This window comes from Rheinheimera sp., assembly GCF_030824435.1.
In the GTDB taxonomy this organism is placed as follows: Bacteria; Pseudomonadota; Gammaproteobacteria; order Enterobacterales; family Alteromonadaceae; genus Pararheinheimera.
The window spans coordinates 1-57,260 of record NZ_JAVBXS010000009.1; the positions used below are offsets into that span (position 1 = coordinate 1).

Consider the following 57,260-nt stretch of genomic DNA (forward strand, 5'->3'; position numbering starts at 1 on the left):
AATCTGGTTGTAGAAAATAATAACAATTGAAGGGGATGATATTGTGAACAAGTCTCAACTTATCGACAAAATTGCTGCTGGTGCAGACATTTCTAAAGCGGCAGCGGGTCGTTCTCTTGACGCGTTCATCGAAGCCGTTACTGAAGCTTTAAAGGAAGGTGACTCAGTTGCGCTGGTTGGTTTCGGTACTTTCGCAGTACGTGAGCGTGCAGCCCGTACTGGTCGTAACCCACAAACTGGCGAAACGATTCAAATCGCTTCTGCGAAGATCCCTTCTTTCAAGCCAGGCAAAGCGTTAAAAGACAGCGTTAACTAAACTTGAATGCTGTGCCGGCGCGCCGGTGCAGTAGCTAAGCTTAAAAAGAACAGTAAGGCTTGTTTTACAAGCTGAAATGATAAGTGAGTTAAACCTTAGCGCGCGTATCGACAGTTCCGTTACAGCTTCTATAAAAAAGGCGCATCTGTTAAGATGCGCCTTTTTTTTAAGCCGTCATTGCCGTTATAAGAGATGAAGCAAGCATGTTAGAAAAGATCAGAGAAGGTTCAAAAGGGATTGTTGCTCAGGTCATTCTGGGCCTGGTGATCCTGACATTCGCCGTATCCGGCGTCAGCAGCTATTTTGCCAATAACAGCGATCAGTCTGTTGCTGTGGTAAATGGTGAAGAAATCAGCCGCGCTAAGTTTGACCAGAGTTATCAAAACGAACGCGCCAGAATGCAGCAACAGTTTGGTGATATGTTTTCATCGCTGGCCGCTGATCCAGAATATATGAACAATTTCCGTAATTCAGTGTTGGAACGTTTAATCGACGAAACACTGATGAAACAACAGGCAAACACTCTGGGGTTAAAAATCAGCGATGCAACGCTGAAAAAAACCATCACTGAAATGACAGAGTTTCAGATTGATGGTGTTTTTAACAACGAACGTTATAACGCCTTATTACGTCAGAACAACCTGACCCCAAACCAGTTTGGTGACATTTTGCGTGAACAATTTGCCCGTAACCAGCTGATGATTGGTCTGGCAGGTTCTGAGTTTGCGTTGCCTGGCGAATTAAAAGCGCTGATGACGTTACAACAACAAAATCGCGATATTGAATACGTTACTATTAAAGCTGCTGATTTTGCCGCTCAGGTTGAAATCACCGATGAAAAGCTGAATGAATATTATCAGCTGAACCAAGCCGCTTATGCCACGCCTGAGCAGGTGTCACTGCAGTACGTTGAGCTCAACAGCAGCGAACTGGCAAAAACGATTGAAGTGTCAGATGCCGATGTGACTGCTTATTACGAAGCGAACAAAGACAGATATCAAACAGAAGAACGTCGTCGTGTTTCGCATATTCTGCTGGAAGCAGCCGAAGAAGATGCAGCAGTAAAAAGCAAAGCTGAAGCGCTGCTAAAAGAGATCCAGGCAGGTGCTGATTTTGCTGTTGTTGCCAAAGCTAATTCAGCCGACACAGTTTCTGCTGAAAATGGCGGTGATTTAGACTTTATCAGCAAAGGTGTGATGGAAGCCGAATTTGAAGCTGCTGCTTACGCCCTGGCTAAAGTGGGTGATGTCAGTGCTGTTGTGAAAACGTCTTTTGGTTATCACATTATTAAACTGACAGAAATTGAAGCGGCGCAAGTGAAGCCTTTGGCTGAAGTGCAGGACGCTATTAAACAAACAGTACAAAAAGAAAAAGCCGCTGAGCAGTTTGCTGAATTGCAACAAAAACTGGCTGAAGTGAGTTTTGAAGTGGCTGATAACCTCGACGAAGCCGCAACTGCGGTCAATGCCAAAGTGCAGGAACTGCCATTGTTTTCACGTGAAAGTGCCAAAGCGCCTTTTGCGGTACCTGTATTCCTCGATAAAGTGTTTAACGCCGACTTTATTGCCTCAGGCACTAACAGCGATGTGATTGCGCTGAGTGAAGAGCATGTGGTGGTGGTGCGTCTGGTTGAACATCAGAGCGCAAAAACCAAATCTTTTGACGAAGTAAAAGCTGAAGTGGTTAAAGCTGTCACTGCAGCCGAGAGCAGCAAACAGGCAAAAGCTAAAGCTGATGCGTTGCTGGCTGTGTTTAATGAAGGCAAAGATGTACGTGCTCAGTTAACTGCAGACGGCTTAAAACTTGAAGTGGCAGCGGCTACTCCACGTTTTGGTGGTGCTTTAGATGCACAAATCCGCACTAAAGCCTTTGAGCTGGCAAAACCTGTTGAAGCTAAACCTATGTCGGCCGGTATTGCTGAGCTGGCTTCAGGCGATGTGGCATTGGTTCTGGTTACCAAAGTAACTGAAGTTGCCACAACGGTTGAACCTGCTACAGCAGAGTTGCAGCAGTTTGCCCAGCAGATGGGACAATCCCACTTTGCTGCAGTGCAACAGGCGTTAAAAGCGCAGGCAGAGATAGTGCGTAAGTTGCCGGCTATGACCAGTGAAGATTTATAAGTTCAACAGAACTTAAGTTAAAAAAACCGCCATCTGGCGGTTTTTTTTGGCTGCGATGGCGGAACTTGTTATTGCATCTGATGCTGCATTTCAAACGATATAAAAGGCGCAGCGGTTGTCAGGCAGAGGTGCTGTCGTTCTGCGTATTGTTTCTGTGAAGCCGGATATCAGAGCTCTTTGCCTGTTTTGTTTGTTGTGTTCAGGGGTTTATGTTGCCGCCTTAATATTGCAGGCTGTTAATCAGTTTACGGCTGTAATCGTGTTGTGGGTTACTAAAGACTTCATTAGTCAGGCCATAGTCCAGACTTTGCCCCTGATGCAATACCAAAGTTTGATCAGCAATATGGCGAACCAGTCTCAGCTGATTGGTGACCAGTAAATAAGCCAGACCGGTTTTTTGCTGCAGTTCCAGTAACAGGTTCACAATCTGAGCCCTTAACGAAGGGTCCAGTGCCGTCAGGGCTTCATCGAGGATCAGAATTTTGGGATCCAATATTAACGCCCGTGCCAGTGCCACCCTTTGCAGCTGACCTCCGGAAAACATATGGGGGTAATAGTTGCCATGCTCATTGAGTAAACCCAATAACTTCAGGGTGTCGGCTATTTTCTGTTCACGTTGTTCAACATTCAGCACAGTGCTGTAGCGCAGCACATCATGCAGAATGTCTGAAATTTTTTGATTTGGATTTAACGAACGGGCTGCGTCCTGAAAAATATACCGGATCAAGTGATTTGTTTTGTGAAAACCACGGCAGTTAATCACCTGACCGGCCAGCATGATTTCACCACTGTCCGGCTGTTCAATACCAACCAGTAATTTAGCCAGCGTGCTTTTTCCAGACCCTGTTTCGCCAACCACCGCCAGAGTTTCGCCAGCCTTGAGTGTAAAACTGATATCAGAAAGCGCCTGTATGGTTTTATGCCGGAATAAACCCTGAGCTTTCTGATAACTTTTACTCAGATGGCTGACCTTGATCAGATCACTACTTATTACCTGATCATTCATCAGTTTTCTCCAGCATAGGGAAGTGGCAGCTGTAATAGTGGTTTTGTAACCGTTCCAGCACCGGCGTTTTTACACACTCTTTGCGGGCATTTGGACATCTTGGCCCTAACCGGCAGCCGATAGGCAAATGTTGTAGTGTTGGAATACTGCCATGCAAGGCATAAAGTTGTTGTTTAAAACCAAGCTCCGGCTGAAATTCCGGCACACTTTTAATCAAAGCATGCGTATAAGGGTGCAGCGGATGTTTCAGAATAGTGGCGGTGTCGCCGGCTTCAACTAACTGACCACAATAAAGCACACTTAAAGTATCTGTGTTACGAGCCACAGTTTCCAGCTCATGGCTTATCAATAAAATTGAGGTGCCTTTAAGCTGATTAAAACTGGCCAATAACCGGAATAATTGCGCCTGAGTTGTACTTTCAAGTGCAGTGGTGGGCTCGTCGGCGATCAGCAACTTCGGGCTTTTAGCAATGGCCATCGCAATCATAATTTTCTGACAAACCCCTTCAGACAGCTGATAAGGGTAACTGTTTAATACAGCGCCATGATCACGGATCCCCACTTTATGCAACAAAGCGATGGCACGTTTTTTCCTGAAGTAACCCCGTTGCCACCAGGACGCACCTTCAAGCTGATGGTCCGGAATAGCTTCAGCCAGCTGCTCACCAATGGGGGAGGTTGGGTCCATGCTGCGGCTGGGTTCCTGATAAATCATTGCGATGTCGCGGCTGATAATACGGCGTTGTTCGTCATACGATAAACGCAACAAGTCCTGACCACACCAATTAAAACGGTCTGCCGATATTTTCCAGCGCTGATGGAGTACCCCCATAATAGCTTTGGCAATCAGGCTTTTACCTGAACCAGACTCGCCTACCAGCCCACGAATTTCACCTTCTTTCAGCGACAGGTTCACCCGGTCGACGGCCCGCACTAAGCCATCGGGCGTTTCAAGCTCCAGCGTTAAATTGCGGATATCTAATAACTGCATCAGTTTTCCCGCCGTTTTTTCATCGCGACTCTCAGGCCATCACCCACCAGATTTACCGCCAGCACTGTGATAAAAATTAATAATCCCGGTAGGGCGACGGTCCAGGGGGCCAGATAAATAGAATCCAGCGAGTCGGCAATCATTGCGCCCCATTCGGCCGTCGGCGACTGTGCGCCAATACCCAAAAAGCCCAATGCTGCAATATCAAGCACTGCGGTAGACAGAGCCATAGTGCCCATCAACACCAGTTGTTCCCAGGTGTTGGGCAAAATAACGGAAAAAAGTAATTGCCTTCTGTTGGCACCATCCAGCCGGTAAGCGGTGACATAATCTTGTTTCAGCTGCTGGGCTATGGCATTTCTGACGCCGTGCACAAATTGTGGCAACAATGCCAGCATAATGGCCCAGATGGTATTGAGTAAACCTGGTCCCAGCACTGCGACTATCACTATGGCCAGTAATAACGAAGGAATCGTCAGGGCTAAATCTAATAAGTGGTTAAAAATACTGGATTTTACACCTTTACTCATACCTGAAAGTGCACCTAGTATCAGCCCGACCAGCAAAGAACCCACGACAGCAAGAATGGCCAGACCAAAAGTGTAACTGGCACCAAGCATTAATCTGGACATCAGGTCGCGGCCAAGGTCATCTGTGCCAAGTGGATAAGATACCAGACCTGAGTCTTGCCAGGACGGCGGCAGCAGCAGCAACTGAGAGTTTTGCAGGTACGGATTATGCGGTGTTAAAAAAGGCGTCAGCACAGCAAGCGCCAGCAGAATGAGTAATAACACCAGGCCAAAAAACGCAAAATGCTGCGGGGCAAAATGTTTCCACAACAGTTTCAGTGGGCCTTTGTTGTGTTCCTCGTAATACAGCCTGAGTTTTTTCATCTCAGAACTTCCTGGCCAGAGGGTTAAATAAGGTATGCATAATTTCGGTCAGCATATTGACCAGGATCACCAGCGACGACACCAGTAGCACGCCCCCCTGAATCGCAGGGAAGTTGCGTTGATAAATACTGTCAATCAGCCAGCGGCCAATACCAGGCCAGGAAAAAATAACTTCGGTGATCATGGCAAGGGTAATCAGCGTACTAAATTGCAAACCGACCTGACGGGTGACCGGCAAAAGTGCGTTACGCAAGCCATGGGTATACAGCACCTGCAAACGCGTTAAGCCTTTAGCTCTGGCTGTTTTGATGTAGTTTTGGTCCAGTACATCCAGCATCGAATCGCGGGTAAAGCGGATCATCACAGTGGTCGGGTAGGTGGCTAAAACCACTGCAGGCAACAACATATGGCGGATGGCGTCAAATAGTGCCTGTTGGCGGTAACTGACATCAGACAACAGAATATCCAATAACATAAAACCGGTATTGGGGGATATTTCATACAAAACGCCGAGCCGGCCTGAAGTTGGTAACCAACCCAGACTTAATGAAAACACCATAATAAGTAACAAAGCCCACCAGAAAATTGGCATTGAGAAACCTACCAGCGCCAGAGTGGAGATCAGTTTATCCAACCATTTATCTTTACGGACAGCAGCGACAATGCCCAACGGGATCCCAATCAACAATGATAAAAACAGCGCATAACCGGCCAGTTCCAGCGTTGCCGGCATCACCAGCAACATTTCCGTTAATACGTTTTGTTGACTGGAAAAAGACAAAGCCCATTGCCCATGCAACAAACGCTGTAAAAACAACAAATATTGCTGCAGATAGTCCTGCTCCAGACCAAGTTGTTTTGTCAGAATCATTTCATTGGCCGGACTGATATTACGCAGACCGGTAAAGTTTCCAAGCACATCACCCGGAAACAAATAACCCAGACTAAAAGCAAAAACAGTCAGAGCTATAAATACAAAAGCCAATAAAAACAAGCGTCTGAACAGGTAATGTAAAATCATCAGTGTTTTCCTGCCATCGCAAAGTTAATGCCACCATAAGGATTGATCTGCACACCAGTGATATTGCTGCTGCGTACCTGAAACCTTTTGGAATGGGCAATAGGTACCAGCGGCATTTGTTCAGCCTGATATTGTTGTGCCTGCAGATAAAATGCGCGGCGTTCGTTTAAATCTGCGGTATTCACTGCTTGTTGCAGCAAATTGTCAAAGTGTTCGTCACACCAGTTGGCTCTGTTGCTGCCGGAAACGGCCGAGGCGCAACTTAACAAAGGCCGCAGAAAATTATCAGGATCTGCGTTGTCTGCCGACCAGCCAATCAAGACCGAATCATGCTCGGCTAAAGTCAGCTTGCGGCGAAAGGTGTTCCATTCGTAGGAAACTATATGGGCTTTGACACCAATCAGTGCCAAATCTGCCTGAATCAGTTCAGCCATTTTTAACGCATTCGGGTTATATAATCTTTGTACCGGCATGGCCCAGATATCCAGGCTAAAACCTTTGGCAAAACCAGCTTCGGCTAATAATGTCCGTGCCCGCACCGGATCATAAGGGTCCGCCACAGCAGGTTTTTGATAAGCCCATGAAGTGGGAGGTAATAATGAATCTGCCTGCTCAGCCTGGCCAAAATAAACGGCCTGCAAAATATTCTGTTTGTTGATTGCAAGCGCCAACGCTTGCCGGACTTTGACATTATTCAGTGGTGGTTTTTGTGTGTTAAATGCCCAATAACCTACATTCATGCTGGTTTGCACATCCACCACAAAGTCTTTGCGCTGGGACAGCAACTGTAGCTCAGCCAGACGCGGGATAGGAGCAACATCGCATTCATGCGTTAATAATTTGGCAATACGTTTGGTGCTGTCGGGCACTATATCAATGACCAGTTGTTCAAGATTTGAACCCTGACGCCAATGTTGCTGATGCCGGTAATAACGGATCAATACATCTTTTTGATATTGCCGGAATAAAAACGGACCAGTGCCTACCGGCAGTTGATCCAGTTCCATGAGTGCATTTCGGGCCAGCAGCCGGGCACCATATTCAGCAGACAACACAGCAGAAAAATCAGTGGCCAGGGTTGATAAAAATGAGCTGTCGGGTTTATTCAAACGAAACTCAACTTCCATCGGACCTATGGCTTTTATTTCCGCCACCAGTTGCCGCCATTCCATACTGTCAAAATAAGGGTATTCAGTGGCCGTCTGGTGAAATGGATGTTGTGGTAACAATACGCGGTTAAAGGTAAAGACCACATCTTCCGCATTCAAAAAGCGGCTGGGTTGAAAATAAGCGGTGTGATGAAAGGCCACATTGTCCCTGAGTATAAAACGATAACTCAGGCCATCAGGGCTGACCTGCCAGCTTTTTGCCAGCGCCGGGATAAACTCGCCACTTTGTGCATCAATGTCCAGCAACCTGTCATAAAGGTGTTGGCTGATAGCATCAATGGTGGTTCCTGAGGTGACCAGCTGCGGATTAAAACTCTCAGGTGAACCTTCCACACAATAGACCAGACCGCTGACCCCAATATTACCGCTATCAGGCTGACAACCGTTTGTTGCAACGGCTATCAGACAGGCAAGTGACAAGCATAAAGAAGGTTTCATTGTTGACTGTCTAATAATTTGTATTTTTTCATGTAACCACGCAGCTGATGATAAGTCAGGTTCAGTGCCTCTGCCGTTTTTTTCTGGTTGTATTGGCTAGCCGCCAACGCCTGTTTAATCAGAGTAACTTCGTAATTTTCTGACAGCAGTTTAAAATCCTGGGCTTCTGAAAAATCAATCACGGTATGAGCTTGTTCTCTGGCTTGTGGCGCGGCGGCATTATCCACTGAACTGACGGTTTTGACTACAGCCGCGCTCTCTTGCACTGTGGTAATTCTGTCATTGGTTCTGACCCTGCTGATGGGCCGGAACGGGGATTCAAAAGGGTCAAACAAAATCTGATGTACAGGCACATAGGGGTTGTTGCTGCGATAAACACTACGTTCCACCACATTTTTAAGCTCACGCACATTGCCTGGCCAGTCATAGTCGAGCAGCATTCTTTTGGCTTTTTCGCTAAAACCACTAAAGAGTTCAAAATTCAGTTCACGCGCCATATTGATTGCAAAGTGTTCAGCCAGCACCAGTATATCTTCACGCCGCTCCCGCATTGGCGGCAGGGTGATCACATCAAAGGCCAGCCGGTCCAGTAAGTCGGCTCTGAATTCACCTCTGTCTGCCATACCGGGTAAATCTTCGTTGGTAGCGCATATCAGCCGCACATCCACTTTAATAGCTCTGCTACCACCAACCCGCTCAAACTCACCATATTCAATAACGCGCAGCAGTTTTTCCTGTACCAGACCCGGTGTATTGGCCAGCTCATCTAAAAACAAAGTGCCGAAGTTTGCGCGTTCAAAACGGCCTTCATGCCTTTTGCTGGCACCGGTAAAAGCACCGGCTTCATGACCAAACAATTCACTTTCCAGCAGGTTTTCATTTAATGAAGCGCAGTTCAGCGTCAGATAAGACTGATCCCAACGTTGGGATAAATAATGCAAACGTGCTGCTATCAGTTCTTTACCTGTGCCACGTTCGCCGATAATCAGTACTGGTTTATTCAGAGGTGCAATTTGTGAAACCTGATCCAACACATTTAAAAAACTGTTGGCTTGCCCAATAAGGTTGTCCTGTTGAAATGACCTGGCCATATCCCTGCTACTAATTGGTTAAATTTGCTAATTAGTAGTCTATTTCAAAAGTTGTTTTTTCAGAAGAACTATCGAAAAATAAATAAATATCAATTAAAACAACATGATAAAAGTTTTTTGCAAGTTGGCAAGAAACCTGAATAAGTAAAAGCGTAAAACACCGACAATTAATGAGGTAACTATCATGGGTATTTTCTCTCGCTTCTCAGACATCGTGAATTCAAACATCAACGCTTTATTAGATAAAGCGGAAGATCCGGAAAAAATGGTGCGCTTAATTATTCAGGAAATGGAAGACACCTTGGTTGAAGTTCGTTCAACCTCAGCAAAAACCATTGCCGAGAAAAAAGAACTGCAACGTGTTGTAAACCGCCTGGAAGAAGAAGTCGCCGACTGGCAGGCAAAAGCTGAACTGGCTTTGTCAAAAAATCGTGACGATTTAGCCCGCTCAGCGCTGGTTGAAAAACAAAAAGCTGCAGATCAGGCCGCAGCCGTTACAGCAGACATCGCAAATCTGGACGCTCATGTCAGCAAGTTACAGGACGAAGTGGCACAATTGCAGGAAAAACTGGCTGACGCCAAAGCACGTCAAAAATCCATGTTGATGCGCCAAAAAACAGTTGCTTCAAGGTTAGAAGTTAAAAAATCGTTAGACAGCAACCGCTTAAACGATGCAATGTATAAGTTCGAACGTTACGAGCAAAAAATTGACACGCTGGAAGCCCAGGTAGAATCTTACGATTTAGGTAAAAAAACCTTACGTGATGAATTTGCTGAACTGGCAGCGCAAGATCAAATTGACTCAGAACTGGCTGCATTAAAAGCAAAACTGAATAACGATAACAACGCCTGATTTTCAGGCGTTTGGGAGTATCAACATGGAAATTAACGAATTTATTGGTGTACCGCTGATCCTGTTTATGATCTTTGTGGCGCCAATCTGGGTCATCATGCACTACCGCAGTAAAAACAAAATGTCTGAAGGTTTGTCAGACACTGAGCTGGCGCAGCTGAATGATCTGGCTAACAGAGCTGAAAAAATGGCAGACCGCATTAAAACGCTGGAAGCCATTCTGGATGCTGAGTCGCCAAACTGGAGACGCGAGCATGAGCACAGTTAAAAAAGAATTGTTGCGGGATGACCGCAACGGCAAAATCGCCGGTGTCTGCGCCGGTATTGCCGACTACTTCGGCTGGGAGCTGTGGTTAGTCCGGGTGGTGGCACTGGCGTCTGTGTTGCTGGGTTTTGGCAGCTTTTTACCTGTGTTGTATTTTGTTGGCTGGATAGTATTGGAGAAAAAATCGGTGGCAGAAGCCCGCAAGGGCACACCACCTGTGCCGAAAGTTGACAGGCCTGTTGAAGTGAAAACCCGCATCTGGCAACGGGGTGAAGCACCAAAACAAGCGCTGAACCATCTGCAGCAGCAGTTTGATCATATCGAACAACGACTACGCAATATGGAGCGTCATGTGACCTCCAGCAAATACCAGTTAAACCGCGAGTTTAACAGACTCTGACAGCCACCTTTGGGTGGCTTCCCATCAAACGGCATTTGGAGGGCAGATGCAAATCTGGCAAGAGTTCCAGCAGCAAAGTCAGCAACTTACCAAGCGTGTATTCAATCGTCATCTCAGGTTGGGGGTGACAGGTTTATCCGGTGCCGGCAAAACGGCCTTTATTACCAGTCTGGTCAATCAGTTGACTGCTCCGGTAGATACAGTCAGATTGCCTTTTTTTTCGCCATTGCAACAACAGCGTTTTTTAGGTGGCCGTATTGATACGTCTCAGGCCATGCAAACACCGCGTTTTTCCTATGAAAGCAATCTGCAACAAATACAGCAGGGGCAGTGGCCGGCTTCAACCAGCAGCTGGAGCCAGTTGTCGCTGAACCTGAGATATAAACCTGCCGGTGGTCTGGCGGCGCAATTAACCGATTATCGCGAGCTGCAACTGGATGTAGTGGATTATCCGGGCGAGTGGTTACTGGACCTGCCCATGTTGCAACAGGATTATCAAAGTTGGTGTCAGTTCAGCTGGCAGCTGTTTGAAAAACCACATCGTGCTGAACTTGCGGCTGAATTTGCGGCTTATTTACAACAAGTGGATTTGGACGATGATTCTGAACTGCAGTTGCAGCAACTGACCAACACATACAGTGCATTGCTGCAAAAGTTTCGCCTGCAAAGTCATGCCTGCTTGTTACAGCCTGGCCGGCTGTTATTGCCGGCAGAACTTGCCGGCACACCGTTATTGCAGTTATTGCCGTTATTACCTTCGCAACTGCAGCAGCCTTCAAAATTATTAAGCCGGTTGCAACAGCATTATGCCAGTTATCAAAAGCTGGTAATCACACCTTTTTATCAGCAGTATTTTGCCGGCATTGACCATCAGGTGGTGCTGGTGGATTGTCTGTCAGCACTTAACGCCGGTTACGATGTACTGCAGGAGTTGCAGCAGGCGCTGATGCTGATTTTGCAAAGTTTTCATTATGGCCCGACGGGCTGGTGGCGTCGCTTATTTAAACCCCGCATCAGCAAAGTATTATTTGCCGCCAGTAAGGCCGATCAACTCACACCGGAACAACATAAAAATTTGACGTTATTACTGCAGCAATTGTTGCAGCAGCCTCTGCAGGACAGCCGTTATCAATATTGCCAGTCTGAAGCTATGGCGCTGTCGGCAGTGGTTTGCAGTGACATAGGTCAGGTGCAAACGGCAGAAGGGTTACAAGCCTGTTTACAGGGCATTTCGGCGCAAAGTGGCGAGCTCATTACTTTGTATCCCGGTGAGGTGCCCTGGTCTATGCCATCTCCCTTGTTGTTTTCACACCATCGTTTTGCTTTTCCCGCGTTTTTGCCAAGGCCAATACCAAAGCAGCAGGTACTGCCACAGTTAAGACTGGATCAGGCGCTGGAATTTTTACTTGGAGATCACCTGACATGACGGAATTGAAAAAAGCCGTTGTTTTTGATGAAACCGGTTTTGTTGCGCTGCAGCCTGAAATAACGGATCAAGCGCCATTGGTGCCAACCCGGCAATTCCAGAATACAGAATTTGTCACAGAGCAAGTGCCGCCAAATGTCGAAATACCGGTGGCAAAACCAGACCCCAATTTTTGGTGGTGGGGAGGCGCTTTTGCCAGTTTGACCGCTCTGGCGCTTTGGCAGTGGGCCACTTTTGTTATGGACAGCTGGCAGGCCGGTCTGTTGCAAGGCGGTCTGGTGTCGCTGTTGACATTCAGTGTGTCGGCTTTGTTAGCCCGTTTTGGTTATAGCCAGTGGCGGCTTAGTCGTCAGCTGAAACAACGGCAACACTGGCGTCTGGCTGAACTGCGGTTAAACCAGTCCGAACAGTTCGGTGAGGCTATGCCCATCTGTACACAAATTCACGCCAGTATGCAGCAGCAATTATTAGTTACACCTTTGTGGCAAGAGTTTAAACAACAGCATAAAGCGGAATTTAGCGACACCGAAGTGCTGCAACTTTTTGAAATTACAGTGCTTAAGCCAGTCGATAAATTGGTTGAACAACAAATTCGTCAGGCTGCGATGCAAAGTGGTGTTGCTGTGGCGCTCAGCCCATTTGCGCTGGCCGATATGTTGCTCGTGTTATGGCGTGGTAGCCTGATGCTCAGAGAAATTTCCGCACTTTATGGTAGTCCCATCGGCAAACTGCAAAGTATGCGTATGATAAAAAAATGCATCAAAACGTTGTTTTTTACCGGAGCCAGTGAAATGGCAGTTGATGTTGGCAGCGATTTGTTAGGTGCAGAACTGACCGGGAAATTGTCGGCCCGGCTTGGGCAAGGGTTACTTGCCGGTGTTCTGGTGGCTAGGTTGGGTCGTTTTGCCCAGCAAGAACTCAGACCCTGGCCGAAAAAAGAGCCGGAACAAATATTATTGCGCCAGGTGGCTGGTGATTTGTTGCAAAAGCTTAAACCAGGGACAACTGCAAACTAATTTTTACAACTCTGTGTTTTGTGTTGCTTGTTGATCTGCCGGCTGTAGACTGACAGATGTCTGTATGCCTTGTGGTTGATATAACTAATTTGCTTTGATTAAAAATAAATCATCTAAGGCAGTAGTTTTTGTTATGAGCAGTTCACAGCAGTTTAACCACGCAGAAACCCAATGTATTCACGCCGGTAAAGTTAAAGACGCCCAATACGGTGCTTTAGCAACACCTTTGTATCAAACTTCCACTTTTGTTTTTGACAGCGCCGAGCAGGGCGCCGCCCGTTTTGCCGGTGAAGAGCCGGGTTATATTTACACCCGTCTGGGGAACCCGACCACCCGCGAGCTGGAATTAAAAGTTGCTGCGCTTGAAGGTATGGCAGACGCTGCAGCAACTGCCACCGGTATGGGCGCAGTAGCGGCTGCCACTATGGCGTTTTTACAACAGGGTGATCATCTGATTGCCAGCAAAGCCATTTATGGTTGTAGTTTTGCGCTTTTTAATCATCAGTTTGCCCGTTATGGTATTGAGGTCAGTTTTGTGGATATGACTGACCATGCTGCCGTTGCTGCGGCACTTAAACCAAATACCAAAATGTTGTTTGCCGAAACACCCATTAACCCGAATCTGGTGGTGTTGGATCTGGAATTCTTGGGCAGTTTTTGTAAAAAACACGGCATTATCTCGGTGATTGACAACACTTTTTTAACGCCGTTATTGCAGCAACCAGCCCGTTATGGCATCGACATTGTGTTGCACAGCGCTACTAAATATCTGAACGGACACGGTGATTTAGTGGCTGGCATTATTGTGTCAGATGCCGAAAAAATTCAGACCATTAAACTCACTACACTCAAAGATATGGGCGCAACCATTAGCCCACATGATGCCTGGCTCATCATCCGCGGTCTGAAAACATTGTCAGTGCGGATGGAGCGTCACTGCGCCAATGCCCAGCGGGTTGCAGAATATCTGGCTCAACATCCTGCCATTGATACCGTCTATTACCCGGGTTTACCTGATCACCCGGGTTATCGTTTTATCGGTAAACAAATGAAAGCCGCCGGTGGTGTGTTGGCCTTTGAAATTAAAGGCAGCCTGGAAGATGGCCGTTATTTTATTAATCAATGTCAGTTGCTCAGTCTGGCAGTCAGTCTGGGTGATGCGGAATCTCTTATTCAACACCCGGCGTCAATGACCCACAGCCCTTACAGTGCAGAAGAGCGTCAGGCGGCCGGTATCAGCGACGGTTTGATTCGCATTTCTGTTGGCCTTGAGCATGTGGAAGACATTATCGCTGACCTGTCTCAGGCACTAGTAAAGATGCAAGGACAGCAGAAATAACTAAGCAATATCAGATGGTTATACTCAGTCCTTGAGTCGTCTGTATAAAAATGGTTACAAAGCCGCAGTGCCGATTTCACCGCCAACGATTAACAGCCGGATCCCAATCATCTAGGATCCGGCCATCAAAGCCCACCGTCAGAGTTCAGGGCTAGTCAGAATCAACAGGTAGTAACATGAGTAAATATGTGTCAAAACAATCCGACGCCAATGGTTTTATTGCCTGGTCGGCGGAAGAAAATGAAATCTGGAGTGCGCTGATTGCCCGTCAGTTGTCCTGCATCAAAGGCAAAGCTTGTGATGAATATATGGCAGGCCTTGATAAATTAAATTTACCGACAGACAGAATTCCGCAGCTGGAAGAAGTCAGCAAAGTACTGCGCGCAACCACAGGTTGGGAATGTGCTGAAGTGCCGGCGCTCATCAGTTTTGACCGGTTTTTTGAACTGCTGGCCAATAAAAAATTTCCGGTCGCCACTTTTATCCGCAGCAAAGAAGAATTTGATTATTTGCAGGAGCCGGATATTTTCCACGAAATTTTTGGTCACTGTGCCATGTTAACTCATCCGGATTTTGCTGAATTTACGCATATTTACGGCAAGTTAGGACTGGCTGCCAGCAAAGAAGACCGGGTCTATCTGGCGCGTTTGTATTGGTTCACTATCGAATTTGGTTTGCTGCAAACGGACGACGGCCTGCGTATTTATGGGGGTGGTATTTTATCGTCACCTGGCGAAACCCAATATGCCATGCATTCTGAGGTGCCGGAGCGCAAAACGCTGGAGGTTGTTGACGTGCTCAGAACGCCATATCGTATTGATATCATGCAACCTATTTATTTTAAAATTAATAAAATCCGCGACTTATTCGATATAGCGCATTTAGATTTAATGGCGCTGGTACAACAGGCCAGAGCCCTGGGTATGCATAAACCTAAATTCGAACCTAAACAGAAAAAAGCCAGCTAATCGCCGGTATTTCCCAGATTAACAAGGATAAAACGAGAACTGTCATGACTGAATTAGCTGTAATGAAATGTGAAGCCTGCCGTGCTGACGCGCCAAAAGTGTCAGACGCTGAATTGCCTGAGTTGATGCGTCAGTTGCCGGATTGGGTGCCAGTGGTGCGCGATGGTATTTTGCAGCTGGAGCGCAGCTACAAGTTTAAGAACTTTAAACTGGCCTGGGCCTTTCACAATAAAGTTGCGGAAATGGCCGAAGCTGAAGGCCATCATCCGGCGTTATTGCTGGAGTGGGGCAAGCTGACAGTGACCTGGTGGTCGCATTCCATTAAAGGGTTGCATAAAAACGATTTTATTTGTGCCGCTAAAACAGACCAGCTATTGGCCGGCTAACAACCTTGGTTCGCTGACTTAAAAAGCTGCTTCGGCAGCTTTTTTTATGCGTGCAGCAAAATTGTTCACAATAGTTTACAAAAATACTGGTCTGTCGCGCCGTGGATGCCGTATTATGAAATAACCCCATCAGTAAAAGGTGCGAGAGGCAATGCGTTTAGAAATCCACTGTCAGGACCGGCTTGGCATAGCGCAGGAAGTTCTGAATATTCTGGTGCATTATCAGATTGATTTACGCGGTATTGAAGTCGACCCGGTATTGGGTCGTATGTATGTGGCTTTTCCAACGGTCGATTTTGAGAAATTTCAGGAGCTTATGGCAAAAATCCGCCGTATTCCCGGTGTGGATGATGTCAAAACCACTGCTTTTTTGCCTTCTGAACGTGAACACAATGAGTTATCGACCCTGCTGAAAACCTTGCCCGATGGTGTGATAGCCATCGATACCAAAGCCAATGTCACCATCATTAACGAAGCTGCTTTGCAGGCTTTGTCGGTTGCTGCTGCCGATGTGGCAGGGCAGTCTTTGATGAATATGGTGAAAGGTTTTAATTTTTTACGTTGGCTGGAAAGTGATGATGTACTGGCGCAAACCCGCCGGCTTGAACTCCACGGTAAAAGATTTATCGCCGACATTCTGCCGGTGATGGTGCCGGACGAATCGGGCCACGAAATTCTGGCCGGTGCAGTGATTAACCTCAAATCTGAAAGCCGGCTTGGCGAGCAGATGGTGGTATTTAAAAAAGGCGATCAGGAAAGTTTTAACAGCCTGCAAGCCACCAGCAACGTGATGCGCCGTGTCGTGCGTGAAGCGAAAAAAATGTCGCAGCTTGATGCGCCTATTCTGATTGTTGGTGAAACAGGCACAGGCAAAGAGTTGTTGGCCAGAGCCTGTCACGCTGCCAGCAGCAGAGCCGGCAAACCGTTTTTAGCGGTGAACTGCGCCGCCATGCCGGACAACGTCGCTGAGTCTGAACTTTTTGGTTATGGCCCTAATGCTTTTCCTGGCACAGTGGAAGGTAAAAAAGGCATTTTTGAACAAGCCAACAAAGGCACTGTTTTTTTAGATGAAGTTGGTGAAATGTCGCGAGAGCTGCAAACCAAGTTATTGCGCTTTTTGCAGGATGGCAGCTTCCGCCGTATTGCCGATGAAAATGAAGTGCGGGTGGATGTGCGGGTTATTTGCACCACCCAAAAAGATTTGCCGGGCATGGTGCAGGAAGGTACTTTCCGCGAAGATTTGTATTACCGGCTGAATGTACTGACTTTGGCATTACCGCCGCTACGCGATCGTAAACAGGATATTTTGCCGCTCAGTGAAGCTTTTATTAGTCGTTTTTCGGCACGGCTTGGTCGCAAAGCACCGAGGTTAACCGAAGATTGTGCCCAGTTTATTCAGCAATACCCCTGGCCCGGCAATGTACGGCAACTGGAAAATGCTTTGTATCGTGCCGTGACTTTGCTTGAAGGTTATGAACTGGATAAAGAGCAATTGCAGTTGCCAAGTTACACCAATGATTTTGGTTATCTGGAAAAAGACTTTGACGGCACCCTCGATGAAGCGGTGAAACGTTTTGAAGCCAACTTGCTGCGTAAGTTGTTTCCAGCTTACCCAAGTTCGCGCCAACTGGCGAAAAAATTGGGTTTAAGCCATACCGCAGTGGCCAATAAACTGCGCGAATACGGCATTAATCGCAAGAGCGTAAAAATTTAATTACGCTTCGTGCGGTAATCTGTACTCAGATAGCGCCGGGATCCAGTGATTCCGGCGTTTTTTTTACTGATTTCGGGAAAGTCAGCATTTCGTATAGCAAAGCGTACAAAAGAGCTGTTTTTGCCGCTTTTACCCATCTACAGCCGAACCCTTCCATTTTTAGCGGATAGCTTCAAGATATAAGGATAAAACAAGACCTTATCTTTGGAGTATGCTGATGTTTGACCCTATTAACCCTTTAGGAACCGACGGTTTTGAGTTTGTTGAATACACTGCTGCAGACGCAGAAGGCATCAACAAGTTAAAACAACTATTTGCCTCTCTCGGTTTTACTGAAGTTGCCCAGCATCGTTCGAAACAAGCCTGGTTGTATAAACAGGGCGATATCAATTTTATTATCAACGCCGAGCCTAATTCTCAGGCTGAAGCTTTTGCCCGTGAACATGGCCCTAGCGTATGTGCTATGGCATTTCGCGTAAAAGACGCCGCCGCTGCGCTCAAACACGCATTGGCTAATGGCGCTAAAGAGTACAAAAACCAGATTGGCCCTATGGAGCTGAATATTCCGGCTGTGTATGGCATAGGTTCGAGCCTGCTGTATTTTGTTGACCGTTATGGTCAAAGTTCGGTTTATGACGTCGACTTTAAGTTTTACGACAACTGGCAGACCGAAATGTCGGCGCACGGTGTTGGCCTGGAAGTACTGGACCATTTAACCCACAACGTACGCCGCGGCAATATGAATTTGTGGTCGGGTTTTTATGAAAAAATCGGTAACTTCCGTGAAATCCGTTATTTTGATATCGAAGGCAAGCTGACAGGTTTAGTGTCACGTGCCATGACGGCACCTTGTGGCAAAATCCGTATTCCAATTAATGAATCTTCAGATGACAAATCACAAATTGAAGAATTTATCCGTGAATACAAAGGTGAAGGTATTCAGCATATTGCGTTAACTTCTGACGATATTTACAAAACTGTGCGTACCTTACGCGAGCGTGGCATGGACTTTATGCCAACACCTGATACTTATTACAACAAGGTTAACAGCCGTGTTGTTGGTCATGGTGAAGATGTGGATATGCTGCGTGAGCTGCGTATTCTGATTGACGGCGCGCCGGAAAAAGACGGTATTCTGCTGCAAATTTTCACCAAAACTGTGATTGGTCCGGTGTTCTTCGAAATTATCCAGCGTAAAGGCAATGAAGGTTTTGGCGAAGGCAACTTCAAAGCGCTGTTTGAATCTATTGAAGAAGATCAAATCCGTCGTGGGGTACTGGCAGATGCGTAAGTGGGCGTCATTTCCGCTAAAAGAAGGGGATGTATCGCGTCAGGCGCATGCTGATTTTCCTGAGCAGGCCATTTATGAACGTGAAACCGGCCGCAGTGGTTTTTTTGGCCCTGCGTCTCACCTGCACCATACCCATGCGCCAACCGGCTGGAGCGACTGGCAGGGGCCTTTGCGTCCCCGCTTGTTTAACTTTAACGATATTGGCGAAGATAACAGCAATTCGCCGTGGTTAGTGCCGGATTTACTGCACAATGCCCATTGTAAAATGCGCACCTGGCGTATTAGCGAAGCGATGGATTATTTGGTACGCAATGCCGACGGTGATGAGTTGCTGTTTATTCACGAAGGCAGCGCCGAGTTTTATTGTGATTATGGCCATTTAAGCTTGCGTGACGGCGATTATGTGGTGATCCCAAGGTCCACCATGTGGCGTTTAGTGCCAAATGAGCCGCTATTTGTGTTGATGATTGAAGCGACCAATGACTCTTTTCAGCTGCCAGAAAAAGGTCTGGTAGGCAATCATGCAATTTTTGACGCCGCTATGCTGGACACGCCAAAAATTGATGATGCTTTTAAAGCGCAATACAGCGAAGTGGAAACTAAAGTACAGATCAAACGCCACAATAAAGTGTCGACTGTGACTTTCCCTTTTAACCCACTGGATGCTATTGGCTGGCACGGCGATTTATGCGTGATGCGCATTAACTGGCGTGATATCCGTCCTTTAATGAGCCACAGATACCATTTGCCACCATCAGCGCACACCACATTTGTGGCCCAGCGTTTTGTGGTTTGTACCTTTGTGCCAAGACCGATTGAAAGCGACCCCGGTGCGTTAAAAGTGCCGTTTTATCATAACAATGACGATTATGATGAAGTGCTGTTTTATCATGCCGGTGACTTTTTCAGTCGCGACAATATTGAACGCGGCATGGTGACTTTCCATCCGGCTGGTTTTACCCATGGTCCACATCCAAAGGCCTTTCAGGCGGGCCTTGAGTACCGGAAAAAATTCACTGATGAAGTCGCAGTGATGCTGGATACCCGTGATGCGCTGGAAGTAGGGCCAGCAGCAGAGGCCACTGAAAATCCGGATTATGTAAATAGCTGGAAAATAAAACCAGCCACCTGACTCCGGCGAGCTAAATAATAACGCAGCCTGAAATCTAATTTCAGGCTGCCATGCAATTGAATTGATAGGAAATGTTGTTATGAAATTAGCCAGTCTGAAAAACGGCAGTCGTGATGGTCAGTTGGTGGTGGTAAGCCGTGATTTAAAAAAAGCGGTGGCAGTGCCTCATATTGCCGCCACTATGCAATATGCATTGGATCACTGGTCAAGCCTGGCACCTGCGTTGTCTGAAGTGTATCAGGGCTTAAACCATGGTTCAGTGCAGTCTGAATTTGTGTTTGATGAAGCGGCTTGCGAGTCGCCGTTACCACGTGCTTATCAGTGGGCCGACGGCAGTGCTTATGTTAATCACGTCGAGCTGGTGCGTCGCGCCCGTAACTCTGAAATGCCACCAAGCTTCTGGACAGATCCTCTGATGTATCAGGGCGGCTCTGACGATTTTATTGGCCCAACGGACAATATCGAAGTGGTATCGGAAGAATACGGTATTGATTTTGAAGGTGAAGTGGCAGTGATCACCGGTGATGTGGCTATGGCATCAACACCAGAGCAGGCTGCCAGCCAAATCCGTTTGGTGATGCTGGTCAACGACGTGTCATTACGTGGCCTTATTCCAAACGAACTCGCCAAAGGTTTTGGTTTTTTCCAGTCTAAACCTGCGTCAGCTTTTAGCCCTGTAGCAGTGACGCCGGACGAGCTGGGCCAACATTGGCAAGATGCCAAGTTGCATTTGCCACTGGTGTCGCATTTAAACGGCAAATTGTTTGGTAAACCAAACGCCGGCGTCGACATGACCTTTAACTTTGGTCAGTTGGTGGCGCATGCCGCTAAAACCCGTAATCTGGGCGCCGGTGCTGTGATAGGTTCAGGCACAGTGTCAAACAAACAGGGCACAGATTACGGCACATCTATTGAAGAAGGTGGTTTAGGCTATAGCTGTATTGCCGAAGTGCGGATGATTGAAACCATTCGTGATGGTAAACCGGCCACTGGTTTTATGAAGTTTGGTGACCGTATTCGTATTGAAGTGCTGGATGACAAAGGTCAAAGCATTTTTGGTGCTATAGACCAACAAGTGGTGGCTTATCAGCCAAAATAACCATGAAGGTTATCAATAACACTGACAAAAGCTACTCTTCAGAGTAGCTTTTTGTTATTTGCTTTTCCCACTGCAGGAGCATGTTATGGAGTTTTACAGTTATTGGCGTTCATCAGCAGCTTATCGGGTTAGGATCGCTCTGGCATATAAAGGGCTGACAGCCGACACCCGCTATGTACATTTATTAAGAGATGGCGGGGAGCATCGTGCCGCTGGCTATCAGTCGCTCAATCCGGCGCAATTGGTGCCTGTTCTGGTTGACGGCGATTTAAAACTCAATCAGTCGTTGGCTATTCTGGAATATCTGGAAGCGTTGCACCCTACACCCGCGTTATTACCAAAAAATTTAAAATTGGCCATGCAGGTGAGGGCGGTGGCGCTGGATATCGCTTGTGATATTCACCCGTTAAACAACTTGCGTGTTTTGCAATATCTTACCGGGCCGCTTGGGCTCAGTGAACAACAAAAATTGCACTGGATCCAACATTGGTTGCAACAGGGGTTGCAGGCTCTGGAGCTTAGATTGCAGGCAACTGCCAGCAGTTGTTGTTTTGGCGACGACGTCACCTGGGCGGATATTTGTCTGGTGCCGCAAATTTACAACGCGGTGCGTTTTAGCCTGGATATGTCTGCGTATCCAACCTTAAAACGTATTTATCAACACTGTACCTCTTTACCGGCTTTTATCAAAGCCTCGCCAGAGCAGCAGCCAGACGCACAATAAACACATCTTGCTGGAGGGTGAAAAATAGCCGTTATGCAGCACTGGTGGCTTTTTTCCTGTGCTGTTGCTGGCGCTGTTATCAGTTTTTTGTCTTTTCTGCCACTCCCGCTGTGCTCAGGAGTGGCGCCCATCCTTCGTCTTGTGTTACAACGTCAGAATTGCAACCGTCGGATTTGAAACTTGGCCATGCCATTCACAGCTGAAGTTGGCTACAATGTTGAGAGTCGTGCCTTTGCCGGAGTTTCGCAGTGAATCACGAACCACAAACTCAGGCTTTTGTAGCCATTATTGTTCTGTCGGAACCACAGAGGCAGGCGTCATTCAGACACTTGTTACAACAATCATTGCCAAATTGGTTTTGCCATTTTGTGACTGATGCCAAAAGTGCCAGGCATTTATTAAAAACTGAAACTGTTGCCTTGTTAATGACTGAATGGTTGCAGCCTGAAGATAGCGGTGACTTGTTATTGGACTTTTGTTGTCGCCATAGTCCGGCCACTGTGCGTATATTACTGGCCGAAGAACATACCGACACGTTGTTACTGGCAACTAACCATGCTGCGCAAATCTTGTTGGCACAACCCGTTCATGATCTGCAAGTTATCCAGCTATTTTTGCGTGTTCAGCTGTTATACAGTGGCCATTTTACGGCACACAGCCGTTATCAGCTCGGACAAATTAATTCCTTACCGGTCCAACGTAATCATTATCAGACACTTATCCAATTGTTAGCCGATCCGGACAGCAGTACGCACTCGCTGGCAAGCACCATAGCACGTGAAGCGCCGCTGGCTGCGAGGTTAGTGCAAATTGCCAACTCTGCTTATCTTGGGTTTAACCGTCAGACGGTAGACCTTGCTGAAGTTGTGGTACGTTTAGGCCGGTCAATGATCAAAGCAGTAGCCTTTGCCGTTCAGCTGCACAGTCAGTACGAAGGAAAAATCCGCCCGGATTTACATCAGCAGCTGCTGCATGAATCTTTTGAACTGGCTGGTATGGCAAGCCAGTTGGCAAAAACCCAGCAAAGTGGCCCCGCTCTGGCCGACAAAGCATTTTTGGCTGGGTTATTACAGGTGTTAGGGCCACTGGTTTTGTTATCTTCGATGCCAGTGCAGTTGCAGCGGTTGACGGAGGAAGACATGTTTCAGGAGGGGATCCCTGATCACTGCCTGATTAGCGCTTACCTGCTGTTATTGTGGGGTTTTGAACAGGATATTTGTGATGCGGTCATGTACCGTCTCAGTTTAAATGAAGTTGCACAACCCGGATTATTACAAACTATTTTGCACCTGAGTTCTTATGTGTTGATATTCCGCCGTCAACAGCAAGACGACAGTTTGCCTACACCTTGCTGGACGGCTTTGGCGCAGTTTCAACTGACCGACACATTCTGCCGTCTGCAACAACAGGTGACGGAGCCTGACTTATGAAAATTTTATTGCCCAAACAATGGCTGAATGCTGCTTTTTTTTATCTCGGTTGTCTGGGATTGTTGTTTCAAATCAGCGCTCAGCTGATGATATGGTGGCAGGGTTATGACCATCCCGGTATGCCATGGTATATCTGGTTGGCGCCTATGTTGTTGATTTTGTGGGGTGTTGTGCCGGCATTGCAGCTGCAAAATGAACTCCCGCACAAAAGTGGTGAAGTCACGTTAAAGCTATAGTAGCGCCATCTCGTTATGATGTTCAGGGAGCAAATTGCGGCCCTGTGTACACTTCAGCTAAGAATACTGCTGCGCTTTATCAAGCTGGTAATTTTAAGTTATCACACACCGGAAATTTTTAACTTCTGTCCCGGCTGTAACTTGCTGTTGATTTGCAATTGATTCCACAATATTAAATCCGCAATTTTCACTTTGTGTTTTCGGGCAATTTTATCCAGAGAGTCGCCAGTTTGTACTGTATAACTGCGGCTGTTTGTTTTGCTTTTTTTGTTTGTTGTTGCCGATGTCATCGTTGGGATCTGAATTTTCTGTCCGGGTTTTAACGCTGACTTTTCGCTCAGTTTGTTCAGTTTAGCGAGTTCAATCAGGTCTACTTTAAATTGACGGCTTAAATCCCACAAATTGTCACCCGTTTTAACTTCGTAGCTGCGACTTTTGCGAACAGGATTTTTACTGATGTGTTGTGGTACATCGGCAAAACCAGGTAAGGATAATTTCTGACCTGTTTTTAGTTGGTCTGAGGTTAATTGATTGGCGCGTTTTAAAGCGGCAACCGTTGTTTGATGGCGTTTGGCAATGCTACCCAGACTATCTCCGGATTTCACCGTATAACTGGCGGATTGTGGTGCCTTTTGTAATGGTAGTTGTTTGCTGTTGTTTTCAAACTGACTCAGTTTATCAACCGGTAGTACCAGCACATAAGGCCCGCCAGGGGCAGTGTTTGCGCGTCTGAAAGCAGGGTTTAGCTGTCTGAGTTCAGTTAACGACAATCCGGCCAGATGTGCAGCCTGAGCCATATCAACGGAACCTGGCAGTTTTGCAAAGCCAATCTTTGGTTTGTTTGCAATAAAAGCCCAACGTACGCCGTGCTGATCCGGATGTTTAACCATATCAATAAGTGCAAGCCATTTTGGCATGTAAATGGTTGATTTTCTGGGAAGATTTAGCGACCAAAAGTCGATGGGTTTGCCGGCTTTTTTATTACGTTTGATAGCCTTTTCAATGGTACCTTCTCCGGAATTGTAGCCAGCCACAGCGTTCAGCCAGTCTTGACCTAACATCTGATACAGGTATTGCAGGTAATCAAGGGTTGCAGCAGTGGATGCGATGGGGTCTTTGCGGCCGTCATACCATTCGTTACGTTTTAAGCCGAAGTTCCGGGCTGTTTGCGGAACCATCTGCCACAAACCTGCCGGAGCACCGGCCTGCGCCAGCGGGTTAAATGCACTTTCGACTATGGGTAATAAAGCCAGTTCGACCGGCATATTGCGTTTTTCAAGCTCAAGCACTATGTGGTACAAAAAAGGTTCAGCCCGTTTTGACACCTGATCCAAAAACTTCTGATGTCTTTTATAAAACTTACGCTGAGCTCTGATATCGGCATTATCCGGTACTTTAATGCTGATTTGGTGGGCTATACGTTGCCAGACATCGTCATATTGTGACAGTTCAGTCTGGATTTTATCAGCTGTTGCAGATGTAGCTTGTGGCGGGGTCGGAGCCACCTTGATCTGATGTTGATGCTCTGTTTGTTGTTGGTTTTGTGTATCAGCAGAAGTTGATCTCGAAGTCGATGTACCGGCACAACTGGCCAGCATAAAAGCCGCGACAAACAAAGCCATTCTTTTAAACAAAACCATCAGCTATCTACCATCTTTTGTGCAATTCTAACTTGCATCAGCCTCATGACATTCTTTCCCCGGCTGAAACGCGCGCAGCAACGGCAAAAAGACCGGTATGTTACCTGCTCTTCATCTGAATGCAAGTTTGGCTTAATAACGGTCTTTCCATAACCGGATAAAGCTGAATAAGGCAACGGCATCCTGCTGCTGCCAGCGCTGTTGTAATGCGGTATTGTCACAGCGTAAATATGGATTGATTTGCCGCTCTTTTTCAATACTGGACGGCAGTGTCGGTTGATTGGCTGAACCTTGTGTTTCACACCAATGCTGGTGTTCGACTATGCTCAGGTTATCCGGTTCCACTTCAAGCGCAAATTTCAGATTTGCCATTGTGTATTCATGGGTACAATAAATTCGAGTCTGCGGGCTTAGCGCATTTATTTTTTGTAAAGACTGATACATCTGGGTGTGACTGCCTTCAAATAGCCGGCCACAGCCCGCACTGAACAGGGTATCGCCACAAAACAGCACTGGCGGTTGTTCTGGCGGCTGACACAGGTATGCCATATGACCCAGCGTATGGCCCGGCACTGCCAGCACGGAAAAAGTCAGGTTAACTTGCGGAAGCAAAAACTGCATGTTGTCGCTGACAATATGGCAATGCTGCAACTGATGTTTGGTTTTTGCTCGTTCTGCAGCACCTATATATACAGGTAATTCAGGCCATAACTGCTGCAAAGCCGGAATGCCGTCGACATGATCCCAATGATGATGTGTGATCAGAATGGCGACAGGGCTGAGTTTTTGTGCTGTTAAAAATGCACTAACCACTGAGGCGTCACCCGGATCAACCAAGACGGCTTTGCCCTGATGATGTAAACACCAGATATAGTTATCTTTAAATGCCGCAATAGCAGTGATATGGTACATCTGATTGATCTCGTTAGATTATTTTTAGACGTTAATACAAAGCGACCATGAGGGCGCCTTACTTATGAAACCCGCATTAAGCAGACATATTCCGACCACTGTGCCTGTCAGCTGGGCTGATTTTGCGCAGGGTAAACAATTGTCTCAACAGCTCGAAGCTCAGTTTAATTTATGGTGGCCGCGTATTTTTGGTTATCACTTATTAAAAGTGGGCGATCTGAGCAGCGCACTGGATACCAGCGCCTGCAGTATTAAGCATCAGATCAGGCTGGCAACTCAAGCTGAACTTGCCACTGTGATGGCCGACCCTGATGATTTGCCTTTTATCGAACACGCGGTGGATGCAGTGTTGTTGGCACATTGTCTTGAATACGCACAGGATCCACATCACGTGATTAGGGAGGCTCACCGGGTGTTAATGCCCGATGGTTATTTATTAATAAGTGGTGTTAACCCGGTGAGTTTATGTGGTTTATTTAAACTGTGGCCAGGTTTACAACATCGTTTGCCCTGGACCGGCCGGTTTTTCAGTATGGCAAGGGTAACGGACTGGCTCCATTTGTTGGGTTTTGAAATTTTGTATGAACAACGGCTGTTCTGCAGCAGTTTATTGTCCGAGAAAAATCAGTTACCGGCCTTCAGATTGTGGGCGGATCATCATTTACATTATTTTGGCGCAGCTTATGTCATGGTGGCGCGTAAAAGAACCTTACCTCTGACACCAATTAAACCAAAGTGGCAGTTAACCAACAGTTTTAATCCGGCGGTGAAGGGGATAAGCGCCCGGCAGCAGAGTTAAAGCGGAATCAAGGTTGGTAATTTGAGTTTTGTCTAATGCGGCATCACTTTTGATTAAAGTGGGCATAGGCAGTTAAAAAGCTACAACTTACTGTTTTGCCTTTTTCCCGTTTGTTGACTTATCACCCGAACCGGTGGTCCGCCGGACAAATATTCCGCCCACTGTTAATGGTTTGAGCGTCTGCTTTGCAGGTATTGATCAAGCGCATTGCCAAATTTCTGTTTGTCTTTGTTATCAAGTGCGGCAGGTCCACCAAGTTGCATACCACTGCCACGCAATTCCTCCTGAAAGTTACGCAGCGTCAAGCGTTCACCAATATTGTTTTTATTAAGCAGATCACCTCTTGGCGTGATCACGATGGCTCCTTTGGCTATTGCTGCAGCTGCCAGAGGAATATCTTGAGTAATTAATAATTCACCTGCCTGAATGTCGGCGGCAATTTTACTGTCTGCAACATCAAAACCTGAAGGTACATGCACGGCTTTAATCAGCACACTTTTTGGCAATGGAATAGCATGGTTAGAAACAAAAATAAGTGGGGTCGCCGTTCTTTCACTGGCCCGGCACAACATTTCACGACATACCTTTGGACAGGCATCGGCATCAATCCAGATGGACATATGGGTGCTCCTTGATACAGACCACCGAAGCTCCCTGTACAACAGGCATCAACTGCCATTTGTTGGCAGCTAGCAGAGTTTTGGCTTGTTTATTATTCAGTTGCATAAAACGTAAATCCGGATGGCTGGTACCGGGTTGTGGTTTTTCCACAAATCCAAGCTGTAGATAACAATGAGCGGCCAGATGGTTGTGTTTAAACACAAAAAGTGAAAAATCAAGTTTTGGGTTTTGTTGTAACGCCCTTGCCATTAATGATAACAGCAATACATAACTGAGCTGCTGGCCGCGATATTCTGGCAACACCAGCAGCCTGGCGAAATGATGTTTACCAAAACGATCACAAATCTGGCCAAAACCAACAATACGTTTTGCGAAACTAAGCTGATAACTTTCGGTGTCAGCTTTGTGTAATTGATGGAGAAATTGAAGTTTATTCACCGGATACACAAAACCGTCACCACCCCACTGACTGAGTGCAGCTGCGCTGTCAAAGCATCGGCTGATCAGCAGGCAATCATCTATGTCTGCAGCATGAAGCTCGTACCTGTGCACCACTAATGCAGCCCACCAGACCAGAGCCAATAGCCGGCCGGTACACACAGGACCAACAATAAGATCCCACTCAAATACCAGCTCCAGCGATAAAATGATTGTACATAAAAAGTTTTATCCCGTTTTATCCAGCTGAGCATCACAAATGCTATCAATGGTGATAATGCAAATACCGGCTGAAAGGTATGATTCATCACACTGAGCAGTGTTGCAACCAGCCCGGCAACAGATAACAGCAACCAGGACAAGACGGTTATTTTACGTTGATTAGTATTCAGGCACTGCTCCTTCAATTGTTTTGAACGACAGGGATGATTACCACATCAAATCATCTGGGATTTTGAAGTCTGCGTATGGATCGTCTTCCGGCACTTGCTCGTCCTGCTGGTTTAATACCAATACCGCTTCAGGTAAACGTTGTTGTACTTTTTCTGCAATCTGAATTGGGATCAAATGATATTGTTCAGTTACTTTGGCTACGGCAATTAAACCTTTGACCAGTTGTTGCTGCACTTTTTCGCTGACGTAAATACGTTTAACCAAAGTGCCATCGGTGAAGTTAAAAGCAACTTCACCTTTATGGGGAAGGCTGTTGAGTTCGACAATTTGTTTGACCTGAGCTGCCAGTGCTTTTTTGGCCAAAGCTTCAGTTTTTTGACGGTTCAGTTCCTGATCTCTGGCAAGTTGTGCTTGTCGGCTTTGTTCTGCCAGTAGCGCAGCTTCATTGACGACAACACCATGTTTACCGGCTTGTACCCGCTCTTTATGTTTTTCTTTTTTAATTGCATTTAGCTTTTTTGCATTACCAAGACCAGCTTTGAGCAGCTGTTCCTGCAGAGATTTGCTCATTGTTATTTTCCTGAAACATCTGGATTAGGGTTATTGTTTCATGTTCTGCCACTGTTGCAAAGTAGGGAGGCTTATTGGACAAATGCTGACGGTGTGACGGCTTTTCGGTTATGCTATGTGGGTTTTGTATTAATAAAGAGAGCCTGCTTTGCCATTTCGCGACTTAAGACTTGACCCAAGGATCATTCGTTCCATTGAACATCTTGGTTTTACCCAACCCACACCAATACAACAGGAAGCCGTGCCTGCTGTGATGGTGGGCAAGGATTTGATTGTTTCGTCGAAAACAGGTTCTGGCAAAACTCTGGCTTATCTGCTCCCGATGATGCAGCGCTTGTTAAAAAGTAAACCTTTGTCGCAAAAAGACCCAAGAGCCGTTATTTTGGCGCCAACCCGTGAGCTGGCACAGCAAATTTATGCACAGCTGCGTTTGTTTGTTGCCAATACCAGGCTCAGTAGTGCTTTTATCGTCGGTGGCGAAAATTTTAATGACCAGGAAAAACTGTTAAAACGTCAACCCGATATTATTGTCGCCACTCCGGGGCGGTTGGCGGACCACCTGGAACATAAAAGCTTTTTTATTCAAGGTCTTGAGATGCTCATTCTCGATGAGGCTGACAGAATGCTGGATTTGGGTTTTATGCCGCAATTGACGGCTATTCACAAAGCAGCTAATCACCGGCTGCGCCAGACACTGATGTTCTCGGCAACTCTTGATCACGCCGATGTCAACGAACTGGCTTTGTCTTTATTAAAAGACCCATACCGTGTTGCTATCGGCGCGGGTTACGATCCGCATAAAGACATTCAGCAACATTGTTATTTTGCCGACAACCTCACCCACAAAGAGGCATTGTTGCAGCATTTTTTAAGCAATGAAGACATTAAACAACTGATTATTTTTACCGCGACCAGAGAAGACACCGACAGGTTGGCTGCTTTAGTGCAACAACTTGGTTATGCCGCTGTTGGTTTAAACGGCAAGCTGACACAAGCGCAGCGTAACGCCGTCATGCAGGCATTTGCCACCAATAAACATCAAATTCTGGTGACCACAGATGTTGCATCCCGCGGCCTTGATTTGTTGCAGGTATCTCACGTGATCAACTTTGATATGCCAAAACATCCGGAAGAATATGTTCACCGCATTGGTCGTACAGGCCGTGCGGGCCAGCAGGGTAAAGCGTTCTCTTTGGTAGGACCAAAAGATTGGGATAGTTTTGTCCGTATTGAACAGTTCTTACGACGTCCTCTGGAAATGGCTGTGGTTGAAACTCTGCCGGCCCGCTTTGACGGTGTAAAGGCAAAAAAAGCCGGTGCTGTTGTGAAAAAAGCATCCTCAGGCAAAATTAAACCAAAACAAGAAAATACCAAGACACAAAGCCAGAGTGATCAAGTTGTTGTAAAAAAATCGCCTAAGTTTTTCCAAGGTGGGGATGACGGTTCGGCACCGATTAAAAAAAAGCAAAAATAATCTGATTTGCTTGTTTTTTATTCATTAAATGGTGCTACACTCGGGTAGTTGTCAGCTCAAAAAACAGACGAGTGAGGCAGCAACATATTGTTTGTTAAGCAATGTCTTTCGAACAATGGGTGCGGTCAAGACACAGAGAATTTATTTTCTGTCGGAACAGCAATACCTATTGACCCAATTATTAGGTTCACTGATAATGGGGTTGTAATATGTACTAGCTCGAACGTGGCCGGTAATATTTAAGTCGCCAGTTGTATGGCAAATCTAGTTAAAGTAAGAGAATGTTATGTCACAATTAATTTCCGGTACCGTTAAGTGGTTCAACGAAGATAAAGGTTTTGGTTTCATCGAGCGTGAAGGCGGCAAAGACGTTTTCGTTCACTTCCGCGCTATCAACGGTACTGGTCGTCGTACTCTGGTAGAAGGTCAGAAAGTGACTTTCGAAGTAACTGAAGGCCAAAAAGGTCCTCAGGCTGAGAACGTAACTGTAGTTGCTTAATAGCAATATATAGTCAAAGTTTCTGTAAAGAGCCGGCTCATGTAGCCGGCTTTTTGTTGCTTGTGATTCAGTAAGATTTCATTCGTTTTGAATGTGTCAGGTGTCGGACAGTGACAAGAATAAACGAAGATTGATATTCGTTTGAATCAGGTGACATAGTTAAATAATAGTGTGGAAAAACATTGGCGCAGCAGATAGATAACAAACTTTAAAACAAACTACTCCCAGTGCAAATCAAGTTGGGCTTGTTGCTCCGGTGATTTTAATCCAACATGAATACCAACCAACCGTACTGCTTTTCCGTCACCACGTTGCCAGGCTTGTGATAACAGTTGTTCCAGCATAGGTAAATCCAGTTCATGATGTTGCCGCTCTATAGTGGTTTGGCGAAAATCCTGAAACTTCAGTTTGATACCAATTTTTTGAATGTGATTTTTTGCATCGCATCGTTGCACTCTTCTGTGGAGTTTTTCATAAAGTGAATGCAACGACAGCTGGCCTTGGTGCAGTTGATGCAAATCCTGACTAAAGGTTTGTTCTACTGCTATGGATTTTCGCTCCCGCTCTGTTTGTACTTCCCGCAAGTCATTGCCTTTACTGCGTTCAATCAGCACTTCAGCAAAACTTCCAAACTCTTTGATAAGCAAAGGTAAACTGGCTTGTTGAATATCTCTGCACCAGTGTAAACCCAGTTTTGCCAAACGCTCGGCTGTTTTTTGCCCAACCCCTGGTATTTTTCTAAGCGGCAGCGTTTCAACAAAAGCGGCAACTTTGTCAGGTGGTAACACAAATAAACCATCCGGTTTATTTTCATCACTGGCTATTTTTGCCAAAAATTTATTAGGTGCTACCCCTGCCGAAGCCGTAAGACCGGTTTCCTGAAAAATTGTGCGTCTGATGTCTTCGGCAATAAGAGTGGCTGAGCCTGAAAATAACGGGCTGTCTGACACATCCAGATAAGCTTCATCCAGTGACAAAGGTTCAACTTTGTCGGTATAACGATGAAAAATCGCCTGAATATCGGTGCTGACCGCTTTGTACTTTTCCATATTGCCCGGCACCAGCATCAGTTGTGGGCAGAGTTTAAAAGCCTGACCTGTTGGCATGGCTGAACGCACGCCATATGCGCGGGCAGGGTAGTTGCAAGTGCTGATGACCCCTCGTTCAGTGCGGCTGCCTCCAATGGCGAGCGGAATATGACGCCATGCCGGATTGTCGCGCATTTCAACAGCGGCAAAAAAACAGTCCATATCAATATGAATGATTTTACGCATCATGAGCAGCTTTACGTTTGATTGCTGTATGTCTATACAGTTATTTTGTGCTATTTTAACAAACTGTCAAGTCCTAAGATTTAAAGCATTGAAATTAGATAATATTCATAAAGATATCAGAGCTCTTGCCAGCGAATCATTAGTTTAATTAATGCAAAATGGATGGATGGACGGCCATTTTAGCAGTGCAACAATGCTCAATTCGATGTATGATGGCGCCCAGTTTTTTAGCCCGTTGATCCACAACTTAAAAAGCCTTTGTGCCGCCGCAGGAGTAAGCATGTTAAAGCGTGATATGACCATTGCCGGTTTTGACCCGGAATTAGCCAAAGCCATTTCGGACGAAACGCAACGTCAGGAACAGCATATCGAACTGATCGCCTCTGAAAACTATTGCAGCCCACGCGTGCTTGAAGCGCAGGGTTCACAACTGACCAACAAATATGCCGAAGGTTACCCGCACAAACGTTATTACGGCGGTTGTGAATTTGTTGATATCGCAGAAGATTTAGCTATTGCCCGTGCCAAAGAATTGTTTGGTGCCGATTATGCCAACGTACAGCCACATTCTGGCTCACAGGCCAACGCCGCTGTATTTCTGGCGCTGTTAAGCGCTGGTGACACCATTTTAGGTATGAGCCTGGCGCATGGCGGCCATTTAACCCACGGTGCATCTGTGAGTTCTTCCGGCAAGCTGTACAAAGCCGTGCAATATGGCCTGCACCCTGAAACTGGTGTGATTGATTACGATCAGGCCGAAGCTCTGGCACTTGAGCACAAACCAAAACTGATCATCGCTGGTTTTTCTGCTTATTCAGGTATTGTGGATTGGCAACGTTTCCGTGATATCGCTGACAAAGTGGGTGCTTATCTGATGGTGGATATGGCGCACGTTGCGGGTTTAGTAGCAGCTGGTTTGTATCCAAACCCAATTTCAGTGGCTGACGTTGTCACCACAACCACGCACAAAACGCTGGCTGGCCCACGTGGTGGTCTGATCCTGGCGCGTAAGAACGAAGAAATTGAGAAAAAACTCAATTCAGCCGTATTCCCTGGTGGTCAGGGCGGTCCTCTGATGCACGTGATTGCTGCTAAAGCTGTTGCTTTTAAAGAAGCACTGCAACCGGAATTTAAAGTGTATCAGCAACAAGTGCTGAAAAACGCTGTCGCTATGTGTGATGAGTTTATCGCCCGTGGTTATAAAATTGTGTCAGGTGGTACCCAGAACCATTTGTTCCTGCTTGATTTAATCGACAAAAACATCACAGGTAAAGATGCTGACGCAGCGCTTGGCCGTGCTCACATCACTGTGAATAAAAACTCAGTGCCAAATGATCCACGTTCACCTTTTGTTACTTCAGGTCTGCGCATCGGTACACCTGCCATTACCCGCCGTGGTTTTGGTGAAATTGAAAGCCGTTTGGTTGCCAACTACATCTGTGATGTACTGGACAACATGGGTGACGAAGCTGTGGTTGAACGCGTGAAAGGCCAGGTGACTGAGCTTTGTGCCCGTTTCCCTGTGTATGCCTGATTTGGCAAGCCAGCTTTAAATAATGATATCATGGCCGCAATTGCGGCCATTTTTTTAAGGAACACCCCCGTGTTTTGTCCGTTTTGCCGAGCTGATGACACCAAAGTGATCGATTCCCGTTTAGTGGCTGAAGGCCATCAGGTGCGTCGCCGCCGTGAATGTGGTGCCTGCCATGAACGTTTTACCACTTTTGAAACCGCTGAGCTGGTGATGCCACGCATTATTAAAAGAGATGGCTCACGTGAACCTTATAACGAAGATAAGTTACGCAGTGGCTTGCAACGTTCTTTAGAAAAACGCCCCGTGCCTACTGAGCAGATCGAACTTTTGATCAGTAAAATAGAGTCGCAGCTGCGTGCAACAGGTGAACGTGAAGTACAAAGTGAGTTGATTGGTCAGCTGATTATGGATGGTCTGGTGAAACTCGATAAAGTGGCTTATGTCCGTTTTGCCTCTGTCTACCGCTCTTTTAAAGATATCCGCGAATTTGGTGAAGAAATTGCCCGGTTAGGGGATGATTAAGTGATGTTCTCTGAGTCTGATCACCTGTTTATGCAAAGGGCGCTAAAGCTTGCTGCACTTGGTCGTTTTACCACTTCACCCAATCCAAATGTCGGTGCTGTGGTGGTTAAAGATGGTGTGATAGTTGGTGAAGGTTACCATCAGCAGGCGGGTGGCCCACATGCTGAGGTTTTTGCTTTGCGTCAGGCAGCTGAAAAAGCCAAAGGCGCCACTTGTTATGTCACCTTAGAGCCATGCAGTCATTATGGTCGCACGCCACCTTGTGCACTTGCGCTGATTGATGCCGGTGTCCGCAGAGTGGTGCTGGCGATGACAGATCCAAATCCACAGGTCTCTGGCCGTGGTATCGCTTTATTACAAAATGCTGGTATTGAAGTAGCAAGCGGTTTGCTGGAAAACGAAGCCCGCGCGTTAAATCCGGGTTTTTTACATAAAATGTTGTATCAGCTGCCTTATGTACAGCTAAAACTGGCGGCCAGTCTCGATGGCCGTACCGCACTGAAAAACGGCGTCAGCAAGTGGCTGACAGGACCTGAAGCACGCCTGGATGTGCAGCATCTTCGTGCCCAAAGCTGCGCTATTTTATCTACCGCTGAAACTGTGCTTTGTGATGATGCGCTGTTGAATGTGCGTGCACCAGACATCACGTCCCTTAAAAACGGCAGCATGCGCCAGCCGCTTCGTATTATTCTTGACCGGCTTTGTCGTTTAACGGGGCAGGAGCCCTTGTTTTTGCAAGGTGGCGACATCATTTTGTTGCATCAGGCACAAGCAAGGGAAAATGACAGCTGGCCTTTGTTACAACTGCCAGAGTCAACACTGTTAAAAGTGCAGCGTCATGCTTTGGCACTGGCCGCTGATGGTCGTTTTGATCTGAAGGCCGTCATTGCTTTTATCGCCACTTTGCCGGTGAATATGTTGTGGGTAGAAGCAGGGGCAAAACTTGCCAGCAGCTTATGGCAACAACAGCTGGTTGATGAGCTGGTGCTTTATCAGGCGCCCGTGCTGCTCGGACCCGATGCCAGGCCAATGCTAGAGTTTGCTGAACTGACAGAGATGAACCAGGCGCCCAGGCTCAACTGGTTTGATATTCAGCAGTTTGGTGCCGACCTTCGGCTACGTGCCAAAGTGAAAGGACAATAACAATGTTTACCGGAATTATTGAAGCCACAGGCACTTTAGTGCAACTAACACCCAAAGGCGGTGATGTCAGTGTGAAAATTCAGAGCCAAAGCCTTGATTTTTCAGATGTAAAGCTTGGCGATAGCATTGCAAGCAATGGTGTTTGCCTGACGGTTACTGCATTTGGGGCAAACTGGTTTAGTGCCGATTTATCCACCGAAACCCTGAAGCGTACTTTGTTTGGCAGCTACAAAACCGGGCAACGGCTGAATCTGGAAAAAGCCTTATTACCAACCACCCGTATGGGCGGGCATCTGGTCAGCGGCCATGTGGACGGTTTTAGCAGTGTCAGCCGAATTGAAAAATCCGGCCGGGCCTGGCAGATTTTTGTAAAAATGCCGGCTGAACTTAGCCGTTATATTGCCGAAAAAGGCTCTATCACTGTGGATGGAGTTAGTCTGACAGTGAATGAACTGCTGGCAGACGAATTTCGTTTAACCATAGTGCCGCATACAGCGCAGCAAACCACTTTAGAACAGCTTGAAGCGGGCAGCAAAGTGCATCTGGAAGTAGATTTGCTGGCCCGATACCTTGAACGACTAATTACCGGCGCAGCAGCACCGGCCAAATCCGGCGTCAGTCTGGAACTCTTACAACAACGCGGCTTCCTCTGAGCCCACAAAAGGGCCTGGCCCTATTAGGTGAGTTATGCAATTAAATACGCCTGCCGAAATTATTGAAGATATCCGCAACGGTAAAATGGTCATTCTGATGGATGACGAAGACCGGGAAAACGAAGGTGATTTAGTGATGGCAGCTGATTATGTCACGCCTGATGCCATTAATTTTATGGCGACTTATGGCCGTGGTTTAATTTGTCTGACTTTAACCAGAGACAGGTGCAAACAACTGAACCTGAGCCTGATGGTCGACAAAAACAAATCGCAGTTTGCCACTGCTTTTACCTTGTCAATTGAAGCGGCCGAAGGCGTCACTACCGGTATTTCAGCGGCCGACCGTGCCCGCACTGTCAAAGCTGCAGTGGCGCGTGATGCCAAGGCTTCTGACATAGTACAACCTGGTCATATTTTTCCATTGATGGCGCAGGATGGTGGTGTACTGGTGCGCGCCGGTCACACTGAAGCTGGTTGTGATTTAGCCCGTCTGGCGGGTTTAGAGCCGGCATCTGTCATTGTTGAAATCCTCAATGACGACGGCACTATGGCGCGCCGGCCTGATCTTGAAAAGTTTGCCGCCAAGCACGGCATTAAAATTGGCACCATCGCCGATCTGATTGAATACCGTAACCTCAATGAAACCACTATTGAAAAAGTAGCCAGCTGTAAGTTACCAACAGCTTGTGGTGAGTTTGATTTATTCACTTTTCGCGACACCATCGACAACCAGATTCATTTTGCCCTGGTAAAAGGCGAGATTCAGCCGGAACAAGCAACTTTAGTGCGGGTGCATTTGCACAATACGTTCAGTGACTTGTTGCTGGCAGACCGCGCCGCTAACCGCAGTTTTTCACTGCACAGCGCGATGAAACGTATTAGCGCTGAAGGTGGTGTGCTGGTGCTGCTGGGTAAACATGAAAGCACTGAAGAGCTGATGGCGACAGTACAGGCGTTTGAAGCCGAAGACAAAGGTGAAAAACCGGTCAGTGCCCCCTGGAAAGGCACTTCACGCAATGTGGGTGTAGGTTCACAAATTCTGGCTAGCCTTGGGGTTCGTAAAATGCGTTTATTAAGTCAGCCAAAACGCTACCATGCACTGTCAGGTTTTGGTCTGGAAGTTGTGGACTACGTGTCGGAATAAGTCTGATTAAAAACAACAACAAAGAAACACTAGTCGGATGAGGCCCTTGTTGTGCTATTATATGCGGCCTTTTTTACCATCTGTACTGAATGACTGTGGCTATTGATGGCCATCCCTTGTTTAGCAGCAAGGTTTAACAACAACGAGGATTACCCATGCAAGTGATTGAAGCTGGTTTAGCTGCCAAAGGTAAAAAGTTTGCCATTGTGGTGGCACGTTTTAATAGCTTTATCGTGGAGAGTCTGCTTGAAGGTGCCATCGATACCCTGAAGCGGGTAGGCGATGTAGCTGACAGCGATATCACAGTAGTGCGGATACCTGGCGCTTTTGAACTGCCACTGGCCGTGCAGAAAGTAGCACAAAGCGGTAAATATGATGCGGTGATTGCACTGGGTGCAGTGATCCGTGGTGGTACCCCTCATTTTGAATACGTCGCCGGCGAATGTGTTAAAGGCATAGCGCAAGTGTCGATGCAACATAATCTGCCAGTCGCTTTTGGCGTACTGACAGTTGAAAGCATTGAACAGGCGATTGAACGTGCAGGCACCAAAATGGGCAACAAAGGTGGCGAAGCAGCCATGTCTGCCCTTGAAATGGTTAATGTGTTAGCACAACTCTAGGACTTTTAGATGAAACCAAACGCACGTCGCCAGTCCCGTTCGCTGGCAGTCCAGGGGGTTTATAGCTGGCAGGTCAGCAAAAACCCTATTGGCGATATTGAACAACAGTTGCTGCTGGAACAAAACACCAAGCATCTGGATGTGGCTTATTTTCAGGACATCCTGCGGGGGGTTGCTGTGAACCATGCTGTGCTTGATGAAGCGGTTAAACCTTTTATCGATCGTCCTTTTGAAGAAATCGATTTGGTGGAAAAAGCCATTTTGCGGGTGTCGGCTTATGAGTTGAAGTTCCGCCTCGATGTGCCATACAAGGTCATCATCAACGAGGCGATTGAACTCGCCAAGGCCTTCGCCGCTGACGACAGTCACAAGTTCGTTAACGGCATCCTCGATAAAGCAGTGAAGTTACTGCGACCAAATTGATGGAGAGCCGGCGAAAGTCGGCTTTTTTATGGGCGAATTTGAACTCATCACAGCGTGTTTTAGCCAGGCCGGACGCAGCAGAAGCGATGTTGTCATCGGTGTTGGTGACGATGGTGCTGTATTGCAGGTGCGCGAAGGTTTTGATCTGGTAGTGACCACAGACACTATGGTTGAAGGTGTGCACTTTTTCCCTGATGTGGATCCCAGAGCACTAGGTCACAAACTGGTTGCGGTAAATATCAGCGATTTAGCGGCCATGGGTGCTGAACCCAGCTGGTTGTCGTTGGCTATTACTTTGCCAAAAGTCGACAATGTCTGGCTGCAGGCTTTTGCCGAAGGTTTAAGCGAAACTGCTGACTATTACAATTGTCAGTTGGTAGGCGGCGACACCACCCGTGGGCCTTTAACTTTGACTGTGATTGCCAAAGGGCTGGTGCCCAAAGGCAAAGCTTTAACCCGCGCCGGCGCCAAAGTAGGTGATTATATTTATGTCACCGGTACTTTGGGAGATGCAGCTTTAGGGCTGAAACTGGTACAAAACCAGGTTGAAGTCAGTAAAAAACACCGTGCTCATATTTTGCAGCGTTTTCATTACCCAACGGCCCGTGTGGCGCTTGGTCAGGCTCTTCGTACTATTGCCAGCAGTGCTATGGATATTTCTGATGGTTTATGTGGTGATTTGCCGCATATCCTGCGGCGCTCCAAAGTGGGGGCCACTGTTGATGTCAGTAAAATTCCGATGTCGCAGGCGCTCAAAGATAGCTGCGACTGGCAACAGGCGCTCGAGTGTGCGTTATCCGGTGGTGAAGATTACGAGTTGTTGTTTACCGTACCGGAAGATAAAAGGGGGTCGCTCGAAGTCCTGTTGTCCCCCTATGGTGTGCCTGTGACTTGTATTGGTCGAATTACAGGGGTGGCAGGTAAACTCGAACTTCGAAACGCCGATCAGCTGTTTGTTTATCAGCATCAGGGATATCAACACTTCGAATGAAACCCCATCCATTTCATCTGAATAAATGGCAACATTGGCTGGCTCTGGGTTTTGGCAGTGGTCTGGCGCCTAAAGCACCAGGCACCTTTGGCACCCTGGCTGCTTTGCCGCTGGTCTGGTTATTGGCCATGTTGCCTTTGGGTTGGTCGGCGGCTTTAATAGTGGCCGGCGCCGTGCTTGGGGTTTACCTTTGTGATCATGTCAGTCGTGATATTGGCGCAAAAGATCACGGTGCTATTGTCTGGGATGAAATAGTAGGTTTTGCCATTACGCTGTGGGCTGTGCCTGTTAGCATCCAAAATGTGCTGGTTGCTTTTGTGTTATTCCGGCTGTTGGATATTGCTAAACCCTGGCCTATCCGCTGGTTTGACCGCAATCTGCAGGGTGGGTTAGGCGTGATGATGGATGATATTGTCGCCGGAGTACTGGCCTGCCTGCTGCTTCATAGTGTATGGTTACCTCTCCAATTGTAATTCCCGGTTAACCTGTTGCAGGTCGTTATGAATTCTGCCCCTTTGTTTTTGTTATTACTGCTTTTTTTCTCCTCTTTTATCCATGCTCAGCAGCCTCAGTCTATCTACGATTACGATATCAAACAGTGGACAGCTGCCGATGGTTTATCCAATAACTCAGTGCGGGCTGTTACCCAGGATCAGCAAGGTTATTTATGGATAGGTACCTTAACCGGGCTGAATCGTTTTGACGGTAATAAGTTTGATGTGTTTACCTCACAAGCCAACAGACACCTGATCAGCAACACTATTACCAGGCTGTTAACAGACAGTAACGGTTATATCTGGGTCGGGACCCGTTCGGGTTTATCTGGTGTAAATAGTGCAACCTTGAAGTTTGACCGTTACCCTATTTTGGGTGAAGTGACTGCCATAGTCGAAGTTGCGCCGGACGAAATCTGGGTGGCGGCAGATAATCTGTTTCGGGTCAAAGAGGGCAAAATAAGCCGGGTAGAGCAGGTAAAAGAGCAGGTCAATCAGCTTGAAGTCACGCCGACAGATGTTTGGATCAGCAGCAGCAAATTTTTATATAAAATCTCCAGAACAGGTCAGCTTGATAAGCTAACGCTGCCAGCCGATCTGGCCCAACATCCGATTTATGATTTATTGTGGGAACATGACAGTATGCATCTGGCCAGCGAACAGGGTTATTACCATGTTGGCGCCGATCAGCATTTTCACCGTTGTCCTTTGCCACTGCGCGATTCCAAAGCTGTTTATAAGCTGTTTCATGATAAACAACAGGGCGACTGGGTATCGGGTTACAGCGAACTGTTTCATCGCCACCAGGATCAGGACTGGCAGGTGATCAGCCGTGATGAACTGGGCAGCTCCACTTTGTTTACCGATATTTACCAGGACAGGCAGCAGAACGTTTGGCTGGGAAGTTTTGGTGATGGTATTTACCGTGCTTCCAGAGGCAAAATAAAACGTATTGTAGGTAAAAACCAGCCGGACGAAGTGGTGCGCAGTGTAGCCACAGCTGCGGATGGCCGTTTGTTGTTGGCTTTACAACAGGGGCTGGGTTTTCTTGATGCCAGTCATCAGTTTTCGCCGATAACCACTGCACAAAATATCAGTCTGGGTACCATCCAAGATATGCAACAGGATGGCCGGGACTGGTTGCTGGCAGCCGACAGCGGGGTTTACCGGTTAAATCCGGATAACGGTGACTTACAGCTGTTGGACCCGGTGTTACAAGGTGTAAAAGCACGTGTGGTAAAACCCAGAGTTGCCGGTGGATTCTGGCTGGGGACCAGTGCCGGTATTTATCAATATCAGCACGGCAAACTCAGTGTTTTTGCCGGCAACAATGAACTTGAGTCCACTGTTATTACTTATATTGAAGATCAGGGCGACAAACTATTGATCGGTACCACCAGAGGTGGATTTCAGTATCAAAAAGAGAAGTTGTTACGTATTGGTCTTGGCAGCCCCTTGTATAATGCTTATGTCAGCAGTTTGTTGTGGCGAAAAGATGGCACCTTGCTGGCGTCCACTATTGATGATGGTTTGTTTATCCGTCAGTTTGACGGTAAATGGCTGCAGTTTGACACCGCCAATGGTCTGCCTTTTGAACCTATTGTCAGTTTGTATGACGACATCCAATCCGGTTATGTCTGGGCCAGCACCCTCAAAGGTATTTTCCGTTTCCACCCGGCCGATCTGGTACGTAACGATCAAAGTAAATCTTTGTTTGAACAGGTACTGACACCATTCGATCGCCAGCTTGGTACCGCGCCTGGCCGTTGTTGTAACGGCACCGGACACAGCAAGGTGGCTATGCTGGATCAGCAGTTGTATTACCCAACCCTGAAAGGGCTGGTGTCTGTGCCGCTTAATTTTAAAGGCGGCCCCAACACGACCAGCAGACCTCTGTTGCAACAGGTTGTGTCGCAGCAGCGCAATTACGAAGTGCAACCGGCACAAAGCCGTCAGGTGATGGCGACTGACGAACGCAATTTAACGTTACGTTACACCGCTGTCGATTTCCTGACCCCGGCAGCATTGGAGTTTAGGTATCAGCTAAAAGGTTTTGATGCAGGCTGGCATTATGTCGGCAGCAGAAGGGAAGCGATTTATACCAATTTGCCACCTGGCATCTATCAGTTTCAGTTGCAAAGCCGGCAAAGTACCCAAAGCTGGGAATTGGCGCAAAATACTGAGCTTGAGCTGGTGATCCCCAAACGTTTTGATGAAACTATTATTTACCGTGGTCTCTGGTTGCTGCTTGCACTGATTATTTTGTATGGCCTGTTTTGGCTTGGCCGGCGCAATAACCAGCTTAGAGAAGCTTCATTAACCAAATTGGTAAAACAACGCACTCAGGAGCTGGAAAACAGCAACACCCGGCTGAATGAGCTGAACGAACAATTATCACAACTGACGCACAAAGACCCGTTAACCGGCCTGCGCAACAGGCGTTTTATGTTTGAGCAGCTGCCCAAAGATATTGAACATTATCAGCGCAACCGAGAGTCGATGCTGGCGCAAAATAAATGTATTGCACTTATTCATCTGGATTTGGATAACTTTAAACATATCAACGACAAATACGGCAATAGCGCCGGTGACAGCGTATTACAACAAATCAGTGGTCTGCTGATCCGCGAAACCCGGGGTTCAGATTATGTGGTGCGTTACGCCGGTGAAGAATTTATGCTGGTACTCAGAGATGTGCCGCAGGACTTAGTGAAAGAGTTTGCTTTGCGGTTAAACGAACTGGTGGCGCTGGAGTCGTTTTTGTTACCGGATGGCAGGGCAGTGCGGTTAAATTGTTCTATTGGTTATGCCTTGTATCCGCTTGATTTGTTAGGTGGCCAACTGATTGGCTGGGAAGTATCTCTGCAATTGGCCGAGCTTGCGCTTTTCCATGTGAAGCATGCCGGACGTAATGGGGTTGCCAGTATCTTGTTTGATCAGCAGGTTGATGCTTTTGAGTTTGAAGACAGTAATCATATTGAAGCTCAGGTAGAAAAATTCCTGGCTGGCAGTGTGGCCTGGTTTGATTTAACTTTATGTAAAGTAGGTAAAGCCAATCCCTAACAAAGGCTGTGTCAGCTGCAATTGATATAAAAAAGCCCGGTGAAGAAACCGGGCTTTTTATATGGACTGGATGTAACGTACTGTTGAATCACCAAAAAACCGCTGATAGTCAGCACTGTGGCTGCTCAGCGTGCGGTGATTAAACGGGGTGTTGCGCCATAAATTGCTGAATACGCGTCAGGATGCCCGCACTATCAAGCCCCAGTTCTGCATATAACTCTTCTTGCGAGCCGTGGCGGATAAACTGATCCGGCAAGCCTAAATTTAATAAAGTGAACTGAAGCCGAAGCGCAGCTACAGCTTCGTTCACCGCTGAGCCTGCACCACCTGCTATCGCATTATCTTCTATTGTCACCAGCGTCTGATGTGAGGCTGCCAGCTGTTGTAATAAAGCTAAATCCAAAGGCTTAACAAAACGCATATCTACCAGCGTGGCATCCAGAGCTTCTGCAGCAGCAACGGCCTGATGCAACAGCGGGCCAAAACAGAGAATGGCGGTATTTTTGCCCTGACGCACAGTGCGGCTTTGGCCTATTGGCAGCAAATTCATTTGGCTTTGTGCTTCAGTGCCATTGGCATAACCACGCGGGTAACGCACTGCCGCCGGGCCTTTGTGCATATACCCTGTGTACAACATCTGGCGGCATTCGTTTTCATCCGAAGGTGCCATGATCAGCATATTTGGAATAGCGCGCATATAACTTAAATCAAAAGCACCCTGATGGGTGGCACCGTCAGCACCAACAATACCGGCGCGGTCTACGGCAAACAACACGTCAAGATTTTGCAAAGCCACATCGTGAATAAGCTGATCATAAGCCCGTTGTAAAAAGCTGGAATAAATAGCCACTACCGGTTTTAAACCATCAATCGCCATACCTGCCGCCAGAGTAACGGCGTGTTGTTCGGCAATCGCCACGTCAAAATAACGGTCCGGATAAGTTTTTGAAAAACGGACTAAATCTGAACCTTCGCGCATTGCTGGCGTAATAGCCTGCAGTTTTGCGTCCTGCGCCGCCATATCACACACCCAGTTGCCAAAAATATTGGAAAAATTTGGTTTACCGGCTTTTTTGGCGGGTTTGTTCTGAGCACTTGGGTCAAATTTACTGACGGCATGATAACCAATAGGATCTTGCTCAGCCGGGGCGTAACCTTTGCCTTTTTTGGTGACCACATGCAGCAGTTGTGGGCCTTTGAGCTGACGCATATTACGGATGGTGTCGACCAATGTAACCACATCATGGCCATCAATAGGGCCTATATAGTTAAAACCCAGCTCTTCAAAAAAAGTACCAGGGGTCACCATACCTTTAAAATGTTCTTCGGCGCGGCTGGCCAGTTCATGCAAAGGCGTGCCGCTTAAAATCTTTTTGCCACCTTCACGCAGGCTGGTATAAAAATTCCCCGATAAAATACGGGCAAAATAACGGTTTAACGCACCGACGTTTTCTGAAATCGACATTTCGTTGTCGTTCAGAATCACCAGCATATCGGGTTTTACTTCACCGGCGTGGTTTAAGGCTTCAAACGCCATACCAGCGGTAATAGCGCCATCACCAATTACGGCAACTACTTTGCGGTTTTTTTGCTCGGCTTTGGCGGCAATGGCCATACCCAAAGCAGCGCTGATGGAGGTACTGGAATGACCCACTGTTAAAGTGTCGTATTCACTTTCTTCGCGGCAAGGGAAAGGGTGTAAACCGTCCAGCTGGCGAATGGTTGGCATACGGTCGCGTCTGCCGGTCAGAATTTTATGCGGATAAGCCTGATGGCCCACATCCCAGATTAAACGGTCAAAAGGCGTGTTGTAGACATAATGCAAAGCAACTGTCAGCTCAATAGTGCCAAGACCAGAGGCAAAATGGCCACTGCTTTGACTGACCGATTTTAATAAATAGTCCCGCAGCTCATGACTGAGTTTACTCAGTTGCTCTTGGGGCAACTGGCGCAGCTCTCCAGGCAGATTGGCTTTGGCTAACAGTGGGTAATCAAGAATATCGGGCGCCATAAACTAAAACCTTGGTCAAAAGCTGCGTGCAATTACGTAGTGGGCAAATGCGCTGAGTTGTTGGGTGTCATAAGGTAACACAGAAAGTGCGTCTTTGGCTTGTGCAAAGAGTTGCTGCGCCTTGGCTTTGGCAACCTCTAAACCAAGCAAAGCCGGGTAGGTGGCTTTATTGGCTTGTTGATCAGAACCCTGAGGTTTACCCAAAGTGGCAGTATCACCTTCAATGTCGAGAATATCGTCCTGCACCTGAAATGCCAGGCCCAATGCCCTTGCATACTGCACTAAAGCGGCAAGTTCTGCTTCATCACGTTTGGGGCTGCATAACCAGGCCATTTGTACGGCTGATTCAATTAAAGCGCCGGTTTTTAGCTGATGCATGGCTTCTAAGGCATTGACTGTCATTGCTTTATTGGTGTGGGCCAAGTCAATGGCCTGACCACCGCACATACCGTTATAACCTGAGTGCAGCGCCAGTTGCTGCACCATCAATAGCCGCTCTTTAAAATTCACTTGCTGATAAGGGTGTGACGCCAGCACTTCAAAAGCGATGGCCTGCAACGCATCACCTGCCAGAATAGCTGTGGCTTCGTTAAATGCTTTGTGACAGGTTGGCCGGCCACGACGTAAATCGTCATTATCCATGGCTGGTAAGTCGTCGTGAATCAGTGAATAAGTGTGTAAACACTCCAGCGCCATAGCCGGAGCGTCTAAATCTTCCAGACTGGCACCCAGCATCTGGCCACAACTGTACACCAGAAAAGGTCTTATTCTTTTACCGCCGGATAACAGGCTGTATTGCATAGCCTGCAACAATTCAGCATCGGTATTGACTCTGGCATGCAACAGGGCCGCCATTTTTTGCTCTACTCTTTGCTGGTAGAGCGGCAATACAGTTAACGCCACTTTATTCTCCTGCTGGTGGGGTAAAAGCAACCAGTTGTTCACCGTTGTTTTGTTGCAGCAGAATTTGCACCTTTTGCTCGGCAGACTGCAATTGCTGCTGGCTGGCGCGGGTCAGGGCAACACCCCGTTCAAATTGTTGCAGCGCATCATCGAGCGACAAATCACCTTGTTCCAGCTGTTGCACTATAGCTTCCAGCTCGGCGATCATCTGCTCAAATTGCTGCGGATTTGCTTGCTTTTTACTCATAATCCGGCCTTTTTAAAAGTGTGCGCAAAGTTACCTCAGAGCTTGGCTATGGTCAATCAGAATGGCTGTCACGGCAACTAAATTTGAATCACAAATCAAATAATTTTAAGCATTTACTGCTATTGGTCGATAACTCACTATAAGCTAAGATAAATCTGATATTTGGTATGTATTTTTCGGGAGAATAATGTGGATTTAGCAACCGTCATAGGTTTAGTTGCCACTATCGGGATGATGGTCTGGGCTATGTACTTAAGTGCTGCCGGCAACCTGATGATGTTTTACGATTTTATCTCAATCGTTATCGTTTTTGGTGGCAGTATCACTGTGGTGATTATGAAGTTCACTTTTAGTCAGTTGGGAGGCTCTTTTAAAGCCGCCGGCAAAGCTTTTATGTTTAAAAGTGAATCACCCGAAGAGTTGATTGAAAAAGCCGTACAGTTGGCAGATTCAGCCCGTAAAGGCGGCTTTCTGGCGCTGGAAGAAGCGGAAATTCCCAATCCTTTTATGCAAAAAGGTATCAATATGCTGGTGGATGGCCATGATGCCGATGTGGTACGCGGCACTTTGGAAAAAGATATTGACCTGACTTACAACAGGCACGGTGTGTTTATTGCTGTGTTTAAGCAAATGGGCGATTTAGGCCCGGCCATGGGCATGATAGGAACCCTGATAGGTCTGGTTGCTATGTTGGCGAATATGTCAGATCCAAAAGCCATTGGGCCTGCGATGGCGGTGGCATTGTTAACTACTTTATACGGTGCCATTCAGGCAAACTGTATCTGCATGCCACTGGCAGACAAAATGGCAGTGCGTAATGAAGAAGAAAAAACCAATAATCAGCTTATTCTGGACGCTATTATGGGCATTCAGGACGGCCAGAACCCGAAAGTGATTGAAGGGGTGCTGCGCAATTATTTAATGGCGGCAAAACGCGAACCTAAAGCTGAAGCAGAGTAGGAGCGGTTATGGCTGAATGTCCGAAATGCCCACCCCCCGGTTTGCCCGCCTATATGGGTACCTTTGCTGACTTAATGTCGCTGTTGATGTGCTTTTTTGTATTGTTGTTGTCGTTTTCCGAAATGGACGTACAAAAGTTTAAGCAGCTGGCTGGCTCCATGGCTTTTGCTTTTGGTGTGCAAAATAAAATTGAAGTTAAAGACATTCCCAAAGGCACCAGCGTGATTGCCATGGAGTTCAGACCGGGACGGCCGGATCCGACCCCTATCGACACCCTGCAGCAACAAACAGTAGATATGACACAACAAACGCTGGAGTTTCAGGCGGGCCAGGAAGATTCTGCCGGTGGCCGGCAAGAACAACGTGAAGATAAAACCGGTGGTTTAAGCGACAGCCCCGATGAACAAAGTCAGGCGCAACCGGAAACTGAAACTGCGATGATGCAGGAACAGATCAATGAAATGGTGAAAAAAATCGCCGAGCAGCTGGAGCAGCAAATTCAGGATGGTGCTATAGAGCTGGAGTCTTTAGGCCAGCAAATTATTATCCGTATCCGGGAAAACGGTTCTTTTCCGTCTGGTTCAACTTTTTTACAACCTCGTTTTAAACCTATAGTGCAACAAATTGGCGCTATTTTAAAAGACATTCCAGGGGAGATTACCGTATCCGGCCATACCGACAATGATCAGGTGTCCGATGAGCTGAACAGCAATAACTGGGAGTTATCGGCCAAAAGGGCGGTGTCCGTTGCTGTTGAATTGCTGCAGGGTACTGGTCTGGAAAAAGACCGTATTGTGGTGGTTGGTCATGCCGATACCCGCGCTTTAGTACCCAATGACACTGAAGTAAACCGTCGGCGTAACCGCAGAGTGGAAATATCTATTATGCAGGGTAAAGCGAAAGAATCGGCGCCTATTCAGTTGCAACCGCAAGTTCAGCCCCAAGCGCAACCAGCAAACCAGCCGCAAGCTCAGCCTCTGACGCAGCCTGCAACCCCAGTGGGTTAATGCTGTTTGCAGGCGCTGTGTTTTAACTCTTTGCTTTAACAAGAAAGAGCGGCATTGCAAGTAGGGCTTTTACAGCCTGACAGACAAACAATGCCGCTTTTTTTGCCGATGGCGTTATAATGCGCGCCAGTTTTTTGCCGGCAGCCCAGTTATGATTGAATTTATTGTTAAGTTACACCCTGAAATCTCCATTAAAAGTAAGTCGGTGCGTAAGCGCCAGACCATGCTGCTGGAGCAAAATCTTAAAACCATTTTGTTGCAGCTGGATCCCGCTATTGTGGTGCGTAACTTATACGATCATCTGACAGTCACTTCGCCATCAGGTGATGACAATATGGCCATGAAGATGGCCGAACAAATGCAATGTATCCCCGGCATAGTGCAGTTTGCCCAGATGCAATCTTCTGAGTTCAGTTCTTTACACGATATTTTTGAACAAGTGTTGGCGGTTTACCGCGACCAGCTCGATGGCAAAACTTTTTGTGTAAGGGTGCGCCGCCAGGGCAATCATGAGTTTTCTTCCATCGAAGCCGAACGTTATATTGGCGGTGGCTTAAACCAGCATATCCCAACAGCACAAGTGCGGTTAAAGCAGCCGGACGTGACAGTGCAGGTCGAGATACGCAAAGAAAAACTGATTATTGTGCGCCGTGCATATCAGGGCATGGGCGGTTTTCCGCTGCCTTCTCAGGGTGATGTGTTGTCGCTTATTTCCGGTGGTTTTGATTCCGCCGTGGCCAGTTATCTGATGATCAGAAAAGGCCTGCGCACCCATTATTTGTTTTTTAATTTAGGGGGGGCAGCGCACGAAACCGGTGTGCGGCAAATGGCGTTTTATCTGTGGCAAAAATACAGTTTGTCGCACAAAGTAAAATTTGTGTCTGTAGATTTTGCCCCTGTAGTCACGGAAATTCTCGAAAAAATTGACAGTGGCCTGATGGGCGTTGTGCTTAAACGTATGATGATGCGCGCTGCCACTACAGTTGCCGACAGCCTGAATATTAAAGCTGTAATCACAGGCGAAAGTGTAGGTCAGGTGGCCAGTCAAACTATTGCTAACTTAAATGCGATAGACCGCGTTACTGACATGTTGATCCTGCGCCCGCTGGTGTATCAGGATAAACAGGAAATTATTGATATTGCCCGTGCCATTGGTGTGGAAGACCTCGCCAAAACTATGCCGGAGTATTGTGGTGTGATATCTAAAAGCCCAACCATTAATGCTGTTCTGGCTGATGTGAATGCCGCCGAAGCACGTTTTGATTTTAGTATTCTGGAAAAAGTCAGTTTGGATGCCAAAGTGCTTGATATCCGCACTGTCGAGTATCAGGCGGGCCAGCAAGTGGCAACGGTTGAAACTGAAGCTGTATTGCCTGAAGGCGCTGTGGTGCTGGATGTGCGCTCACCGGAAGAAACTGAACGTCAGCCGCTGGAACTTGCCAGCCATACTGTGGTTGAACTGCCGTTTTATAAAATTGCGTCAGGCTTTGCTGCCTTGGCACAAGACAAACAATATTATTTGTATTGTGACCGTGGTGTGATGAGCAGGCTACAAGCGCTGCTATTGAAAGAGCAGGGTTATCAGAACGTCGCTGTTTATAAAAAGCTTTGATCTTTAGTTTCTGAAGGCCGGATGGCTATGCTGTCCGGCATAAATTAAACCTGATCGTCAACACCTGTCTTCGCTACAAATATTCACAACATGACTCCCCGGATAACTACAGCTGCCAGGGTTCGAGTTTTGCTGCTAAAGCAGTATAAAGCGCCTGATGTGCAGGTAACTGCAACTGATGCAAAACAGCCTGGGCTAACAGATACCCCGTGATAGCACCAAGTTCGGTGCGTCTGCCGTTCGCGACATCCTGCTGCATCGAAGAAAAATTCTGCGCTGTGCTGGTTTGCACCTGCTGCAGCTGTTGATATAACTCGCCCTCAGTAAAACTTTGACCGCATGCGCTGGCCACTAACACAAATTCAGCAAGCAAGCTTTTGATTTGCTGCTGAAATTCAGCTTTGTTCAATTCACCGTTGCGACAATTGTGTAAAGCAGTCAGTGGGTTAATGACAGCATTCATCGCCAGTTTTCGCCATAAATAAGGGGTGATGTCATCCACCAAAGTTAAAGGCGACAAGGCCTGACTGAGCTCCTTTGTTAGATTCCAGCTGCAGTGTTGGGCGGCCTGATTACAAGGCGCTAATATAGTGCTGCCAAAACCGGTGTGACGCAGATGCAGTGCGTGGGGTTTATAAGCTCCATGGGTAGTGCTGGCAAACCATAAGCCCTGCCTGGGGCCAAGTAATGTTTTAACGGGCTCTAAAGTGCCCATACCATTGTGACATAACACTACTTGCGCTTGCTCACTGAGCATTGGCAATAACGACTTGACCGCATCAACCACATCATAAGCTTTCAGTGGTACCAGCACTTTGTCAAAAGGTCCGCTTTGGGCATTTTGCAGCATCATGGCATAGTCCTGGCTGCCACTGCTAAAGCGGTAACAAAGCGATTTTGGCTGTTTTTGCCATAACAACACAGGTTGTTGGCACAGTTGCCAGCGACTGGCTGCCAATAAACCTATGGCGCCTTTGCCAACCACCAGCCAGGGTGTTTTCATGCTTGCTCCAGTGTTTTGGCAGGCGCAAATCTGCGCCAGAACGGTAATTGCCACAGCAATAGCGCCAAAGCTAAACCCGCAATATCAGCCAATAAATCCCACCAGTCGCCAAACCGGCTGGTAAAAAAGTGTTGTGCCAGTTCAATAGCTGCACCATAAAGCGCCAGCAACACAACACCAGCCAGGGTTCTGCCATAAAAACTCAGTTGCCATAATCCCATCAACACCAGAAAAATCAGCAGATGCATCAGTTTGTCGTTTGGCACCCAACCCGATGGCACTGCGCTTACGTCTTTTAAAAAACCAACAGTGCAAACAAGCAAAAAAACGCTGAATACACAGCGAAAATGCCATGGCTTTAACAGCATGATAAAAATCTCCGGTAACAATAGCGCCAAGGCTCGGATTATACGGCCATTTTCGCTATAATCCAGCGCACCAATTTTTCATGATGTTATGTCATCATCTTATTGTATTTATAAAGGAGAGCACTGATGCCTTCATTTGATATTGTGTCTAAGGTTGATCAGCAGGAAGTGCTGAACGCAGTAGAAAACGCCAACCGCGAACTGGACACCCGTTTTGATTTTCGTGGTATTAACGCCAAGTTTGAGCTGAAAGACAAACAAGTCAGCATGAGTGCTGAAGCCGAATTCCAGCTGCAACAGATGAAAGAAATTTTCCTGGCCAAAGCAGTGAAACGTAACCTGGATGTGCGTTCTTTTAAAGAAGAAGACGTGGTGCATTCAGGCAAAACTTACAGCCAGTTGCTGAGCCTGAAACAAGGTATTGATCAGGATATGTCGCGTAAAATTGTTAAGCTGATTAAAGAAAGCAAATGTAAAGTTCAGGCTGCGGTGCAGGGTGATGAAGTCCGGGTTTCCGGTAAAAAACGTGATGATTTACAAGAAGCTATTGCCCTTATTCGCCAAGCCGATTTAGGTCAGCCTTTCCAGTATCAGAACTTTCGCGATTAATTGAATTGTCTGCCAACAGAGATTATTGCCGGCGTTCATTTTGATGAATTAGCCATCTGGATTTCTGTTGACAATCTATCAGCGGCCGCTACACTGTGGCCGCGTTTTTCAGGTGCTGTTGAAGCTTGCTTGCAACAGTGAAACGGGAATCTGGTTAAAAGCCAGAGCTGCCCCCGCAACGGTAACATCATCAGCCATTGGGCTGTTTGTTTTTCACTGCCACTGTCTTTGGATGGGAAGGTATAAAACGAGTCGGATTTATTTCAGTTATTGCTGAATAAGTCTGGATGATGCAGCCCGGAGACCGGCCTGAAAATACATTCACCCAACAGCACGCGGTGGGCGTGTATTATGGAGTTTCCATGTTGAAATTATCTTTACTGACCCTTGCAGTGGTCAGCTCTTTTGCCGTTGTTGCCAATACCCCGCAAACCTTAGCTGCCAAATCTACCGATGATGCCGCCCTGGAACATATCAGCATTTATGCCAATCGTCAGAGCAAAGCAGTAGCCGAAACGCTGAGTAGTGTCACTGTGATCAATCGTGATGAAATCATCCGCCGTCAGGTACGTGATTTACCAGCTTTATTACAGCAAGTTGCCGGTGTCAGTGTGGCCCGTGACGGTGGTCGTGGCCAAAACAGCAGTGTATTTATCCGTGGTGGCAGCAGTGGTCATACCCTGGTGTTATTAGACGGTGTCCGGATTGGCTCTGCCACTTTGGGATATCAGTCGCTGGCGATGGTACCTGTGGCATTAATTGAAAAAATCGAAATTATCCGCGGCCCAAAAGCCGCATGGTATGGCTCTGACGCTTTAGGTGGTGTCATTGCCATTACCAGTCATCAGGGTGAAAAAGTTGAATTTAATGCCAGCTTAGGTAGCAATAAGCTGGCCGAAGTGGGTTTGTCCGGCAGTCAGAAAAGCGGCGACCTGACGTTATTTGGCAGTGTCGGCACTGCGATGGCCGATGGTTTTTCTGCAAAAATTGGTGCAGATCCGGATGATGACGGTTTTGAACAATCGTATCTGAACGCCGGAGCTGAGTACCAAACGCAAGCAGGTTTATGGCGCTGGTACTCACAGCTAAACGACGGCTTTTATCAATACGACAGCGACTTTGGCGGCGATATGGCCGACACCAAACAAGACTCACATCAGCTGGACTGGAGTCTGAGTCGCGGCGCTTTTAGTCATCAGCTTAAACTGGCACATAGCATCGACAGCGACATCAGTTATGGTCTGCGAAGCCCGGAGTCGTTATTTGAGACCAAAAGGGACGAAGCGGCTTATCAGCTGACTTATGTGTTAAATGCACAACTGAATTTATTGACGGGCGCTAACTGGTATCAGGAAGAAGTGCAAAAAAATGCACCTAATTATTCAGCCGACAGCCGTGATAACCAAAGTGCTTTTGCCGGTTTTGCTTTTGATAACAACAACTGGTTGTTTGATGGTGCTGTGCGTCACGACAACTTCACCAACTATGGCAGCAAAAATACCTATCAGCTGAGCGCCGGTTATCAGCTGACATCGGAACTCACTGCACGTTTTAGCCAGGGCTCAGCCTTTAAAGTACCGACTTTTAACGATTTATACTGGCCAAAATACGGCAACCCGCTGTTAAAACCGGAAGAGTCGTTAGCACGCGAGCTGGGGCTGAATTACCAGTTATCCGCTGTCACTGTAGATTTTGTGGTGTTTGACCGTGATTTAACCAACCTTATTCAGCGTGGCCAACAAAACACCAACGTGCTGCTGGCCAGTATCAAAGGGGCAGAGCTCAGTGCTGCCTTTGCCATTCACGACTTTGAGCAGCGCCTGAGTTATGGTTTTCTGGATGGCAAAGATGAAAAAACCGGCCTGAAGCTGGTAAAACGTCCTGAGCATAAAATCAGCTGGCTCAACAGCAAAACTTATCAGGACTGGACTTTCAGCACTGAAGCTTTGTATCAGAGTCGTTCTTTCTCCGGTAAAGACTGGCAAGGCAATTTGCAGCCAGAACTTGGCAGTTATGTGATTTGGAGTGCAGGTGTGGCTTATCAGTGGCAACCTGGCATTACCTTGCGGGCTAAGCTCGACAACCTGTTTGATAAAACTTATCAAACCAATCTGGGTTACCGTCAGGCCGGTCTGGAGTTTGTATTGGGTGTCCAAATGCTGGCGTTTTAACGCCGGACAGCTCAGGCGGCAATAACCTTGTGATAAATAAAAGCCGGTGCCCTTAAGTGCCGGCTTTGTTGTTTTTGTGCATCTGGTTTAATACAGCCGTCAGGCTATCAGCACATCCGTTTTTATAAGCAAGGCCATTTATTTCAGCAAAGATGCAAATTGCTGGCGGAATTTCGCCAGTTTAGGCAACACCAAAAATTGACAATAAGGCTGAGTTGGATTGGCCAGCGCATAACCCTGATGGTAACTTTCCGCCGGATAAAACACCGCAAGCTGCTCCAGCGTAGTGACTATTTTTTTGTTATAACCACCACTTTGTTCAAGTGTTGTTATCGCGGCTTTGGCTGCCAGCAGTTGCTCCTCATTGGCGTAAAAAATGGCAGAGCGATATTGGGTGCCAACATCATTGCCCTGACGGTTCAGGCTGGTGGGGTCGTGCAGGAAAAAAAACACTTCAAGTAAGGTGGCCAGCGAGATCACATCGGCATCAAAGCTCAGTTGTACTACTTCGGCATGGCCTGTTTCGCCTGTGCAAATATCACGGTAGGTTGGGTTCAGTTGATGGCCGCCCATATAACCGCTGCTTGCTTGTTGCACCCCACGCAGCATATTAAAAGCCGCTTCGACACACCAGAAACAGCCGGCGGCTAAAGTTATCTGTTGTTGCTTCATTTTTTTGTCCTGTTGTTGCGCTGATGATCTGCTGTTTTCACTTTGCCGTAGTCTAATCATATCGATGGAAGGTGCTGTAAACGCAGATGCAAGAGCAAGATGGCGCGAGTGTAATACAGCTTTTAATAAAAAACAGTTCACTACATCACAAACAACACAGGGTTTTATGGTTGTGTTTTGCTGTGAACGGGGAGTGCGCGTGAAAATTGCAATTATTGGTGCCGGCATCAGCGCAGCGGCAGCAACAAAACTGCTGATAGCACAAGGGCAGTCAGTCAGTGTTTTTGAAAAGTCCCGTGGACCAGGTGGGCGTATGAGCAGTAAAAGAGCGTCTGCTGGTAGTTTTGACTTTGGCGCCCAGTATTTTACTGCCCGAACCGGCGGGTTTCAGCAACAAGTGCAACAGTGGCAACAGCAGGGGCTGGTGCAAGTCTGGCCTGTTGTGCCTTACAGCTTCAGCCAGAGCATATTAAGCCCCTCGGCTGATGATGAAATCCGATATATAGGCACCAGTACCATGCATCAGATGCTGGCGGCAGAGTTTACCGGTGCAACTTTGCATTTTGACTGTAAAATCAATGAATTGAGTTTTGTTTGCAGCAATGTTAGCAGTCAGAGTCGAGGACAGTGGCAGCTTTGCTCTGAACAGGGCGAGTGTTTTGGTGGTTTTGACCTGTTGTTATTAACCTGTCCACCTGAACAAGCACGCCAGTTGTTGCAAGGTGCCGCCTTGTCATTACAGATACCGGAACAAGCTTTGTTACCTTGTTGGGCTGTGTTGCTTGAACTTTCCACTCCCACCCATCATCCGGCTCAGGCAATTTTTGTACAACAAGGCAAATCACGCTGGATAGCCAAACAATCGGCCAAACCCGGCCGCCATCATGCAAGATTACAGGAAAACCTCAATGAAGCGCCTGAGCAGTGGCTGGTGCATTTGTCGCCGGAAGTCAGTGCAGTAGAGCTTGAAACCATGCCTGAACAAATTTCAGCCATGGCTGCTTTAGAGCTGAGCCAGGTGCTTGGCACTGAAGTCAAAGTGGCGGCAGCCCTTTGTCATCGCTGGTTATATGCCAGCTACAATAGCGAATTACCGCCTTGTGGTGTGTTGTTTGATCACAAATTGCAACTGGCACTGTGTGGTGACTGGACCTTAGGCGGTCGGGTAGAAAACGCCTGGTTGTCTGGTGTTCAGGCCGCACAGCAACTTTTGCAGCAACAGCTGTAACAACACTGCAGTTAGCTGTGTTATGCCAATCGGGAATTGACGATGCAACAAAGACGTTTATTAGTGCTTGGCGCCGGCAGCAGCATTGGCCGGGGTCTGCTGTATTATGCGCAAAAACAGGGGGCAGCTATTGCCGGCGTCAGTCGTTTTGCGGCGCCCGATGATTTCACACCGGATCTCTGGTTAACCCTTGAACTGCAACAAGGTGATGCAGGTGCCACACTTGCGGCAAGCTTGCCCGGGCTTTGCCAGCAGTTTCAGCCCACCGATATTTTTATCTGCCATGGTTTGTTGCAACAAGACAATGTGAAAGCCGAAAAAACTATTCGCCAGCTTGATGAACAGGCCGCCTTAACAAGCTGGTGGGTCAATTATTTATTGCCGGCGTTACACCTGCAGGCGCTGTTTGCTTATATGCAAAGCCATGCTTGCCGCGTGCTGGTGCTCAGCGCCAAAGTAGGTAGTATCAGTGATAACGAATTAGGTGGCTGGTATAGCTATCGCAGTGCCAAAGCGGCGCTGAATATGCTGGTGAAAACCACGGCAATTGAATTAACGCGAAACAAGTCGCCGGCTGTGCTTTCTGCGCTGCACCCTGGCACCACCACATCTTTGTTGTCAGCGCCTTTTGTGCGTAATCTGCCGCCAGGTCAGTTGCAAACACCCGAGCAAACCGCACAGCGCTTATGGCAGGTAGCCAGTGATCTTCAGCCTGAACAACATGGCAAATTGCTGCATTGGGATGGCTCTGTATTGCCTTTTTAAGCCATTGTTTGGTTATCGCACCTGCAGTTAAAACCAGAAGCCTGTGGTGAACAGTACGCACAACTTTTAGAGGTTGAAGCAAATCAGCTCAGGCTCTATGCTGGCTTTTTTCATAGCAGGAGCAAAAACATGGGGATCCTCAGTGGCTTATTGGGCAATGCCGCCGAAATTGATGTGGCCGATGTCGAACAGGAGTTGGCCAGCATTCTGGCAGAAGGTGAAAAGCTGGAGCAGGTTTTTAAAATTATCCGCGATTTGATAGTCTTTACCAATAAACGTCTGATTTTTATTGATAAACAAGGCCTGACCGGTTCTAAAAAAGAATATATGTCCGTACCTTATCGCTCAGTGGTGCGTTTTGCCGCAGAGACCAAAGGCCATTTTGATTTAGAGTCTGATTTAAAAATCTGGTTAAGTGGCACTGAGCAACCTATCAACAAAACCTTTAACAAAGATGGCAATATTATGGCGGTGCAAAAAGCGCTGGCCACTTATGTTTGCCGTTGATAGGTTTTTGATGATAACAGTTTAAATAAATGCGTTTTGTTGCCGTGATAGTATCAGCAAAACGCTGTCGTCTGCAGCCATTGATAAAGCAATAAAACAGAACTAAAAATGCCGCTACAATGCGGCATTTTTTTGATCAGTCAAAACACATCAGGGCGCTGCACTTAGTTTGTGGTGTTGTCTTCAATAGGCTCAGCAGGGTTGGTTGTACTGTTCTCTTTGGCTTTTTCCAAAGTCAGCTCTCTGAAACTTTGCAGACCTTTTTGAATGAGCTCATAAGTACTGTCGATATCTTCTTTTACTTTACCTTGCAGCTCGCCCATGCCATCGAGTACATCACGGGCCTCGGTAAAGCCTTTATCAATGCCGCCGCCTATGATGTCCATAAATTTGGTCATGGCATCTTCATCCGTTAAATCTTTATTCTGCTCACGGTATTGCTGATAAAAGTTAGTAGCAAAAGCCACAATACGGTCGGCCGTCGCTTGAGGCGAGGTGTCTTCAGTCTGGCTATAAGGATTATTGCCAACACCTGGTTTGTCCTTGTTGCGAGCTTCTGTGGCTCTGTCGGCGGCTTGCTCTGGTAAAGGTGGTTTTTCACCGTCATTTTTCAGGCTTTTGCCAACAGCACTCAATACTGTGCGATATAACAAACCTAACGACTTG

Annotated in this window: 57 protein-coding genes and 1 riboswitch (1 of these 58 running past the window's edge); of the genes, 38 read left to right on the forward strand and 19 right to left on the reverse strand. The window is 47.1% G+C overall.

Annotated features, from left to right (window positions below; all coding sequences use genetic code 11):
• Positions 1-43 precede the first annotated feature (43 nt).
• Together hupB and RCH83_RS00585 are read left to right on the forward strand one after the other, a co-directional pair.
• On the forward strand, positions 44-316 hold the full coding sequence (hupB, locus tag RCH83_RS00580; RefSeq protein WP_031565609.1) for a nucleoid-associated protein HU-beta: 273 nt from the start codon (positions 44-46) through the stop codon (positions 314-316).
• 203 nt (positions 317-519) lie between these two features.
• Positions 520-2,436, forward strand: coding sequence for a SurA N-terminal domain-containing protein (locus RCH83_RS00585; RefSeq protein WP_306518026.1), 1,917 nt, complete (start codon positions 520-522; stop codon positions 2,434-2,436).
• 220 nt (positions 2,437-2,656) lie between these two features.
• Here RCH83_RS00585 and RCH83_RS00590 read toward each other — a convergent pair whose 3' ends face one another.
• From RCH83_RS00590 to pspF, 6 genes are read right to left on the reverse strand one after another with little or no spacing between them, the layout of a single operon-like run.
• Positions 2,657-3,442: an ATP-binding cassette domain-containing protein gene (locus RCH83_RS00590; protein ID WP_306518027.1), complete on the reverse strand. Its 786-nt coding sequence runs from the start codon at positions 3,440-3,442 to the stop codon at positions 2,657-2,659.
• Complete coding sequence (locus tag RCH83_RS00595) at positions 3,435-4,433, reverse strand: oligopeptide/dipeptide ABC transporter ATP-binding protein (RefSeq protein ID WP_306518028.1); 999 nt, start codon at positions 4,431-4,433, stop codon at positions 3,435-3,437. Before RCH83_RS00595 ends, RCH83_RS00590 begins: the two co-directional genes overlap by 8 nt.
• Entirely contained in the window at positions 4,433-5,326 is an 894-nt protein-coding gene (locus RCH83_RS00600) for an ABC transporter permease subunit (protein ID WP_306518029.1), read from the reverse strand. The genes RCH83_RS00595 and RCH83_RS00600 overlap by 1 nt, the downstream gene beginning before the upstream one ends.
• A gap of 1 nt (position 5,327) precedes the next feature.
• Positions 5,328-6,347, reverse strand: coding sequence for an ABC transporter permease subunit (locus RCH83_RS00605; RefSeq protein ID WP_306518030.1), 1,020 nt, complete (start codon positions 6,345-6,347; stop codon positions 5,328-5,330).
• Entirely contained in the window at positions 6,347-7,954 is a 1,608-nt protein-coding gene (locus RCH83_RS00610; protein WP_306518031.1) for an ABC transporter substrate-binding protein, read from the reverse strand. Before RCH83_RS00610 ends, RCH83_RS00605 begins: the two co-directional genes overlap by 1 nt.
• Positions 7,951-9,045 (reverse strand): phage shock protein operon transcriptional activator, encoded by a 1,095-nt coding sequence (gene pspF, locus RCH83_RS00615; protein ID WP_306518032.1) that lies wholly within the window; start codon positions 9,043-9,045, stop codon positions 7,951-7,953. The genes RCH83_RS00610 and pspF overlap by 4 nt, the downstream gene beginning before the upstream one ends.
• A 184-nt stretch (positions 9,046-9,229) precedes the next feature.
• Between pspF and pspA the strand changes: the two genes are divergently transcribed.
• The 15 genes from pspA (at position 9,230) to RCH83_RS00690 (ending at position 23,324) form a co-directional block, all read left to right on the forward strand.
• Entirely contained in the window at positions 9,230-9,898 is a 669-nt protein-coding gene (gene pspA, locus RCH83_RS00620; protein WP_306518033.1) for a phage shock protein PspA, read from the forward strand.
• A gap of 25 nt (positions 9,899-9,923) precedes the next feature.
• Positions 9,924-10,166, forward strand: coding sequence for an envelope stress response membrane protein PspB (pspB, locus tag RCH83_RS00625; RefSeq protein ID WP_306518034.1), 243 nt, complete (start codon positions 9,924-9,926; stop codon positions 10,164-10,166).
• Complete coding sequence (pspC, locus tag RCH83_RS00630; protein ID WP_306518035.1) at positions 10,153-10,563, forward strand: envelope stress response membrane protein PspC; 411 nt, start codon at positions 10,153-10,155, stop codon at positions 10,561-10,563. The genes pspB and pspC overlap by 14 nt, the downstream gene beginning before the upstream one ends.
• Before the next feature lie 46 nt (positions 10,564-10,609).
• Positions 10,610-11,989: a YcjX family protein gene (locus RCH83_RS00635; RefSeq protein WP_306518036.1), complete on the forward strand. Its 1,380-nt coding sequence runs from the start codon at positions 10,610-10,612 to the stop codon at positions 11,987-11,989.
• Positions 11,986-13,005: a YcjF family protein gene (locus RCH83_RS00640; RefSeq protein ID WP_306518037.1), complete on the forward strand. Its 1,020-nt coding sequence runs from the start codon at positions 11,986-11,988 to the stop codon at positions 13,003-13,005. The genes RCH83_RS00635 and RCH83_RS00640 overlap by 4 nt, the downstream gene beginning before the upstream one ends.
• Positions 13,006-13,138: 133 nt before the next feature.
• Entirely contained in the window at positions 13,139-14,344 is a 1,206-nt protein-coding gene (gene megL / locus RCH83_RS00645) for a methionine gamma-lyase (protein ID WP_306518038.1), read from the forward strand.
• 176 nt (positions 14,345-14,520) lie between these two features.
• Positions 14,521-15,312: a phenylalanine 4-monooxygenase gene (gene phhA / locus RCH83_RS00650; RefSeq protein WP_306518039.1), complete on the forward strand. Its 792-nt coding sequence runs from the start codon at positions 14,521-14,523 to the stop codon at positions 15,310-15,312.
• Between the two features lie 44 nt (positions 15,313-15,356).
• Positions 15,357-15,698 (forward strand): 4a-hydroxytetrahydrobiopterin dehydratase, encoded by a 342-nt coding sequence (locus RCH83_RS00655; protein WP_306518040.1) that lies wholly within the window; start codon positions 15,357-15,359, stop codon positions 15,696-15,698.
• Between the two features lie 151 nt (positions 15,699-15,849).
• Positions 15,850-17,412 (forward strand): transcriptional regulator TyrR, encoded by a 1,563-nt coding sequence (gene tyrR / locus RCH83_RS00660; RefSeq protein WP_306518041.1) that lies wholly within the window; start codon positions 15,850-15,852, stop codon positions 17,410-17,412.
• 217 nt (positions 17,413-17,629) lie between these two features.
• Positions 17,630-18,703 carry a 4-hydroxyphenylpyruvate dioxygenase gene (gene hppD / locus RCH83_RS00665; RefSeq protein ID WP_306518042.1) on the forward strand — a complete coding sequence of 358 codons (1,074 nt, stop codon included), beginning with the start codon at positions 17,630-17,632 and terminating at the stop codon, positions 18,701-18,703.
• Positions 18,696-19,835, forward strand: a complete 1,140-nt coding sequence (locus RCH83_RS00670) for a homogentisate 1,2-dioxygenase (protein ID WP_306518043.1) — start codon at positions 18,696-18,698, stop codon at positions 19,833-19,835. The genes hppD and RCH83_RS00670 overlap by 8 nt, the downstream gene beginning before the upstream one ends.
• A gap of 79 nt (positions 19,836-19,914) precedes the next feature.
• Entirely contained in the window at positions 19,915-20,934 is a 1,020-nt protein-coding gene (locus RCH83_RS00675) for a fumarylacetoacetate hydrolase family protein (RefSeq protein WP_306518044.1), read from the forward strand.
• A gap of 85 nt (positions 20,935-21,019) precedes the next feature.
• A complete protein-coding gene (maiA, locus tag RCH83_RS00680) occupies positions 21,020-21,658 on the forward strand; it encodes a maleylacetoacetate isomerase (protein WP_306518045.1) in 639 nt (212 codons plus the stop codon).
• A gap of 248 nt (positions 21,659-21,906) precedes the next feature.
• On the forward strand, positions 21,907-23,088 hold the full coding sequence (locus RCH83_RS00685; RefSeq protein WP_306518046.1) for an HDOD domain-containing protein: 1,182 nt from the start codon (positions 21,907-21,909) through the stop codon (positions 23,086-23,088).
• Positions 23,085-23,324 carry a hypothetical protein gene (locus RCH83_RS00690; protein WP_306518047.1) on the forward strand — a complete coding sequence of 80 codons (240 nt, stop codon included), beginning with the start codon at positions 23,085-23,087 and terminating at the stop codon, positions 23,322-23,324. The genes RCH83_RS00685 and RCH83_RS00690 overlap by 4 nt, the downstream gene beginning before the upstream one ends.
• 101 nt (positions 23,325-23,425) lie before the next feature.
• Here the strand turns inward: RCH83_RS00690 and RCH83_RS00695 are convergent, their stop codons facing one another.
• Positions 23,426-24,964 carry a LysM peptidoglycan-binding domain-containing protein gene (locus RCH83_RS00695; RefSeq protein WP_306518048.1) on the reverse strand — a complete coding sequence of 513 codons (1,539 nt, stop codon included), beginning with the start codon at positions 24,962-24,964 and terminating at the stop codon, positions 23,426-23,428.
• A gap of 132 nt (positions 24,965-25,096) precedes the next feature.
• Positions 25,097-25,876, reverse strand: a complete 780-nt coding sequence (gene gloB, locus RCH83_RS00700) for a hydroxyacylglutathione hydrolase (RefSeq protein WP_306518049.1) — start codon at positions 25,874-25,876, stop codon at positions 25,097-25,099.
• A 64-nt stretch (positions 25,877-25,940) separates the two neighbouring features.
• Between gloB and RCH83_RS00705 the strand changes: the two genes are divergently transcribed.
• The gene (locus tag RCH83_RS00705; RefSeq protein ID WP_306518050.1) at positions 25,941-26,675 is read left to right on the forward strand and encodes a class I SAM-dependent methyltransferase; all 735 of its coding nucleotides are present in this window, start codon (positions 25,941-25,943) and stop codon (positions 26,673-26,675) included.
• A gap of 164 nt (positions 26,676-26,839) precedes the next feature.
• Here RCH83_RS00705 and RCH83_RS00710 read toward each other — a convergent pair whose 3' ends face one another.
• The 3 genes from RCH83_RS00710 to RCH83_RS00720 all read right to left on the reverse strand — a co-directional run bounded on the left by RCH83_RS00710 (position 26,840) and on the right by RCH83_RS00720 (position 28,697).
• Positions 26,840-27,295, reverse strand: a complete 456-nt coding sequence (locus RCH83_RS00710) for a YaiI/YqxD family protein (RefSeq protein WP_306518051.1) — start codon at positions 27,293-27,295, stop codon at positions 26,840-26,842.
• Entirely contained in the window at positions 27,279-27,878 is a 600-nt protein-coding gene (locus tag RCH83_RS00715) for a GNAT family N-acetyltransferase (protein WP_306518052.1), read from the reverse strand. The genes RCH83_RS00710 and RCH83_RS00715 overlap by 17 nt, the downstream gene beginning before the upstream one ends.
• A gap of 285 nt (positions 27,879-28,163) precedes the next feature.
• On the reverse strand, positions 28,164-28,697 hold the full coding sequence (locus tag RCH83_RS00720) for a DUF2058 domain-containing protein (RefSeq protein ID WP_306518053.1): 534 nt from the start codon (positions 28,695-28,697) through the stop codon (positions 28,164-28,166).
• A 148-nt stretch (positions 28,698-28,845) separates the two neighbouring features.
• Here RCH83_RS00720 and RCH83_RS00725 point away from each other — a divergent pair, with 148 nt between their 5' ends.
• Entirely contained in the window at positions 28,846-30,171 is a 1,326-nt protein-coding gene (locus RCH83_RS00725; protein WP_306518054.1) for a DEAD/DEAH box helicase, read from the forward strand.
• 286 nt (positions 30,172-30,457) lie between these two features.
• The gene (locus RCH83_RS00730) at positions 30,458-30,670 is read left to right on the forward strand and encodes a cold-shock protein (RefSeq protein WP_031565533.1); all 213 of its coding nucleotides are present in this window, start codon (positions 30,458-30,460) and stop codon (positions 30,668-30,670) included.
• Positions 30,671-30,888: 218 nt separating this feature from the next.
• Here the strand turns inward: RCH83_RS00730 and dinB are convergent, their stop codons facing one another.
• Positions 30,889-31,944, reverse strand: a complete 1,056-nt coding sequence (gene dinB / locus RCH83_RS00735; RefSeq protein WP_306518055.1) for a DNA polymerase IV — start codon at positions 31,942-31,944, stop codon at positions 30,889-30,891.
• Positions 31,945-32,224: 280 nt separating this feature from the next.
• Here dinB and glyA point away from each other — a divergent pair, with 280 nt between their 5' ends.
• From glyA to RCH83_RS00785, 10 genes are all read left to right on the forward strand, one after another.
• Positions 32,225-33,478 carry a serine hydroxymethyltransferase gene (gene glyA, locus RCH83_RS00740; RefSeq protein ID WP_306518056.1) on the forward strand — a complete coding sequence of 418 codons (1,254 nt, stop codon included), beginning with the start codon at positions 32,225-32,227 and terminating at the stop codon, positions 33,476-33,478.
• 69 nt (positions 33,479-33,547) lie between these two features.
• A complete protein-coding gene (gene nrdR / locus RCH83_RS00745) occupies positions 33,548-34,000 on the forward strand; it encodes a transcriptional regulator NrdR (RefSeq protein WP_306518057.1) in 453 nt (150 codons plus the stop codon).
• Between the two features lie 3 nt (positions 34,001-34,003).
• Entirely contained in the window at positions 34,004-35,143 is a 1,140-nt protein-coding gene (gene ribD / locus RCH83_RS00750) for a bifunctional diaminohydroxyphosphoribosylaminopyrimidine deaminase/5-amino-6-(5-phosphoribosylamino)uracil reductase RibD (protein ID WP_306518058.1), read from the forward strand.
• Between the two features lie 2 nt (positions 35,144-35,145).
• Positions 35,146-35,796, forward strand: coding sequence for a riboflavin synthase (locus RCH83_RS00755; protein WP_306518059.1), 651 nt, complete (start codon positions 35,146-35,148; stop codon positions 35,794-35,796).
• 34 nt (positions 35,797-35,830) lie between these two features.
• Positions 35,831-36,940 carry a bifunctional 3,4-dihydroxy-2-butanone-4-phosphate synthase/GTP cyclohydrolase II gene (gene ribBA / locus RCH83_RS00760; protein WP_306518060.1) on the forward strand — a complete coding sequence of 370 codons (1,110 nt, stop codon included), beginning with the start codon at positions 35,831-35,833 and terminating at the stop codon, positions 36,938-36,940.
• Between the two features lie 155 nt (positions 36,941-37,095).
• Positions 37,096-37,560 carry a 6,7-dimethyl-8-ribityllumazine synthase gene (ribE, locus tag RCH83_RS00765; protein WP_306518061.1) on the forward strand — a complete coding sequence of 155 codons (465 nt, stop codon included), beginning with the start codon at positions 37,096-37,098 and terminating at the stop codon, positions 37,558-37,560.
• A 9-nt stretch (positions 37,561-37,569) separates the two neighbouring features.
• Positions 37,570-37,983: a transcription antitermination factor NusB gene (gene nusB, locus RCH83_RS00770; RefSeq protein ID WP_306518062.1), complete on the forward strand. Its 414-nt coding sequence runs from the start codon at positions 37,570-37,572 to the stop codon at positions 37,981-37,983.
• A 28-nt stretch (positions 37,984-38,011) separates the two neighbouring features.
• On the forward strand, positions 38,012-38,974 hold the full coding sequence (thiL, locus tag RCH83_RS00775) for a thiamine-phosphate kinase (protein WP_306518063.1): 963 nt from the start codon (positions 38,012-38,014) through the stop codon (positions 38,972-38,974).
• Positions 38,971-39,447 (forward strand): phosphatidylglycerophosphatase A, encoded by a 477-nt coding sequence (locus RCH83_RS00780; protein WP_306518064.1) that lies wholly within the window; start codon positions 38,971-38,973, stop codon positions 39,445-39,447. The genes thiL and RCH83_RS00780 overlap by 4 nt, the downstream gene beginning before the upstream one ends.
• Positions 39,448-39,474: 27 nt before the next feature.
• Entirely contained in the window at positions 39,475-42,531 is a 3,057-nt protein-coding gene (locus RCH83_RS00785) for a diguanylate cyclase (RefSeq protein ID WP_306518065.1), read from the forward strand.
• 139 nt (positions 42,532-42,670) lie between these two features.
• Here RCH83_RS00785 and dxs read toward each other — a convergent pair whose 3' ends face one another.
• The 3 genes from dxs to xseB are packed head-to-tail and all read right to left on the reverse strand — an operon-like array spanning position 42,671 to position 45,692.
• The gene (dxs, locus tag RCH83_RS00790; RefSeq protein ID WP_306518066.1) at positions 42,671-44,542 is read right to left on the reverse strand and encodes a 1-deoxy-D-xylulose-5-phosphate synthase; all 1,872 of its coding nucleotides are present in this window, start codon (positions 44,540-44,542) and stop codon (positions 42,671-42,673) included.
• 15 nt (positions 44,543-44,557) lie between these two features.
• Positions 44,558-45,445: a (2E,6E)-farnesyl diphosphate synthase gene (gene ispA / locus RCH83_RS00795; protein ID WP_306518067.1), complete on the reverse strand. Its 888-nt coding sequence runs from the start codon at positions 45,443-45,445 to the stop codon at positions 44,558-44,560.
• Between the two features lies 1 nt (position 45,446).
• The gene (gene xseB / locus RCH83_RS00800; protein ID WP_306518068.1) at positions 45,447-45,692 is read right to left on the reverse strand and encodes an exodeoxyribonuclease VII small subunit; all 246 of its coding nucleotides are present in this window, start codon (positions 45,690-45,692) and stop codon (positions 45,447-45,449) included.
• 189 nt (positions 45,693-45,881) lie between these two features.
• On the opposite strand from xseB, the gene pomA reads away from it, so the two are divergent.
• From pomA to thiI, 3 genes are all read left to right on the forward strand, one after another.
• Complete coding sequence (gene pomA / locus RCH83_RS00805; protein WP_306518069.1) at positions 45,882-46,652, forward strand: flagellar motor protein PomA; 771 nt, start codon at positions 45,882-45,884, stop codon at positions 46,650-46,652.
• Positions 46,653-46,660: 8 nt separating this feature from the next.
• Positions 46,661-47,659 carry a flagellar motor protein MotB gene (locus tag RCH83_RS00810; protein WP_306518070.1) on the forward strand — a complete coding sequence of 333 codons (999 nt, stop codon included), beginning with the start codon at positions 46,661-46,663 and terminating at the stop codon, positions 47,657-47,659.
• A 151-nt stretch (positions 47,660-47,810) separates the two neighbouring features.
• Positions 47,811-49,271 carry a tRNA uracil 4-sulfurtransferase ThiI gene (gene thiI / locus RCH83_RS00815; RefSeq protein ID WP_306518071.1) on the forward strand — a complete coding sequence of 487 codons (1,461 nt, stop codon included), beginning with the start codon at positions 47,811-47,813 and terminating at the stop codon, positions 49,269-49,271.
• A 106-nt stretch (positions 49,272-49,377) separates the two neighbouring features.
• Here the strand turns inward: thiI and RCH83_RS00820 are convergent, their stop codons facing one another.
• Both RCH83_RS00820 and RCH83_RS00825 read right to left on the reverse strand, forming a co-directional pair.
• Positions 49,378-50,274: a ketopantoate reductase family protein gene (locus tag RCH83_RS00820; protein WP_306518072.1), complete on the reverse strand. Its 897-nt coding sequence runs from the start codon at positions 50,272-50,274 to the stop codon at positions 49,378-49,380.
• On the reverse strand, positions 50,271-50,642 hold the full coding sequence (locus RCH83_RS00825) for a VanZ family protein (protein WP_306518073.1): 372 nt from the start codon (positions 50,640-50,642) through the stop codon (positions 50,271-50,273). Before RCH83_RS00825 ends, RCH83_RS00820 begins: the two co-directional genes overlap by 4 nt.
• A gap of 126 nt (positions 50,643-50,768) precedes the next feature.
• Between RCH83_RS00825 and RCH83_RS00830 the strand changes: the two genes are divergently transcribed.
• A complete protein-coding gene (locus RCH83_RS00830; RefSeq protein WP_306518075.1) occupies positions 50,769-51,251 on the forward strand; it encodes a YajQ family cyclic di-GMP-binding protein in 483 nt (160 codons plus the stop codon).
• Between the two features lie 93 nt (positions 51,252-51,344).
• Positions 51,345-51,579: riboswitch (cobalamin riboswitch) on the forward strand.
• A 34-nt stretch (positions 51,580-51,613) separates the two neighbouring features.
• Positions 51,614-53,422: a TonB-dependent receptor domain-containing protein gene (locus RCH83_RS00835; RefSeq protein WP_306518077.1), complete on the forward strand. Its 1,809-nt coding sequence runs from the start codon at positions 51,614-51,616 to the stop codon at positions 53,420-53,422.
• 138 nt (positions 53,423-53,560) lie between these two features.
• On the opposite strand, the gene msrA is transcribed toward RCH83_RS00835, so the two are convergent.
• Positions 53,561-54,094, reverse strand: a complete 534-nt coding sequence (gene msrA, locus RCH83_RS00840; RefSeq protein WP_306518079.1) for a peptide-methionine (S)-S-oxide reductase MsrA — start codon at positions 54,092-54,094, stop codon at positions 53,561-53,563.
• 199 nt (positions 54,095-54,293) lie between these two features.
• Here msrA and RCH83_RS00845 point away from each other — a divergent pair, with 199 nt between their 5' ends.
• From RCH83_RS00845 to RCH83_RS00855, 3 genes are all read left to right on the forward strand, one after another.
• Positions 54,294-55,322, forward strand: coding sequence for an NAD(P)/FAD-dependent oxidoreductase (locus tag RCH83_RS00845; protein ID WP_306518081.1), 1,029 nt, complete (start codon positions 54,294-54,296; stop codon positions 55,320-55,322).
• Positions 55,323-55,364: 42 nt separating this feature from the next.
• On the forward strand, positions 55,365-56,087 hold the full coding sequence (locus tag RCH83_RS00850) for a short-chain dehydrogenase (protein WP_306518083.1): 723 nt from the start codon (positions 55,365-55,367) through the stop codon (positions 56,085-56,087).
• A 129-nt stretch (positions 56,088-56,216) separates the two neighbouring features.
• Positions 56,217-56,594 (forward strand): PH domain-containing protein, encoded by a 378-nt coding sequence (locus RCH83_RS00855; protein ID WP_306518085.1) that lies wholly within the window; start codon positions 56,217-56,219, stop codon positions 56,592-56,594.
• Positions 56,595-56,758: 164 nt separating this feature from the next.
• On the opposite strand, the gene RCH83_RS00860 is transcribed toward RCH83_RS00855, so the two are convergent.
• On the reverse strand, positions 56,759-57,260 hold the 3' portion of the coding sequence (locus RCH83_RS00860) for a DUF5610 domain-containing protein (RefSeq protein WP_306518087.1). Its footprint extends 191 nt past the window's final position; the window shows 502 of its 693 coding nt (coding positions 192-693); its start codon lies off the right edge, out of view — the gene reads right to left on this strand; the stop codon is at positions 56,759-56,761.

Coding starts and splice junctions, on each gene's coding strand:
- RCH83_RS00720 (WP_306518053.1), bottom strand. CDS start 28,697: ATGAGCAAATCTCTGCAGGAACAGCTGCTCAAAGCTGGTCTTGGTAAT.
- RCH83_RS00655 (WP_306518040.1), top strand. CDS start 15,357: ATGACTGAATTAGCTGTAATGAAATGTGAAGCCTGCCGTGCTGACGCG.
- RCH83_RS00595 (WP_306518028.1), bottom strand. CDS start 4,433: ATGCAGTTATTAGATATCCGCAATTTAACGCTGGAGCTTGAAACGCCC.
- ribBA (WP_306518060.1), top strand. CDS start 35,831: ATGCAATTAAATACGCCTGCCGAAATTATTGAAGATATCCGCAACGGT.
- RCH83_RS00780 (WP_306518064.1), top strand. CDS start 38,971: ATGAAACCCCATCCATTTCATCTGAATAAATGGCAACATTGGCTGGCT.
- RCH83_RS00830 (WP_306518075.1), top strand. CDS start 50,769: ATGCCTTCATTTGATATTGTGTCTAAGGTTGATCAGCAGGAAGTGCTG.
- gloB (WP_306518049.1), bottom strand. CDS start 25,876: ATGTACCATATCACTGCTATTGCGGCATTTAAAGATAACTATATCTGG.
- RCH83_RS00835 (WP_306518077.1), top strand. CDS start 51,614: ATGTTGAAATTATCTTTACTGACCCTTGCAGTGGTCAGCTCTTTTGCC.
- hppD (WP_306518042.1), top strand. CDS start 17,630: ATGTTTGACCCTATTAACCCTTTAGGAACCGACGGTTTTGAGTTTGTT.
- RCH83_RS00825 (WP_306518073.1), bottom strand. CDS start 50,642: ATGCTGTTAAAGCCATGGCATTTTCGCTGTGTATTCAGCGTTTTTTTG.
- RCH83_RS00605 (WP_306518030.1), bottom strand. CDS start 6,347: ATGATTTTACATTACCTGTTCAGACGCTTGTTTTTATTGGCTTTTGTA.
- thiI (WP_306518071.1), top strand. CDS start 47,811: ATGATTGAATTTATTGTTAAGTTACACCCTGAAATCTCCATTAAAAGT.
- tyrR (WP_306518041.1), top strand. CDS start 15,850: ATGCGTTTAGAAATCCACTGTCAGGACCGGCTTGGCATAGCGCAGGAA.
- maiA (WP_306518045.1), top strand. CDS start 21,020: ATGGAGTTTTACAGTTATTGGCGTTCATCAGCAGCTTATCGGGTTAGG.
- RCH83_RS00675 (WP_306518044.1), top strand. CDS start 19,915: ATGAAATTAGCCAGTCTGAAAAACGGCAGTCGTGATGGTCAGTTGGTG.
- RCH83_RS00690 (WP_306518047.1), top strand. CDS start 23,085: ATGAAAATTTTATTGCCCAAACAATGGCTGAATGCTGCTTTTTTTTAT.
- RCH83_RS00590 (WP_306518027.1), bottom strand. CDS start 3,442: ATGAATGATCAGGTAATAAGTAGTGATCTGATCAAGGTCAGCCATCTG.
- RCH83_RS00585 (WP_306518026.1), top strand. CDS start 520: ATGTTAGAAAAGATCAGAGAAGGTTCAAAAGGGATTGTTGCTCAGGTC.
- RCH83_RS00850 (WP_306518083.1), top strand. CDS start 55,365: ATGCAACAAAGACGTTTATTAGTGCTTGGCGCCGGCAGCAGCATTGGC.
- RCH83_RS00730 (WP_031565533.1), top strand. CDS start 30,458: ATGTCACAATTAATTTCCGGTACCGTTAAGTGGTTCAACGAAGATAAA.
- dinB (WP_306518055.1), bottom strand. CDS start 31,944: ATGCGTAAAATCATTCATATTGATATGGACTGTTTTTTTGCCGCTGTT.
- RCH83_RS00640 (WP_306518037.1), top strand. CDS start 11,986: ATGACGGAATTGAAAAAAGCCGTTGTTTTTGATGAAACCGGTTTTGTT.
- pspF (WP_306518032.1), bottom strand. CDS start 9,045: ATGGCCAGGTCATTTCAACAGGACAACCTTATTGGGCAAGCCAACAGT.
- RCH83_RS00785 (WP_306518065.1), top strand. CDS start 39,475: ATGAATTCTGCCCCTTTGTTTTTGTTATTACTGCTTTTTTTCTCCTCT.
- RCH83_RS00670 (WP_306518043.1), top strand. CDS start 18,696: ATGCGTAAGTGGGCGTCATTTCCGCTAAAAGAAGGGGATGTATCGCGT.
- xseB (WP_306518068.1), bottom strand. CDS start 45,692: ATGAGTAAAAAGCAAGCAAATCCGCAGCAATTTGAGCAGATGATCGCC.
- pspB (WP_306518034.1), top strand. CDS start 9,924: ATGGAAATTAACGAATTTATTGGTGTACCGCTGATCCTGTTTATGATC.
- RCH83_RS00635 (WP_306518036.1), top strand. CDS start 10,610: ATGCAAATCTGGCAAGAGTTCCAGCAGCAAAGTCAGCAACTTACCAAG.
- RCH83_RS00600 (WP_306518029.1), bottom strand. CDS start 5,326: ATGAAAAAACTCAGGCTGTATTACGAGGAACACAACAAAGGCCCACTG.
- phhA (WP_306518039.1), top strand. CDS start 14,521: ATGAGTAAATATGTGTCAAAACAATCCGACGCCAATGGTTTTATTGCC.
- ribD (WP_306518058.1), top strand. CDS start 34,004: ATGTTCTCTGAGTCTGATCACCTGTTTATGCAAAGGGCGCTAAAGCTT.
- RCH83_RS00810 (WP_306518070.1), top strand. CDS start 46,661: ATGGCTGAATGTCCGAAATGCCCACCCCCCGGTTTGCCCGCCTATATG.
- pspC (WP_306518035.1), top strand. CDS start 10,153: ATGAGCACAGTTAAAAAAGAATTGTTGCGGGATGACCGCAACGGCAAA.
- RCH83_RS00610 (WP_306518031.1), bottom strand. CDS start 7,954: ATGAAACCTTCTTTATGCTTGTCACTTGCCTGTCTGATAGCCGTTGCA.
- nusB (WP_306518062.1), top strand. CDS start 37,570: ATGAAACCAAACGCACGTCGCCAGTCCCGTTCGCTGGCAGTCCAGGGG.
- RCH83_RS00855 (WP_306518085.1), top strand. CDS start 56,217: ATGGGGATCCTCAGTGGCTTATTGGGCAATGCCGCCGAAATTGATGTG.
- RCH83_RS00710 (WP_306518051.1), bottom strand. CDS start 27,295: ATGTCCATCTGGATTGATGCCGATGCCTGTCCAAAGGTATGTCGTGAA.
- thiL (WP_306518063.1), top strand. CDS start 38,012: ATGGGCGAATTTGAACTCATCACAGCGTGTTTTAGCCAGGCCGGACGC.
- RCH83_RS00820 (WP_306518072.1), bottom strand. CDS start 50,274: ATGAAAACACCCTGGCTGGTGGTTGGCAAAGGCGCCATAGGTTTATTG.
- glyA (WP_306518056.1), top strand. CDS start 32,225: ATGTTAAAGCGTGATATGACCATTGCCGGTTTTGACCCGGAATTAGCC.
- dxs (WP_306518066.1), bottom strand. CDS start 44,542: ATGGCGCCCGATATTCTTGATTACCCACTGTTAGCCAAAGCCAATCTG.
- megL (WP_306518038.1), top strand. CDS start 13,139: ATGAGCAGTTCACAGCAGTTTAACCACGCAGAAACCCAATGTATTCAC.
- RCH83_RS00705 (WP_306518050.1), top strand. CDS start 25,941: ATGAAACCCGCATTAAGCAGACATATTCCGACCACTGTGCCTGTCAGC.
- RCH83_RS00695 (WP_306518048.1), bottom strand. CDS start 24,964: ATGGTTTTGTTTAAAAGAATGGCTTTGTTTGTCGCGGCTTTTATGCTG.
- RCH83_RS00755 (WP_306518059.1), top strand. CDS start 35,146: ATGTTTACCGGAATTATTGAAGCCACAGGCACTTTAGTGCAACTAACA.
- pspA (WP_306518033.1), top strand. CDS start 9,230: ATGGGTATTTTCTCTCGCTTCTCAGACATCGTGAATTCAAACATCAAC.
- ribE (WP_306518061.1), top strand. CDS start 37,096: ATGCAAGTGATTGAAGCTGGTTTAGCTGCCAAAGGTAAAAAGTTTGCC.
- msrA (WP_306518079.1), bottom strand. CDS start 54,094: ATGAAGCAACAACAGATAACTTTAGCCGCCGGCTGTTTCTGGTGTGTC.